The organism is Streptomyces sp. S3(2020), from assembly GCF_013044505.1.
In the GTDB taxonomy this organism is placed as follows: Bacteria; Actinomycetota; Actinomycetes; order Streptomycetales; family Streptomycetaceae; genus Streptomyces.
Window position 1 is genome coordinate 1 of sequence record NZ_JABERD010000063.1, and the last position, 47,610, is coordinate 47,610.

Below are 47,610 nucleotides of genomic sequence, written 5' to 3' on the forward strand. Positions count from 1 at the left end.
CGGTTTTTTGTTTGCAGGCAGAGTACGGAATACGGGCTGCTCAGGGGTGTCGTGGGCGAGGAGATGGGGATAAGAGCCAGCCCGTCGGCCGGCGACCACGGTCAGGGCCTGGTCCAGTTCGTCCTGGCCGCGCACGAGGGACAGCGCAACACCCGCCTGTTCTGGGCGGCCTGCCGCGCCTACGAGAACGGCATCGGCCCCGCCCTCGTCGACCCGTTGGTCGACGCGGCCCTCAACACCGGCCTGACCGAACGCGAGGCCCGCGCGACGATCGCGTCGGCGGCACGCATGACGGGGCACCGGCCGTAGGAACGGACGTCGGCCATGAAATTCACGGGAGCTCGATGCACCACCGCCCTAGAGTGCCGACCATGTCACTGGCCCGCCTCGTCCTGACCTCCGGCCGCAGCATCGAACTCTCCGAGCTGCGGCTCTCCTCGACGTACGGCGGACTGCTGGAGGGCTATCCCTGCAAGCCGGTCAACGAGATGAAGATCAGGGGCCTGTTGCGATCGGCCGAGCGGGAGTTCCCGGGGTCGCCGGTCCACCTGGTCACGCCCGCGCGGGAGTACCCGGACCAGTACTCGGGCGCGTTCGGCCCGGTGGAGGTACTCCCGACGGTGGCGTGCGTGGGCCGCTTCCGCTCCAACGCCATGAACCCGGCCCACGATCCGGTCCTGTATCGGTCAGGCCTCACGGTCATCTGGTTCCAGCCCACCACCCAGGTGCCGTCGGGGTGCGACGCGGAGGACGGGCTGCGGGACGTGGCGTGGGACGAACTGGCGGAGGACTACGAGCTGTAGGGAACGACCCGGAAACGCTCGGCGACGACCAGGGTGTCGTTCCCGACGACGAACTCGGGGTCCTTCAGGAACTCCCGCAGCTGGTCGCTGTTCCAGAACCGCTCATGCGCAGCCCGCCATTGATCGACGGACTCATACCCCTCACCCTCGTCCACCGCGTGCCTCAGATCGACCTCGCCGAGCGGCAGCACCCGTACGTCCGTGACCTCCAGGACAGCGATCCGCCGCTCCTCGGAATCGAGCAGCGCAAACCGCTGCCCGGCCTGCGGCAACGCCTCACCCCCGACCTCGTACTCCCTGAACAACCCCGTCGTCGAGGTCTTCGCACCGGACAGGACAGCGGCTACGAGCTTGTCGCGGAGGGAGCCCGGGAAGGCGAGCTCATACGGGGGCAGGTCGTCCATGGAGTGCGCCATGAGGGCGAGCGTACGGGGCCAACCGAAGCGCGCAGCACGGCGGCCCCTGACCGATTCACCTGGTCAGGGGCCGCCGATCCGCGCGGTGGGTGTGGGATTTGAACCCACGGTGACATCGCTGCCACGACGGTTTTCAAGACCGTTCCCTTAGGCCGCTCGGGCAACCCACCCCGCACCACCGGTCACCGGCGGCGCGGGGACAAGAGTAACCGGTGCCCACGCGCGCGTGGGGTCAGCTGTCGCCCTCCCTGGAGCCCAGGGTGAGTTCGACGGTGTTGGTCTTGCCGTCGCGCTCGTAGGTGATCTTGACCTTGTCGCCGGGCTGGTGGGTCCAGATCTCGCCGATGAGGGTGGGGCCGGAGTCGATGACGCTGTCGTCGAGCTTGGTGATGACGTCGCCGGGCTTGAGGCCCGCCTTGGCCGCCGGGCCGCCCGCCTCGACCGCGTCGGAGCCGCTGGCGCCCTGCTCGGTGATCTTCGCGCCGCCCGTGGAGTCCTCCAGGGAGACCGAGGCGCCGATCTTGGCGTACACCGGCTTGCCGGTCTTGATCAGCTGCTGGGCCACGTACTTGGCCTGGTTGATCGGGATGGCGAAGCCGAGGCCGATCGAGCCGGACTGGCTGGTGCCGCCCAGGCCGCCGCTGCTGGTGGACTGGATCGCGGAGTTGATGCCGATCACATTGCCCTGGGCGTCCAGGAGGGGGCCGCCGGAGTTGCCCGGGTTGATCGACGCGTCGGTCTGCAGGGCGCTCATGTAGGACGCGTTCGAACCACTGCCGTCGCTCGACGCCACCGGGCGGTTCTTCGCGCTGATGATGCCCGTCGTGACCGTGTTCGAGAGGCCGAAGGGGGCGCCGATGGCGATCGTGGAGTCGCCCACCGCGACCTTGTCCGAGTCGCCCAGCGTCAACGGCTTCAGGTCGCTCGGCGCGTTCTTGAGCTTGATCACCGCCACGTCGTAGCCCTGCGCGTGGCCCACGACCTCGGCGTCGTACTTCTTGCCGCTCGGGAAGGTCGCGGTCAGCTTGCCGCCGTCCACCGCGTCGGCCACCACGTGGTTGTTGGTGACGATGTGGCCCTCGGTGTCGAAGACGAAGCCGGTGCCGGTGCCGCCCTCGCCGCTGCTGGACTCGGCCTGGATGGTGACCGTGCTCGGCAGCGCCGTGGCGGCCACGCCCGCGACCGTGCCGGCTTCGCGCTTGACGGAGCCGCCGCTGTCGGAGGCGGAGACGGTGGTCGACGAGGTGTCGTCGTCGTTCTTGGCCAGGGTGTAGCCGAGGCCGCCACCCAGGCCGCCCGCGACCAGCGCGGCGATCAGGACCGCCGCCATGAGGCCGCCACGGCCGCGGCCGGACTTCGGTGCGGGCTGCTGGTAGGAGGCGCCCCAGCCATCGGCACCCGCGCCGCCCGAGCCGCTGTCGGCGTACGCCGGGGTGGCGGGGGGCGGAGGCGGCCAGGAGGCGTCCGGTGTCTGGCCCGGGGCGGCGCCGCCCTGCGGACCGCCCATGCCCGCCGAGGCGTACGCCGGTGCCTGGCCCGCGTGGACCAGCTCCTGCTCCGGTGCGCCGGGGGCGTGCGGAGGCGTCGTGGGGAGCGGGGTCGTCGGGGCGCCACTGTCGGGCGCGGTCGCCTGCGGGGAGGCTGCGGGGGAATCCACCGGCACAGGAGGTGCGGACGGGGCCGGGGGTACCGCAGTGCCCTCGTTCTCGGTGCTCACAGCTTTTCTCCTCGATCCACGGCTGTTGTCCTAAGGTCGCACTCGGCCACGCTCGTTCACGCTGTGCCGACGGTCCGGCGCGATGCAGCTGTGCATGTGCTTTTGTATGCCCTCAGCTTTTCCCACGGGACGTCAGGGCACCATAAGCGGTGGCTGTGGGTCCACGACTTTCCTTTATATCGGACCTGTCCGGCGAACCGGACGCATCTCGGCGGCCTCCTCGTGCGACGGGTGCCCCGGTGCGGTGGCACCATGACGCGGTGACCCACGCACGACAGCAAAGCATTCAGGTCGTCGCCCACCGTGGAGCCTCCGAAGAGGCCCCGGAGCACACTCTGGCCGCGTACAAGAAGGCGATCGAGGACGGCGCAGACGCGCTCGAGTGCGATGTGCGCCTGACCGCCGACGGCCATCTCGTCTGCGTCCACGACCGACGCGTCAACCGTACGTCCAACGGGCGCGGGGCGGTCTCCGCCCTGGAACTGGCGGACCTGGCCGCCCTGGACTTCGGCTCCTGGCGGAACCGGGACGAGGAGCCCGACTGGGAGCACCGCCCGGAGGACCGCGAGGACACCTCCGTACTGACGCTGGAGCGGCTCCTGGAGCTGGTCGCGGACGCGGGACGGCGGGTGGAGCTGGCCATCGAGACCAAGCACCCCACCCGCTGGGCCGGACAGGTGGAGGAGCGGCTGCTCGTCCTGCTGAAACGGTTCGGGCTGGACGCGCCCGCCTCGGCGGCCGACTCCCCGGTACGGATCATGAGCTTCTCGGCCCGCTCGCTGCATCGCGTGCGTGCCGCCTCGCCGGCGCTGCCCACGGTCTATCTGATGCAGTTCGTCTCGCCCCGGCTGAGGGACGGTCGGCTTCCGGCGGGAGTCCGTATCGCGGGGCCCTCGATCCGGATCGTGCGCAATCACCCGGCGTATATCGAGCGGCTGAAACGAGCCGGTCACCAGGTGCACGTATGGACGGTGAACGAGCCCGAGGACGTGGATCTCTGCGTCGAGCTCGGCATCGACGCGATCATCACCAACCGACCGCGCGCGGTCCTGCGCCAGCTGGGCAGATAACCAAAGCGCCGACAATTGGTAAAGACCTCTGACGGCATCTTGACCCGGCACCCCGAACACCCCCATTCTCCCAACCCGGCCATAACGTCGAAATCCAGCCAGGCGATTACAGGGAGTGCTCCGGCGCGTTCGGACCGTATTCGATCGTTACGAATGCGTCAGCAGTCCTTGATTGGCCGGTTTCCGGTACAGGCCAATGGGGCATCCACACCGTGGCGTGGGGCAAAGGAGGTCTCGGGGGTGGCGTTGGTGGTGGCACAGGAGGTGCCCACGTCGTCGAGCATGGCCGTACCCCATGGCCCTGCGGGCGTGGGGGAAGCAAGACACCGGATGCGTTCTCAGCTACGCACGGGTGGCGTGTCGGAAGCGGTCATCGACGACGCCGTACTCATTCTTTCCGAACTGTTGAGCAATGCGTGCAAGCACGGCCGGCCCCTGGGCGAAGCCCTGGCCGGGGACGGCGATGTCCGTGCCGCCTGGCGGGTGGACACCGGTGGGAGACTCACGGTCGAGGTGACGGACGGCGGCGGGCCCACCCGCCCTGCTCCGGCCACGCCCTCGGTCACCGCACACGGCGGCCGCGGGCTGAACATCATCACCGCACTGTCCGACGACTGGGGTGTCAGGGACGACGCCCGCGGCGAGGTCACGGTGTGGGTCGTCGTCCACGACGACGTGCACGATCCGGACGCCGGTCACCGTCGCGACGACTTCGCCACGCGCATCACGGCTCCCTCGGTGTCGACGCTCGCCGTGGACTTCGCGGAGGCGTTCACCGACCGGGACTGAGACAGCACGGCCAGGATGAACCGGCACGTTGTCCACAGGCTCCCGTCGGTCATCCCGTGAACGGCTAGGCTCCCGCCGTACGAGACCAGCCGTAACCGGGAGACCTCACGATGGCCAAGAAGCGACCCCAGACGAAGGCCAAGCGCCCGCAGATCACCGACGGGGAGGTCCCGGTCGTCGGTGCCCGAGAGCCCTGCCCCTGCGGCAGCGGCCGCCGCTACAAGGCCTGTCACGGCCGGGCCGCCGCGCACGCGGTGACCGAGCTGGTGCAGCGCCCGTTCGAGGGGCTGTCGGGCGAGGGCGACTGGGTGGCCCTGCGCGAGCTCGTGCCCGCCGCCACCGTCGAGCTGACCCTGAAGGGCGGCCTCCCCGAGGGCGTCCCGTCGGTCTCGCTGGCCACGGTGCTGCCGATGGCCTGGCCGGCGCTGCGCCGCGACGACGGCTCGGTGCTGCTGGGTCTGCAGAACGACACGGCGTCGGGCGACATCAGCCGCGACCTCGCCGACACCCTCCAGCGCGCCCTCACCGCCGAGCCGGGCACCCCGATCCAGGGCCGCCGCGCCCCCGCCGACGGTCCGCGGCTCCAGGACCTGCTCGACCCCGAAGGCACGTTCGAGCCAGTCGTGCACGCGGGCTTCGAGTTCTGGGTGCCGGACGCGGAGAACTCCACCCCGGAGGTGACCGCCTCCCTGGAGCGCGCCAACGCCGCGGCCATCCCGACCGCGAAGTTGCACGGCGTGGATGCCGCCTACTGGTGCGAGACGCCGGACAAGAACCACCTGCGCTGGGTCATGCCGTATCCCGAGGAGCAGCTTCTGGACGCGCTCGCGCGGCTGCACGCGGCGGGCCGGGCCGGTCTCGGCGAGGGCACCCGGCTCGTGGGCTCCTTCCGTGCTCACGGGCTCACCGTGCCGGTCTGGGACCTGCCGAGCGGGGTCACCGCGGAGGACGTGGAGAAGCCGGCGGCCGAGTTCGCCGAGCGGCTCAGCGGCGCGCTGGCCTCGGACGCTCCGCTCACCGCGGACGAGCGCCGCGCGCGTGGCGGGCTGACCAACCGACAGGTAACGCTCAGCTGACACACAGCCTCGAAGTCCGGGAGCTGCTGACCGGTCGGTCAGCGCCTCCCGGGCTCGCGGGCCGACTGGATCCGCTCACAACTCCCGTCGGGAGCAAGTGAGTCGGTGTCCGGAAAGCCGATGAAAAACCGAGATCGAATTTGCGAACAGCCGATCTCTTGTTACCGTTCCAGTAGCCCGGTTGCTGGTGCATCCCCCGTCGCCAGCAACCGGGTCTTTCTGTGCGCCGTTCCGTTTACGGAATGCTGCCGGTCGTCAACTGCCCGTGTGTGCACCGGAGTTGCTTCCGGAACGCAGCAGCAGCGGCCCCTGACCGCCCCTTCCCGCGAACTCCGCGACCGCCGTGTAGGCGGCCGGTTCGCCCTGGGTGCGCTCCCTGGGCGTCTCGCAGGTGCCCGGCTCGTCGTCCGCGCCCACGGCGCAGTGCATCTGCACGGTGCGGCCGCCGGGGCCCATGAGGCTGAGGACGGACTCCAGCCCGTCGCCGGTGACGTTGCGGTAGTAGGTGCGCGCCCAGGTCTCCTCGCCCTGCGTCAGGACACAGGTCTGCGCCTCGATGCCCTCGGGGGAGGTGAGTTCGGGGCCGCAGCGGGCGGCGGTGGCCAGGCCCAGGCCGAGCAGCCACGGCGAGCTGGTGGGGTCGGCGACCTTGTCGTCCTCGTGCGCCCCATCAGGTGCGGCGCCTGCCTCACGTGCGGCGGACTCATCACGTACGGCCGCCTCATCACGTACGGCGGCCTCGTCGCGTACAGCCGCCTGATCGCGTACGGCGGAGCGAGGCTCCTCGCCCACCTGTCCCGCGGACGCCACGGCCAGCGGCAGCGCGACCGCGCACACGACGACGCCCGTCAGGGCGAGCAGACGAAGGTTCATGAAAGGGACGATAACGAGCGCGCGTGGGCGGCTGGTTCCGCGCGCGCCCGACACCCTTACAACTCGGGCGCGCTCACACCCGTACGAGTGAGGGCGTCCACCACCGCGTCCACCACGGCCTCGACATCGGGTACCCACGGGGAGGCCGAGCCGGGCAGCGGAGCGCGCTCCCAGCGGATGGCGCCCCGGCCCGTCTCGGACGGGGGCAGCGCGACATAGCCGCCCTCGCCGTGGAAGCGCAGGGAGCCGGGGACGAAGTCCTTGGCGTACAGCAGTTCGCCCAACTGCTCCATGGAGTACGGCTTGACGAGGATCGCCCAGCGGGTGGGCGAGGCGATCACCGGGCCGAGGCGCATGCCCTGGCGGTCGAGGGCGGTCAGCGCCCGGGAGCCCGCGAGGGCCGGCAGGGACACCGCGCAGGGTGCCGTGCCGCCGGTGGCGAGGACGATCGGCGCGGCGGGCCGGTTGGCCCACCACCAGCGCACCATGCGCTCGTCGGTGGTGGCCGCGAGGAGCCCGGGGTCGAAGGGATGCGCGCCGGGGACCGTGCACTCGGGGTCCGGACAACTGCAGCGGGCCCGACCCTGCGGGTCCGGTGCCGCGCCCGGGAGTACGGGCCACTGCCATTCCGTCGCGAAGGTCAGGGCCGCGCTGATCAACTCAGGCCCCCCGTCGTTCCGCTTGGACAGGAGCCTGCGTGCCTTTCCGAGGATCTCGCGCATGAGCGCTCGTTCCTTTCCGTTGCACCGCTGGCAACACCGTGGGCCACATCACACCATGTGTCGATCACTGCACTGTGCGTACCTGTTGGCGCATCACACCCCTGTCCGAGACAAGGGGAACCCCTATGGGTCGAGCGTTGGCTGCGTCCGCGGCAGCCTGACCCACACTGCGTCTATCAAAAGCATGGGCGTGGCGTGGGGGTGGCGAAGTCTGGCGTTTTGCCGTCCCGCGTGTTTCTCCTCGCCTCCGCCACGGAGGATGGGGCACGGTCGTCGGTGGCTAAGACGCCCGGGTCCGTCACCAGGTTCCGGGTGGATGTCAACCACCCCTGGCCTTCTCCGAGTACGTACCCATCACGACCGCTGTGACGCTCAGTGGAGCAAGGCCAGTCGACCGCAATAGGGCGTTACCCGAGTCAGTTTTAGGCCAACTTTGCTTTTCGGCAAGAGGGACCGCGGTGACCCATGGACACCAGGAATCCCGGCAGGACAATGCTGGACATCCCCTCACGAGTGCGTGTACATGTGGAGACACCGCTAGCGGCGCAGAATGACATGGGGGTTTGCGATGCTTTTGAGCAATACGCACCGGTCGGAAAGCCGGACGCCATGAACGCCCCTCACCCTCCGAAAGTGGCCGGAATCGATTCAACGGTTCCCTCGCCCGCACACACTGTCGCGCCCGCGCCCGCCGTCCCGGGCACCTCTCCGGTCCCTTCACCGCCCGCGCCGAACGCCCCGGGCGCCCTGCTCCAGGACCGTCTCGCAGGCTGGGTCTCCGACCTCACGACCCTGCACGAACTCACGGAACGTCTGGCCCGCACGGACGTGTTGCAGGAAGCCCTGACGGAACTCCTGCGCGCCGGAGCCGCCCTCGTGGGCGCCCGGCGCGGCCTCGTCGTCCTGGAACCGGGCGACGGACTCGGCCCCGACACCACGATCGGCCTGGGCCTGGCCCGGGCCGATCTCGGTCACATCGAGACCGTGCCGCGCAGTGCGATGTCGTACGGCAGGCTCCTCGACACCGCGGCAGGACTGCCGGGCGCCCCCTGCGAGATCGCCGAGCCGGACCTCTTCGCCGAGGACGGCCTCGACCCCCGGCACCGCGAGGTGGCCGCCCGCCTCGGCTACGGCGCGTGCTACGCGCTGCCGCTCGCCTCCGACACCGCGGGCCGCCTCGGCGCCGCCGTGTGGCTGTACGACGAGCCCGCCGAACCGACCGAGCGCCAGCGCCATCTCGTCGGCCTGTACGCGCGCTACGCGACCGAGCACCTGGCGCGCGTGCTCGAAGTCGAGCGCACGCGCGCGTGCATGGCGACGATGGCGGAGGAGCTGCTGCCGTCCCGGCTCCCCCGCGTCGCCGGTGTGCGGCTCGCCGCCCGGCACCGCACCGGCCCGCGCGGCGGCGGCGACTGGTACGACGCGCTGCCGCTGCCCGACGCCGCGCTCGGTCTCGCGGTGGGCTCGGTCACCGGATCCGGTCCGAGCGCGATCGCCGCGATGGGCCGGCTGAGAGCCAGCCTGAGGGCGTACGCCGTGATGGAGGGCGAGGACCCCGTCGCCGTCCTGTCCGACCTGGAGCTGCTGCTGCGGCTGACCGAACCGGCCCGCTCCGCGACCGCCCTGTTCGCCTACTGCGAGCCCGCACTGCGCAAGATCACGCTGGCCGGTGCCGGGCACTGCCCGCCGCTGCTGGTCGGGGAGCGGCGCACGGAGTTCGTGGAGACGTCCGTGTCGGCGCCGCTCGGGATGCTCTCCTGCTGGGAGGCGCCCAGCGTGGAGTTGCAGGCCGAGCCGGGAGAGACGGTTCTGCTGTACACCGACGGGCTGCTGCACCGTACCGGCGACCCCACCGACCGTGCCTTCGCGCGGCTGCACTCGGCGGCGGCCGGGGTGCCGAAGGCGTTGCGGCACGACCCGGACGCGATCGCCGACCACGTCCTGCGGACCGTGCTGCCGGACGGGCTCGACGCGGCGGACTCCGAGGAGGACGTCGTGCTGCTCGCCGCGCACTTCGAGTAGTGCCTCGGGTAGCTCTCGGTAACAGGTCCAACGGCCCTGGGCCCCCTTCCGTACGACCGTACGATGGACGGGGTCCAGTGCCGTATCTAGGAGGATGACCGTGGCCGACGAGCTCAACCCGGGGACCCCGGAGAACGAGTCCGAAGAGCCGATCAAGCAGCGCAAGAACGGGCTGTACCCGGGCGTGTCCGACGAGCTGGCCGACAGCATGAAGTCCGGCTGGGCCGACACCGAGCTGCACGACCTGCGGCCGATCCCGCAGGCCGCCGAGACCTCGGCCCGCCGTGCCGCGCTGTCGGCGCGTTTCCCGGGCGAGCGGCTGGTGATCCCCGCCGGCAACCTGAAGACCCGCTCGAACGACACGGAGTACCCCTTCCGGGCCTCCGTCGAGTACGCGTACCTCACCGGGAACCAGAGCGAGGACGGCGTGCTCGTCCTGGAGCCGGTCGCAGAGGGTCACAAGGCGACGATCTACCTGCTGCCGCGTTCCGACCGCGAGAACGGCGAGTTCTGGCTGTCCGGACAGGGCGAGCTGTGGGTGGGCCGTCGGCACTCCCTGGCGGAGTCCGAGGCGCTGTACGGCATCGCCGCCTCCGATGTGCGCGAGCTGGCGGACGCGCTGCGCGAGGCGACCGGTCCGGTGCGGGTCGTACGCGGGTTCGACGCCGGTATCGAGGCCGCGCTGACCGACAAGGTCACCGCCGAGCGCGACGAGGAGCTGCGGGTCTTCCTCTCCGAGGCGCGGCTGGTCAAGGACGACTTCGAGATCGGCGAGCTCCAGAAGGCGGTCGATTCGACCGTGCGCGGCTTCGAGGACGTCGTCCGCGTGCTCGACAAGGCCGAGGCGACCTCCGAGCGGTACATCGAGGGCACGTTCTTCCTCCGCGCGCGGGTCGAGGGCAACGACGTCGGCTACGGCTCCATCTGCGCCGCCGGTCCGCACGCGTGCACGCTGCACTGGGTGCGCAACGACGGGCCCGTGCGCTCCGGGGACCTGCTGCTGCTGGACGCCGGTGTCGAGACGCACACGCTGTACACCGCCGACGTCACGCGCACGCTGCCGATCAGCGGCACGTACACCGAGATCCAGAAGAAGGTCTACGACGCCGTCTACGCGTCCCAGGAGGCCGGTATCGCGGCGGTGCGGCCCGGCGGCAAGTACCGCGACTTCCACGATGCCGCGCAGCACGTGCTGGCCGAGAAGCTCGTCGAGTGGGGTCTGGTCGAGGGTCCCGTCGAGCGGGTGCTGGAGCTCGGGCTCCAGCGGCGGTGGACGCTGCACGGGACCGGGCACATGCTCGGCATGGACGTCCATGACTGTGCCGCGGCGCGGACCGAGACGTACGTCGAGGGAACGCTGGAGCCGGGGATGGTGCTGACGGTCGAGCCCGGTCTGTACTTCCAGGCCGACGACCTGACGGTGCCGGAGGAGTACCGGGGCATCGGGGTGCGGATCGAGGACGACATCCTCGTGACGGACGACGGGAACCGGAATCTGTCGGCGGGGCTGCCGCGGCGCTCCGACGAGGTCGAGGCCTGGATGGCGTCGCTCAAGGGTTGATACAAGACTGATGGCCGGGTACCAAAGGGGTACCCGGCCTTTCGTTGCGGTCTGCGGGTCGTGGGGGCTGGTCGCGCAGTTCCCCGCGCCCCTTGGGGGGTTGGTGTGGACCTGCATATTGAGCTTGGGGCTGTTGACGGGCGGCGGGCCGGGCTCGAGCGGGCTCTGCGGGACGCCGTGCGTGATGGGCGGCTCGCGCCGGGGACCCGGTTGCCCGCCACTCGGCGGCTCGCTGCTGAGCTCGGGATCTCCCGGGGGACCGCCAAGGCGGCTTACGACCAGTTGGTCGCCGAGGGGTATCTGACCGCTCGGCAGGGGTCCGGGACGCAGGTCGCTTCCCTTCCCTCCGGCGACGCCGAGACACCCGACGCCGCCTCACTCACGCGTGCGCCCCGGTTCGATCTGCGGCCCGGCAGTCCGGACGTCGGGGCGTTCCCGGCGGCGGCCTGGCTGCGGGCGCTGCGGCGGGCGATCGCGACGGCGCCCTCACTGGCGTACGACTATGGCGATCCGCGCGGGCGCATCGAGCTGCGGACCGCGCTGTCCGGGTATCTGGGGCGTGCCCGAGGGGTCATCGCGCCCCCCGAGCGGATCGTGATCACGTCCGGGTATGTACAGGGGCTCGCGCTCCTCACGCGCGTGCTCGACGGCGGCGAGATCGCCATGGAGGATCCGGGGCTGCCCTTCCACCGGGAGGTCGTACGACGAGGCGGCGGGAGCGTGGTGCCCGTGCCCGTCGACGAAAGGGGAGCCCGTGCCGACGGGTTGGGGGACTCCAGAGCCGTCGTGCTCACTCCCGCCCATCAGTACCCGACCGGGGTGACGCTGCATCCCGAGCGGCGGCGGGCGCTCACCGACTGGGCACGCGCGCGTGGCGGGCTGATCGTCGAGGACGACTACGACGGTGAGTTCCGCTACGACCGGCAGCCCGTCGGCGCGCTCCAGGGGATGGCGCCGGGGCATGTGGTGTACCTCGGCACCGCCTCCAAGACGCTGGGGCCCGCGCTGCGGCTCGGGTGGATGGTGCTGCCGCCGCACCTGGTCGACGCGATCGCCGACGCCAAGCTGCACAGCGATCACCACACCGAGTCCATCGGGCAGCTGGCGCTCGCCGAGCTCATCGGGAGTCATGCGTACGACCGTCATGTGCGCGCCTGCCGGCTGCGGTACCGGCGGCGCCGGGACCAGTTGCTGCACCGGCTGGGGGAGCGGCGGCCGGTGCGGGGGATCGCGGCTGGGCTGCACGCGCTGGTGGAGGTCGCGGACGAGAAGGAGGCCCTGGCGCGGGCGGAGGCGGCGGGTCTCGCCGTCGGGCACCTGGGGGACCACTGGCACGCGCCGGACGCCGAGGGGCGGCCTCAGGGGCTCGTGGTGGGGTACGGGACGCCGAGGGAGCGGGTGTACCCCGAGGCGTTGGAGGTGCTGGGGAAGGTTCTGGACGGATCGGGACTATAGAATTGGGCCAATGAAATGGCCTGCTATTGGGTCTGTGGTGGGGTCCATTTCTCTTCTACCGTCGTAGCCATGACGAACTCCCTCGTCCCGCCCACGGGGCCGCAACGCGTCCTGGCTCTGGCCCAGTTGACCAATGCCGTCGGTGACGGCGCCTATCTCGTGACCTCCGCGTTCTACTTCACCCACGTCGTCGGGCTCTCCCCCGCGCGCGTGGGGCTCGGGCTGACCGTCGGATGGGCGGTCGGGTCGATGGCGGGGGTGCCGCTGGGGCGCCTCGCGGACCGGCGCGGGGCACGCGGTACGGCTGTGCTGCTGGCGCTGGCGGCGGGGCTCGCGGTGGCGTCGTTCCTGTTCGTGCGCGGGTTCGTGCCGTTCGTCGCGATCGCGTGCGCCTACGCCGCCGCGCAGTCGGGGCTGGCCGCGGCCCGGCAGACGCTGCTGGCGGGGCTGGTGCCCGCCGGGGAGCGGACCGGGGCGCTGGCGTATCTCCAGTCGGCGTTCAACGCCGGGCTCGCGGTGGGTGCCGGGCTGGGCGGGCTGGCGATCCAGGCCGGGACGCGGGAGGCGTATCTCGCGGTGTTCGCGCTGGACGCGGTGACGTTCGCGGCGTGTGCGGGGGTGCTGCTGCGGCTGCCGTCGGTGGCGCCGACGCTTTCGCAAAAACGTCACGGCCTCGGTGTCGTACGGGATCGCCGCTATGTCGCCGTCACGGCCCTCAACACCGTCCTGCTGCTGCGGATGCCGCTGCTGAGTCTCGGGCTTCCGCTGTGGATCGCCGAGCGGACGCAGGCGCCGACGTGGCTGGTGTCCGCGCTGTTCGTGCTCAACACCGGGGCCGTGATGGTCTTCCAGGTGCGGATGGCGCGCGGTGTCACGGGGATCGGGTCGGCCACGCGCGCGGTGCGGCGGTCGGGGTGGGTCATGCTCGCGGCGTGCGCGGTGTTCGCGCTGTCGGCCGGCGCGTCACCGTGGGTCGCCGCCGGGGTGCTGGTGGCCGGAGGGGTCCTCCAGGTCGTCGCGGAGATGGAGCAGTCGGCCGGATCGTGGCAGCTGTCCTTCGATCTGGCCCCGGCCGACCGGGTGGGTGAGTACCAGGGATTCTTCGGAACGGGCGTGACCGTGGCGCGGACGCTGGGTCCGCTCGTGGTGACCACGCTGCTGATCGGCTGGGGGACGGCGGGCTGGCTGCTGCTGGGAGGGGTGACGCTGCTGGCGTCGTACGCCATGGGACCGGCGGCGCGCCGGGTCACCGCCTCCCAGCCGGACGTCAGGCAGCGGCCCGTGCTCGTGAACTGACCGTCACCGGGAGCGAGTCCAGGAACAGGGCCCCCGCGAGCAGCCCCGCGCTGCCACGGGGGCTCCACGCGCGCGCGTGCAGGTCCTCGTCGAACGCGACCAGAGCCGCGGCACCCGCCTCGGTGGAGGTGCCGCCGGCCTCCAGGATCCCGCGGGCGCCCGCCTGGACGTGGCGCAGGCCGAGCGGGCCCGCGGCGTACAGGAGTTCGGTGTCCTGGAGGGTGGACATCACGGTGAGCAGGGCGTCGAGCCGGGCCTCGCCCTCGGTGGCGCCGGCCGCGCGTGCGGCGGCGAGGGCGTCCAACGCCCGCCGTACGTGCGGGAATCCGGCCCGGGCCTCGCCCCGCGCCCCGGCGGCGCCGTACTTCGCCGACACCGAGGAGCCGTGCGAGGGCTTTCGCGGGGCGCGCTTGTCGGTGTGCCGGGCGATGCCCTTGGCGGTCGCGGCGATGTCCGTCGCCACGGCCCGGGGGTTCAGGGCGGCCGCGGCGACCAGCAGGCCGAGTGTCCAGGTGGCGCCGCGGTGACCGCCACCCGCGAGGCCCACCGAGTGCTCGGTGCAGCGGCCGATCGCGCCGAGTTCCGTACGGAGTCCGGGCGTGGGTTCGCCGGTGCGGCGGGCGGCGGCGGCCATCGCCGCGAGGCCGGGCACGAGTGCCTTGGCCGACCAACGCAGGGCGCAGTGGTCCCGGCGGGTGACGCGGGCGTCGAGGTCACGCGGATCGGGCAGGCCCGGCTTGGGAGCCAGGGCCAGCTGCCCGGTCAGCGCGGTCACGGCGGCCTGCGCCAGAGCTTCGTCCTCGCGGCTGCTCATGGCCGTACCTTACGAGGACTCGGAGGCCGACGGGGAGGCACTGTCGGTCGGGGCGTCGCTCGGCGGGGTGCCCGTCGGCGCGTCGCTCGGCGGGGTGCCGCCACCGCCGCTGCCCGCGCCGGTGCTCTCGGCGTCGGGGTCGATGCCGAGGGTCAGGAAGCCCTTGTAGCCCTTGGAGGGGTCCTTCTTGTGGACGGCCTTGAGGGTGAGCAGGCCGCTGGAGGCGCCGCCGCCGTCGTAGACCATGTCGTTGTCGAGGGTGGTGTAGCTGCCGGAGTGCTGGGAGTAGGGCTCCAGCGTGAAGATCTCCTGGGCGATGGTGTCGTCGAAGAAGAACTGGCCGGTGTAGTTGACCTTGCCGCCCTCGTAGGTGCCGTCCTCCTTCTCGCCGCCGGTGTGGACCTTGACGTGGATGTGGCAGGTGCGCGGGGTGTACCAACCGGGGAAGATCGTCTCGAACTTGACGACGCCGTTGCCGTTGGCGATCTGATAACCGCGCAGGTAGGTGGCGTCGTTGGCGGTCGAGCCGTCCTCGCTCTCGGCGGGGGCCGAGCCGCCGGGGTTGGCGGTGGTGTAGCCGGAGTAGTAGCCCCAGGCGTCGCAGTGCCAGATCTCCACGGCCGCGCCGGGGACCGGGGTGCAGCCGTCGGTCGCGTCGACGACGGTGAGGCGCAGCGTCAGCGGGACACCGCTCTTGCCCTCGGTGATGTCTTTTCTGACCAGGGCGCCGTCGAGGTAGTACGGACCCTCGGTGACGCTCGTCATGAGTGTCATGCACTCGCTGCTGGTGCTCGTGGCCGACGCCGAGGCCGTCGCGTCGGCGGTGGTGGCGTCGTCGGCGAAGGCCGACTGGTAACCGGCGATCGCGAGGCCGCCCGCGGCGACCGTGCCGCCCGTCACGGCGATGGCGCGGCGCCTGGTGATCGTCTTGTCCTTGTGGTTTCCCGTCATGATCAGGAAGTTATGGACGGTGTCCGTCAGGGAGATGGGGGGACGCTGAGAGCCGCCTGTGAATGCTGAGGAAGCTGAAATCCCGCGCCCTCGCGCGCACTTACGCGGCTTTTGTCACGGCTGGGCCGCACGGCCTCGCTGTCACGGCTGCGGGTCGTCGTCGTGCAGCACCTTCTGGAACATGCGGTGGTCCCGCCACTCCCCGTCGATGTGCAGATAGCGGGGCGCCAGTCCGATCGGCTCGAAGCCGCACTTCTCCAGCACACGCTGCGATCCCCCGTTGTCCACGACGGTGGTCGCCTCGATCCGGTGCAGCCCGACACGCTCCCGAGCCATCCGGCACACCCGCTCCACGGCGGCCGTCGCCAGACCGCGGCCCTGCCGGTCGGCGGCGATCCAGTACCCGAGGTAGGCGCTGCGGAAGGACCCCAGGATGACGCCGGACAGCGTGATCGCCCCCACGATCCGCCCGTCGGACTCGAAGTGCCACGGCACGAGCCGGCCCTCGGCGAACTGCCGCAGCTTCTCCTCCAGACGTATCCGCTGGCCCTCGACCGTGAAGAAGTCCTCGGGGCGGCGCGGCTCCCACGGCTCCAGGTGCTCGCGGTTGTCGACGTAGGCAGCGCACAGCGCGTCGGCATCGCCCTGAGCGGCGGGCCGCAGGATCACCCCACCGGGCAGCTCTTCGGATCCGATCTCCATGCCGCGACCCTAATCGGCCGCACTGACAACGGCGGTTGGACAGGTAAGGAAGGCGCTACACCGCCATGAGCGGAGCGTCCTTCTTCCACTTGAGGATCTTGTCGAAGCTGACCACCGCACCGCCCCGGCCCGGCTTGTTGCCGATGTGGACGTGGTCGGCGAGCTCCTGGATCAGACACAGCCCACGGCCGTGCTCGGCCTCGCTGGGGGCACGCCGGACCGCCGGAGTGGGGCGGAGGAAGCCCGGGCCCGAGTCGGCGACCTCGATACGGCACTTCTCGCCGTCCAGATAGGCGGTGACCCGGTACGCCTCCGAGGTGCCGCCCTGCCCGGTGTCCCCACCGTGCTCGACGGCGTTCGCGCAGGCCTCACTGAGGGCCACGGAGAGGTCGTAGGAGACATCGGGGTCGACGCCCGCGGTCTCCATCGTGCCGAGCAGCAGGCGTCGCGCGAGCGGAACGCTCGCGGCTTCGCGGCGCAGATGGAGTGACCACCAGATGCTCATGCTCCAGCCTCCCGGCCGCGGCTCGACATACCGTTACCTATTGCCGCCAGTGGCCGGGTGTAAGCACACAGTTGACGTGACGCCGCCCATATGGGGGATGCGTACCGGGCGGTGCGTGGGGTATGTGGGGTATGCGGGGACGCTTCGTATCAGAGAGTGATCTTACGGTCGTACCACCCGTACGTCATCTTGTGGACCTGCCGTATGGCCGTCGTAAGGCCAGTGCGATGATGAGCCCGCCATGTCTGCCCCCCACCAGCGCACCGGAGCCGTTCTCCGGCTCCTGCGGGCCGCGGTGTTCGCCGCGGTCTGTGTCGTGCTGGCCGCGGCCGGGCACACCATGGCCGCCTGCGCGACCGTTCCGCTGTGGACGCTGGGCGCGGGATTCCTCGGGGTCCTCGCGGTCGCGGCACCGCTCGCCGGGCGGGTGCGTTCGCTGGCCGGGATCGCGGCGCTGCTGGCGGTCGGACAGACCGTGCTGCACACGCTGTTCGGGCTGGGACAGCACGGCACCGCGGCCCAGTCGACGTCCTCGATGCCATCGATGTCCTCGATGTCCTCGGACGCCTCTCTGGTGGAGCAGGCCGCGCGACTGGTCTGCGGGACCACCGCGGCGGCGATCAGCCCCACCCAGGCGGTCCGGATCCTCACCGAGGCCCGCCTCTACCAGGACACGCACGCGCACGGCTCGATGGACACCATGTCCACCGCCGGCACCGCCACCTCGCTGACGCCCTCCGTGCCGATGCTGCTCGGCCACGTCCTCGCGGCCCTCGCCGCCGGCTGGCTGCTGCGCCACGGCGACCTGGCCCTGCTGCGGCTGACCGAACTCTCGGCGCACGGCGTCGCCGAGGGGGCGCTCGTACGGTCCCTGCGCGGGGCGCTCGCTCTGGTGCGCGCCCTGCGAGCCGGGCTGCCGGGTGCGCCGGAGGCCGGTCCGCGGCTGCCGCGCACCGATCTGCTCGCACCCCCCGAGCCTCGTACGACCGCACTCCGGCACGCGGTGATCAGGCGCGGTCCGCCCGCCGCCGGTGGTCTCGTCCTCGCCGCCTGACACGACGCGAGCACCCCTTCCCGGGTTGGGGGCCGCCGTCGTGCGGCCACACACGCGTGCCCCTGTTTCCGAGTGATCGGGCACCTTCGCGCGCGCGTGTCCCTCTTCAACTCCGGAATCACACGCGAAGTGGAGTGCTCTCTTTCATGAAGGTTTCTCGTCTGGCCGCAGTCGGCGCCATCGCCGCCTCCGCCGTCGTCGTCCTGTCCTCCCCCGCGTTCGCGCATGTCAGCGTGCAGCCCGAGGGCACCGCCGCCAAGGGCGGTTACGCGGTCGTCGACTTCAGGGTCCCCAACGAGCGCGACAAGGCCTCGACCACCAAGCTCGAGGTCAGCTTCCCGACCGACCACCCGCTCGCCTCGGCGATGCCGGAGCCGATCGCCGGCTGGACCTCCAAGGTCACCAAGACCAAGCTGGACAAGCCGCTCGAACTGCACGGCCAGAAGATCTCCGAGGCCGTCTCCAAGGTCACCTGGACCGCCACCGGCAAGGGTGTCGAGGCCGGCTACTTCCAGAAGTTCCCGATCGCCATCGGCGCCCTGCCCGAGGACGCCGACGAACTGGTCTTCAAGGCGGTCCAGACGTACTCCAACGACGAGGTCGTCCGCTGGATCGAGATCCAGGAGGACGGCAAGGAGGAGCCCGAGAACCCGGCTCCCGTACTGACGCTGTCCGAGGCCTCCGAGGACGGCCACCACGGCGCCTCGGCGGCCGAGGAGGCATCCGACGAGACCGAGAACGCCGCCGCCGCGACCGTGGCCCCCGCCGACAGCAGTGACACCACCGCGCGCGTGCTCGGCGTGGTCGGCATCGCCGTCGGCGTGGTCGGGGTCGGCTACGGCGTGCTCGCCGGCCGTCGGCGCACCACCGACGCCTGAGGTCCACCCTTCCGCAGGGTGCGCCGGGGTCGTACGTGCACGACCCCGGTGCACCCCGGGCCCTTCACATCTGGGACATTTTGATATGCGCAAGAAGACGTTCGCCGCGGCCGCCCTGCTCGCCGCCGCATCCCTGACGCTGACCGCCTGCGGCAGCGGCGACGACAGCGGCTCGCCCGTCTCGGTGGTCTCCGAGGAGGCGGGCTCCGACAAGGCCGCCACCGTCCTCGACAAGCCGTTCGAGAAGCCGGACCTCGTCCTCACCGACACCAGCGGCAAGAAGTACGACCTCCGTGAGCAGACCAAGGGCCGGCCGACGCTGATCTACTTCGGCTACACCCACTGCCCCGACGTCTGCCCGCTGACGATGAACAACATCGCCGTCGCCAAGAAGCAGCTGACCAAGGCGCAGCAGGACGAGCTGCGGATCGTGTTCGTCACCACCGACCCCGACCGGGACACCCCCAAGGCGCTCGGCAAGTGGCTCAAGGGCATCGACTCCCAGGTCGTGGGCCTGACCGGCGACTTCGCCACCATCCAGGCCGGCGCCCGCACCCTCGGCATCTCCATCGAGGCGCCGCACAAGGACAAGAACGGCAAGATCGTCTCGACGCACGGCACGCAGGTCGTCGCGTTCTCGCCGAAGACCGACGGCGGATACGTCCTCTACGGCGAGGACGCCACCGTCGACGACTACACCAAGGACCTCCCCAAGCTCATCACGGGAGCGAACCCGTGAGCCGGTTCCCGCTCCTCGCGGCCACGGCGGCCACCGCGGTCGGCACCCTGGTGCTGACCGGCTGCTCGGACTCCGGCTCCGGCTCCGACGACGGACAGGCCGAACTGTCCGTCAGCGCCGCCTACATGCCCCAGCCGGTCTCCGACTCCATGGCGGCGGGCTTCCTCACGGTCACCAACCAGGGCGGCGCGAAGGACGACCTGACCTCGGTCACCAGCGATGTCGGCCAGGTCACCGTGCACGAGACCGTCGACTCCGCCATGGCGGAGGTCAAGAGCCTCGACGTGCCCGCACACGGTCAACTCGTGTTCAAAAGCGGCGGAAACCATCTGATGTTCGAGAACCTGAAGCGCAAGCCGAAGCAGGGCGAGACGGTCTCCGTGGAACTGCACTTCGCGAAGTCCGACCCGGTCACCGTCGAGATGCCGGTGAAGTCCGCGACGTACAGCCCCAAGACCGGGCACTGAGGGAGGGACCACCTTGACGCAGACCATCGCCCCCCGCGTCCGGATCCTGGTACTGCTGCTTCTCGCGGCCACCGGACTGCTTCTCGCCGGTGCCGGACCGGCCTCCGCGCACGCCGCGCTGACCGGCAGCGACCCCCAGCAGGGGGTGGTGGTCGACAAGGCCCCGACCCAGGTCTCGCTCACCTTCTCCGAGAAGGTCGCGATGTCCGACGACTCCCTGCGGGTCCTCGACCCCAAGGGCAAGCGCGTCGACACCGGCAAACCGTCCGAGGTCAGCGGCACGACGTACGCCGTCCCCCTGCACAGCGGACTGCCCGACGGCACCTACACCGTCACCTACCAGGTCGTCTCCGAGGACAGCCATCCCGTCGCCGGGGCCTACACCTTCTCCGTCGGCGCCCCCTCGAAGACCACCGTCTCGGCCTCCGGCCCGACCGCCGGCGGCGGAGTCGTCGGCTGGCTCTACGGCTTCGGTCGCTACGTCTCCTACGCCGGGTTCATCGTCATGGTCGGCGGCGCCGCCTTCGTCCTGGCCTGCTGGCAGCGCGGCTCCGGCGTACGGGCCCTGCAACGGCTCGTCGTCTCCGGGTGGCTCGCGCTCACCTCGGCCACGCTCCTGCTGCTGCTCCTGCGCGGCTCGTACACCAGCTCCGGCAAGCTCGGCGACATCTTCGACCTGAACCTGCTCGGACAGGTCCTGCAGACCAAGACCGGCGCCTCGATGGTCTCCCGGCTGCTGCTGCTCGCCGCGGCGGCACTGTTCATCGCCGTGCTCTTCGGGGCATACGACAAACGCGAGGACCAGGAGAAGCGGGACCTCACCTTCGGGCTCTCCATCGGCGGCACGGTCGTCGCCGCCGGGCTCGCGGCGAGCTGGGCGATGGCCGAGCACGCCTCGACCGGGCTCCAGACCGGTATCGCGATGCCCGTCGACGTGGTGCACCTGCTGGCGGTCGCGGCCTGGCTGGGCGGGCTGACCGCGCTCCTGGTGACGCTGTACCGGGCGGACACCCCGATCGAGCGCTCCGCCGTACGCCGCTTCTCCCGCCTCGCCTTCGGCAGCGTCCTCACCCTCGTCGCCACCGGCACCTACCAGTCGTGGCGTCAGCTCGGTTCCTGGTCGGCCTTCACCGACACGACGTACGGCCGGCTGCTGCTCGTCAAGATCGGGCTCGTGACGCTGCTGGTGGGCATCGCGTGGATCTCCCGACGGTGGACCGCGCGGCTGGGCGAGGGAGTCGCGGCGGAGGTCCACCCGACGGAGGCCGACACCACGGAGGCCGACGCGGCAGAGCTGGAGAAGGAGCCCGTCCGTGCCAGTGCCGCGGCCTCCGGCGGCGAGGGCGACTCCAAGCGGGCCGCCCAGCTCGCCCGGCAGCAGGCCGCCGTCGACACGGCGCGGCAGCGGCGGCAGCGGGACGCCGACCCGGACCGGTTCGGGCTGCGCCGCTCGGTGCTCGCCGAGGCGGGCGTCGCCGTCGTCCTCCTCGCCGTCACCACCGTGCTGACCCAGACCGAGCCCGGCCGCACCGAGGAGGAGGCCAAGGCGGCCACATCGTCGTCCTCTTCCTCCGCCACCTCGTCCTCGGGCGCGCTGACGCTCGACATGGCCTTCGACACGGGCGGCGAGGACGGCAAGGGCCTTGTGCGGATCGACCTCGACCCCGCGCGCGTGGGCGCCAACGAAATGCACGTCTATGTGGAGCGACCCAATGGGCGCGGCTTCGACGTACCCGAGGTGAAGGTCTCCTTCACCCTGGAGTCCCAGGACATCGGGCCGCTGCCCGTCGTCCCCGACCACATCACCACCGGCCACTGGTCGGCGAACGGCATCCAGCTCCCCGTGGCGGGCGACTGGAAGATCGCGGTGACCGTGCGGACCTCCGACATCGACCAGACCACCGTCTCGAAGAACGCGCAGATCGGCTGAACCACCCATGGCTGACCAGTCCATTCCGGAGGCCCGTACTCCCGAGAAGGCACTTAATGACGGCGTTTCGGAGAACGCCGTCATCAAAGAGGGCGTTTCGCGGCGCCGACTGCTCGGGACCGCCGGTGCCACCGGGCTCGTCCTCGGCGCGGCCGGCGGGGCCGTCGGATATGCCGCCCGGCCTTCCGAGGTCACGCCGCTCACCTCGGTCGGCGCCGGCGAGGCGATGTTTCACGGGAAACATCAGCCCGGCATCCTCCAGGGCCTCCAGGCCCGCGGCCACCTCGTCGCCTTCGACCTGACGGCGGGGGCAGGCCGCAAGGGCGCGGCCGCGTTGCTGCGCCGCTGGTCGGAGACGGCCCGGCGACTGATGGCGGGCGAGGCGACGGCCTCGGACGACACGGATGTCGCCCGGGACGCCGGTCCGTCGGCGCTCACCATCACCTTCGGGTTCGGGCACGGCTTCTTCGCCAGGACCGGCCTGGAGAAGCAGCGCCCGGTCGCCCTGGACCCGCTGCCCGACTTCTCCTCCGACCAGCTCGACAAGACCCGCAGCAACGGCGACCTGTGGGTGCAGATCGGCGCCGACGACGCGCTGGTCGCCTTCCACGCCCTGCGCGCGATCCAGAAGGACGCGGGGAGCGCGGCCCGCGTCCGGTGGCAGATGAACGGGTTCAACCGGTCGCCGGGCGCCACCGCCCACCCCATGACGGCCCGCAACCTCATGGGCCAGATGGACGGCACGCGCAATCCGAAGCCGAGCGAGTCCGACTTCGACCAGCGGATCTTCGTGCCGGCGTCCGGTTCGAAGGACCCGTCGTGGATGGCGAACGGCTCCTACGCCGTCGTACGCCGTATCCGGATGCTCCTCGACGACTGGGAGAACCTCTCGATCGCCGAGCAGGAGAACGTCGTCGGGCGCCGCAAGGCGAACGGGGCGGCGCTGTCCGGGGGCTCCGAGACGACCGAGATGGACCTGGAGAAGACGGACGCCAACGGCGACCTGGTCGTCCCGATCAACGCCCACGCGCGCATCACCCGGCCCGACCAGAACGGCGGGGCGGCGATGCTGCGGCGCCCGTTCTCGTACCACGACGGCATCGACACGGACGGGGTACCGGACGCGGGGCTGCTCTTCGTGTGCTGGCAGGCCGACCCGCTGCGCGGCTTCGTCACCGTGCAGCGCAAGCTCGACCGCGGTGACGCCCTGTCGAAGTACATCCGGCACGAGTCAAGCGGGCTGTTCGCGGTGCCGGGCGGGGCGGCGGAGGGCGAGTACGTGGGGCAGCGGCTGCTGGAGGGGTGAGGCGGGTGGGGCTCAGCTCAGCTCAGCTCAGCTCAGCTCAGCTCAGCTCACGCGAACGCCGGCGGCGGCCCGCGGTCACGCCGGTTCACTCAGCGGAGGGGCTGTCGTGAGACGAGTGCACCGGGTTCCGCAAGGCCCATTAGGGTGAGCTCATGCCAGCGAGCTATGCGTATCTCGGTCCCGAAGGCACCTTCACCGAAGTCGCCCTGCGCACGCTTCCGGAGACGGCCACACGGGAGCTAGTCCCGTACGTGTCCGTGCAGTCCGCGCTGGACGCGGTGCGCGCGGGCGAGGCCGAGGCCGCGTTCGTGCCGATCGAGAACTCTGTCGAGGGCGGCATCACCACCACCCTCGACGAGCTGGTCGCGGGCGCCCCGCTGATGATCTACCGCGAGGTGCTGCTGTCGATCACCTTCGCACTGCTGGTCAGGCCCGGCACCACACTGTCGGAGATCAAGACGGTCTCCGCACACCCGGCCGCCCAGCCGCAGGTCCGCAACTGGCTGAAGAAGAACCTCCCGGACGCCCACTGGGAGTCCGCCGCCTCCAACGCGGACGCCGCGCGCCTGGTCCAGGAGGGCCAGTACGACGCCGCCTTCGCGGGCGAGTTCGCGGCCGCCCGGTACGGCCTGGAGGCGCTGGAGACCGGCATCCACGACGCCGAGAACGCCCAGACCCGGTTCGTGCTGGTCGGCCGACCCGCCCGGCCCGCCGCGCCGACCGGTGCCGACAAGACGTCCGTGGTGCTGTGGCAGCGCGACGACCACCCCGGCGGTCTGCGCGACCTGCTGGGCGAGTTCGCCACCCGTGGCATCAACCTGACGGTGCTCCAGTCCCGGCCCACCGGCGCCGGCATCGGCAACTACTGCTTCTGCATCGACGCCGAGGGACACATCTCCGACCGCCGGGTCTCCGAGGCACTGATGGGGCTCAAGCGGATCTGCCTCGATGTGCGCTACCTCGGCTCGTACCCGCGTGCGGACGTGACCACCGCCGACCTACAGGCACCGCTGCGCGGGACGTCGGACGAGGAGTTCGTCGCGGCGGCGGACTGGGTGGCGCGCTGCCAGGACGGGCGTTTCTAGCAAGCGTCCAGCAGGAGTACGCAGGGTTTCCGGCCGTTCCTACCTGCATATTTTCGTTATCCACAGATGTTATCCACAGGGCACCGTCTCGACCTGGGGACAAGTCGACACGGAAGCACTACCCAGTCGACAAATCGCCCTACAGCTCTCAACTTCGTCCACAGCTCCACAGGTCACCCTTCGTCCACCCGTTTCCATCGATCAATCCTTTGGAGCGACCCATTTCCACCCGAAAGTGGGCGTGAACAGGGTTTGGATCAGGAATTCTCGGCCCGCCCGACCTGATTCGGAATGATCACTTCCGTAGTCCACAGATCTTTCGCACACCCTGTGGATAACTTTCCGGGGGTGTGGATTCCTGTGGACAGAGCGGCCTTCAAGTCCCGTTCCCCACAAGGGAATCGAGTCAACCGACTGCCTCCCGCTTGCCCCGTTCCAGGGAGTGAGACGCCTTTTATTGACACGGTACGCAATTCCCCCATAACGGTACGTAAGGCGTAGTTCGGAATAGCGAGTCGTGGGCTCTCACCAGGCACCGGTAGCCTTGGCCGCGTGATTGACCTTCGCCTGCTCCGTGAGGACCCCGACCGAGTGCGCGCGTCCCAGCGCGCCCGTGGAGAGGACGTCGCGCTCGTCGACGCCCTCCTGTCTGCCGACGAGCGGCGCAGGTCGTCCGGCGTCCGCTTCGACGAGCTGCGTTCCGAGCAGAAGAACCTCGGCAAGCTCATCCCCAAGGCCTCCGGCGACGAGAAGGCCGAGCTCCTGAAGAAGGCGGGCCAGCTGGCCGCCGACGTCAAGGCGGCCGACGCCGAGCAGCACGAGGCCGACGAGGAGACCAAGCGCCTCGCCCTCCAGCTCGGCAATCTCGTCCACCCCGACGTCCCCGTGGGCGGCGAGGAGGACTTCGTCGTCCTGGAGACGCACGGCACCATCCGCGACTTCGGCGCCGAGGGCTTCGAGCCCAAGGACCACCTGGAGCTCGGCGAGTCGCTGGGCGCCATCGACGTCGAGCGCGGCGCCAAGGTGTCCGGCTCGCGCTTCTACTACCTCACCGGCGTCGGCGCGCTCCTGGAGCTCGCCCTCGTCAACGCGGCGATCGCCCAGGCCACCGAGGCCGGCTTCATCCCGATGCTCACCCCCGCGCTGGTCCGCCCGCGCGCCATGGAGGGCACCGGCTTCCTCGGCCAGGCCGCGGAGAACGTGTACCACCTGGAGAAGGACGACTACTACCTGGTCGGCACCTCCGAGGTGCCGCTCGCCGCGTACCACATGGACGAGATCCTCGACGCCGACAAGCTGCCGCTGCGCTACGCCGGCTTCTCGCCGTGCTTCCGCCGCGAGGCCGGCACCTACGGCAAGGACACCCGCGGCATCTTCCGCGTGCACCAGTTCGACAAGGTCGAGATGTTCTCGTACGTCGCCCCCGAGGACGCCGAGAACGAGCACCAGCGGCTCCTGGACTGGGAGAAGCAGTGGCTGACCGGCCTCGAACTGCCCTTCCAGGTCATCGACGTGGCCTCGGGCGACCTCGGCGCGTCGGCGTCCCGCAAGTTCGACTGCGAGGCGTGGATCCCGACCCAAGGCAAGTACCGCGAGCTGACCTCGGCCTCCAACTGCGACAGCTTCCAGGCCCGTCGCCTGTCGGTGCGCCAGCGCGACGGCAAGAAGGTGCAGCCGCTCGCGACGCTCAACGGCACGTTGTGCGCCGTACCGCGCACGATCGTGGCGCTCCTGGAGAACCACCAGCAGGCCGACGGCTCCGTGTACGTGCCGCCGGTGCTGCGTCCGTACCTGGGCGGGCGCGAGGTGCTGGAGCCCGTTGCCAAGTGAGTACGACCGCTGAGTTTCCCTTCAAGCTGATCGCGACCGACCTCGACGGAACGCTTCTGCGCTCCGACGAGTCGGTCTCGCAGCGCACGCGTGCCGCTCTCGCGACGGCGACCGAGGCCGGTGCGGCGCACATCGTCGTCACCGGCCGCGCGGTGCCGTGGACGCGGCACATCCTCGACGACCTCGGCTACGAGGGGCTCGCGGTCTGCGGGCAGGGTGCGCAGGTGTACCACGCCGGGGAGCACCGGCTGCTGACGGCCGTGACCCTGGACCGGCAGCTCGCCGCGGTCGCCCTCGCGAAGATCGAGGCGGAGGTCGGACCGCTGCACCTCGCGGCGAGTCGGGCCGGTCTCGACGGCGAGGTGCTGGTCGGGCAGGGGTACGCGCTCACCGGGGACCTGCCCGCGACACCCTTCACGGACGCGGCCGATCTGTGGGCCGCGCCGCTGAACAAGATCTACATACAGCATCCGGAACTGTCCGACGACGAGCTGGCGGAGGCGGCCCGGCGGGTGGCGGGCGGGTTCGTGAGCGTCGCGATGGCCGGTGCGGGGATTGTCGAGCTGCTGCCGCTGGGACTGTCGAAGGCGACGGGGTTGTCTTTGGCCGCGCGACGGCTGGGGCTGAAGGCCGCGGACACGATCGCCTTCGGCGACATGCCGAACGACGTGCCGATGTTCGGATGGGCTGCGCGCGGTGTGGCGATGGCCAATGCACATGAGGAGCTCAAGGCGGTGGCCGACGAGGTGACGGCCTCCAACGAGGAGGACGGGATCGCTGTGGTTCTGGAGCGTCTGCTGGGTTGAGGTCGTGGGGTGCTGCGGGCCGGTTGTGGCTGGTCACGCAGTTCCCGCGCCCCTGGGTGGGTCCAGTGTCGTGTGCTTCATCGTGTTGCGGAGGATGCACGGATCGAACGTGCGCGGGGTTTCCCCCGACCGCGACTTGCTTCTAATTGAGCACAGCGCAAGCCGGTGCCTTGCCACTCGGCCAATCCTCCGGGTGGGCGGCCCACGCGAGAGCGACATCGCGTGCTCGAAGCGGCCGCCCCGGGCAGCTCCCGTGCGAGCGGGTCGACGGTGGCGTAACTACACCGGAACCCGCCGCGGACTGCCCTGAAGGGAGCTGGACGTACTGTCGTGCATGGACATCGCCCGGCTCCTCTCCCAGAACGTGGCGCCGGAGTCACTGTCCGGCGTGGACACAACCATCGTGCCTGTACGCCGAATTGGGCGCCACTGATTAAAAGCGGCCCGGTGTTCGCCTACCGCCGCCACCACTTGCGGCGCGCCTTGCTGAAGAACCAGCCCGCGGGCGGTTCGTCGGAACGCCATGGCTGCGGCTCGGGCTTCTCGCTGCGCCAGCGGGCGGCGAGCATACGGGCCCGGGCGGACGGCTCGGAGGTCTCCGCGGAGCGTATGAAGTCCTGGTCCAGGACGAGGTCGTCCCAGGTGTCGTCCCCGGACCGTGCCCGCCCGTCGTAGTGCGCGTCCGCCATCCCCGTTCCTCCTCGCAGTGCATCCCCTACTGCCCAGTCTGCCTGGACAGGGGTGAAGTCCCCGTCAATAAGCCTGGCGTCTACTCCTCGCCCGCCAGCGTCAGCGTCCGCAGCTTCTGTCCCGCGTACCAGGTGGCGAGGACGGTCACCGCGACCAGCAGCACCGTGGCCGTCGTCAGCCCGACGTCCGAGGTGACCAGGTCCCCGCCGGCGACCTTGTGGGCCACCGCCAGCGACCACTGCTGGACGCTGAGCGTCCGCGCCCCGGCGACCAGGGAACCGAACAGGGCCTCCCAGACCAGGGCGTAGACGAGGCCGAAAACCACCGCGTGCCGGGACACCGTGCCAAGCAGCAGGAACAGCGCGGCGTAGGCGATGGAGGAGACCAGCGCGGCCACCGTGTAGGCGACGGCGATCTGCTGGCCGTTGCCGTTGAGGATGAGGCCCGCGATCAGGGTCGGCAGCGCCGAGAACACCATCGTCACGGCGATGGCGACGATCAGCTTGGTGAAGATGATCGTGGGCCGCTTGATCGGCTTGGACAGCAGGTACACCACCGAGCCGTCGTCGATCTCCGGGCCGATCGCGCCCGTGCCGGCGATGACACCGATGATCGGCACCATCGTGGCCAGCGCGAGGCCGCCCAGGAGGTCGGCCGTGGTCTGGTCGTCGGCGCCGACCAGAGCGCGCACGATCACGGCGATCAGGATGAGCAGGGCGGGCAGGGCTCCCAGGATGAGGGCCCTGCGGCGGCCGAGCAGGGCCCGGTAGGTGAGTCGGGCGACTGTGGGGTCGTACATCTTCGGCCTCCTACGCCGCGACCAGATACGAGAACACGGACTCGAGGGACTCGTCGGACGGCGAGACCGTGAGCAGCCGGATGCCGTGGTCGCGGGCGACCTTGGGCAACAGGGTCGTGAAGCGGCCGAAGTCGACGGCCTGGATGCGCAACGCGCCCTCCGCCAGGTCGACTTCGATGCCGGATGTCGACGGATCGGCGATCAGCGCCGCCGCGAGGGCGCGGTCGTCGCTGGAACGCACCAGATAGCGGTGCGGTCGGTCGGTCATCAGGCGGCGGATCTTGCGGAAGTCGCCGCTGGCCGCGTGGCGTCCGGCCACCACGACCTCGATGTGCCAGGCGAGTTGCTCGACCTCTTCGAGGATGTGGGACGAGAACAGCACCGTGCGGCCCTCGTCGCCCATGCGTCGCAGCAGGTCCATGAGCTGCATGCGCTGGCGCGGGTCCATGCCGTTGAACGGCTCGTCCAGCAGGAGCAGCGAGGGCTCGTGGACCAGCGCCGAAGCCATCTTCACGCGCTGGCGCATGCCCTTGGAGTACGTCTGGATCTTGCGGTCCTGCGCGTACTCCATCTCGACCGTGGCCAGCGCCTTCTGGGCGGCCTTGGCTCCCAGACCGTGCAACTCGGCGTTGGCGACGACGAATTCGCGGCCGGTGAGGAAGTCGTACATCGCCTCGCGCTCGGGGACGATGCCGATGTGCTTGTAGATGTTCTCGTTGCGCCACACCTGCTGGCCGTCGAGGGTGACGGTGCCGGTGGAGGGGGCGAGGAAGCCGCCCATCATGTTGATGAGGGTGGACTTCCCGGCGCCGTTGGGGCCGAGGAGGCCGGTGACGCCGGGGCCGATCGTCATGGTGATGTCGTTGACGGCGACCACATTGCCGAACCAGCGGGAGACGTGGTCGATGCTGAGCGTGGTCACAGTCCGACCTTTCGGTAGCGGCGCAGCAGAAGGCCGTAGCAGGCGGCGATGAGGCCGAGGACGGCCAGGACATAGACCACGCCCTCACCGTTGGATGGGCCCACCGCTCCGGGGAACGCGGAGCTGGCGCCGAGGAAGGCGCTCTGGAGTCCGTCGATGAGGGTGACCGGGGAGAACAGCCCGATCCACGGGACGGCGTCCGTGCTGCCCTGGGCGTCGGCGATGGCCTGGAGTGTGGAGACGGCGCCGTAGGAGATGGTCATGACGGCGATCACGGCCGCGATGCCGAAGCCGCGGCGCGGGGTGACCGAGGCGATGACCAGGCCGATGCCGGCGAACAGCAGCGAGAGCAGTGCCACCGAGACGAGTCCCTGCGCGAATCCCTTGGTCTGGTCGCCGAAGTCCAGCTTGGCCAGCAGCGCGCCCACATAGAGCACCAGCAGCGGGGCCGCGGTGAGGATGAACATCGCCGAGGCCAGCGCCGCGTACTTCGCGCGGACGTAGTCGGCGGTCTCGATCGGCCGCGAGAAGTACAGCGGGACGGTCTTGAAGCGCAGGTCGCGCGAGACGGACTGCGGTGCCTGGGAGGCGATGTAGAGGCTGATGACGGCCTGCATGACGATCGCGTAGCGCGTGTAGTCGACGGGCAGGTCGTTGGCCTTGGTGGCGACCGCGACGGCGACCATGATGGCCGCGGGCACGCACATCACCACGAACAGCAGCATCGGCAGCACCTTGGACTTGACCGAACGGCCCAGGCCGTAGGAGCCGCGCAGGGACTGCGAGTAGAGGGAGCGGGTGGCGTAGGAGCGGCCGAGGCGGGGGCCGTCGTAGGTGCGGTAGCCGATGTTGTGGATGCGGGTCTGATCGCCCGCGGGGGCGGTGACCGGGTGCTCAACTGCCATGGCCGACGGCCTCCTTCCGCTGCTCGCCGGTGTCCTGGTCGTTGCCGGTGTCCTGGTCGTTGTGGTCGTCCTTGAAGACCTCGGCGATGTGGTGCCGGCGCTGCTCCATGCGCACCAGGCCGAGGCCGAGGTCGGCGACCGCGTCCCGGACGACGTCGTACGTCTCCTCACCCTGCGCGGTCAGCAGCAGGATGTGGCCGGCGCCCGGCAGCGCGCTGTTCGCGTCGAGGACCTCCACCCCGCGCGCGTGGAGCGCTTCTCGCACCGCGCGGGTGCCGTCGGGGTGCGCGTCGGTGTCGGTGACCTCGATCGCGAGGGTGGTCGTGGTCTGGGTGAAGTCGGTGGTGGAGCTGGAGCGCAGCAGCTTGCCGCCGTCCACGACGACGACGTGGTCGCAGGTGCGTTCCAGTTCGCCCAGGAGGTGCGAGGTCACCAGGACCGAGATGCCGAAGTCGGTGTAGATGCGCCGGATCAGGCCCAGCATGTCGTCGCGGCCGACCGGGTCGAGGCCGTTGGTCGGCTCGTCCAGGAAGACCAGCTGCGGGTCGTGGACCAGGGCCTGGGCCAGTTTCACGCGCTGCTTCATACCGGTCGAGTAGCCGCCGATGGGGCGGTACCGCTCCTCGTACAGCCCGACATGGCGCAGCGTGTCCGCGGTGCGTTCGCGCGCGGCGGCAGGCGGCAGGCCGGACATGCGGGCCATGTGGACGACGAACTCGGTCGCCGAGACGTCGGGCGGCAGACAGTCGTGCTCCGGCATGTACCCCACGCGCTCACGGATGGCGCCGCCCTTGGTGGCGACGTCGAGGCCGAGCACTTCGGCGCGGCCCTCCGTGGCGGGGGACAGACCCAGCAGGATCTTGATCAAGGTGGACTTGCCGGCTCCGTTGGCTCCGACGAGTCCGGTCACACCGGGCCCGACGTCGACGGAGAGCCGGTCAAGAGCGGTCACCCGGGGGAACCGCTTGCTCAGGCTTTCGGTCGCGATCACAGTCACGTCTTCGAAGGTAGTGACCCGTGCCACGCCGGTCGTCACACCGCAGAGCTGTCTTCGGGTCAGACTCCAGACGTACGGATCCCTAGGGGATGCCATGCCTGAGAGCTACGCGAGGGCCCGGCCGGGACCCGACGGGGCGGTTTTCCACAGGCCACGACCCCGCTATTGACGCTGCCTCTAACAACTGTCACATTCGACGATGTCAAGTTACGGACACGTAGCGCAGTCGACGTGGACTGGGTGGGGCGGAGTGGCATGACGACGGCAGTGACAGACGAACGGGCCACTGAACTGCGGGGGTTCAGAAAGGTCCAGCGGCTGGCGTACGAATGCGCCGAGGCCGTCGCGGCCCGCCTGGAGCCCGGGGTGACCGAGCGTGAGGCGGCGCGGATGCAGCGCGAGTGGCTGAGCGAGCGCGGGGTTCGGGACTGGTTCCATCTCCCCTTCGCCTGGTTCGGGGACCGCACGGCGTTCGTGAACTTCCGGATCCCGCTCCAGTTCTTCCCCACCAACCGCCGGCTGGAGCCGGGGATGCCGTTCATCCTCGACATGGCCCCGGTGTTCGAGGGGTTCACGGCGGACATCGGGTACTCCGGCTCGCTGGGCGCCAACCCGGTGCAGGACAAACTGATGGACGACCTCCGGGCGCACCGCGAACTGATTCTTCGTGAAGTACGTGAGCGGCGGTCGCTGCGCGAGATCTACCAGGACGTGGACCGCCTCATGGTCCGCCAGGGCTACGCCAACCGGCACCGCGCGTATCCCTTCGGGGTGATCGCGCACAAGGTGGACCGGGTGCGGGAGCGCCGGTGGTCGCCGAAGGTCTTCGGCTTCGGCACCCAGTCCCTCAAGGGCCTGGCGGCCGACGCGCTGCACGGCCACCGCGAGGGCTGGTCGCCGCTGTGGTCGCCGTACCGCTTCTCCGACCATCCGCCGCAGCCGGGCCTGTGGGCGGTCGAACCCCACCTCGGTTTCCGGGGCACGGGCGCGAAGTTCGAGGAGATCCTCGTCGTCACCGACTCCGAGGACCCCGAGCAGAGCGCGTTCTGGCTGGACGACGATCTGCCGCACGTGCGGCGCTGGGCGGAGGGGGAGTGAGCGGCGTGACTCTTGAGGGTGCGCGCGAGCGCCGGGTACGGACCGGCGGCATCGAGCTGTGTGTCGCGGAACTGGGAGACCCGTCGTGGCCGACGGTCGTCCTGGTGCACGGCTATCCGGACAGCAAGGAGGTGTGGTCGCGGGTCGCGTCACGGCTGTCGGACCGCTTCCATGTCGTGCTCTACGACGTCCGGGGCCACGGCCGCTCGACGGCACCGCAGCCGCTGCGCGGCGGGTTCACCCTGGAGAAGCTGACGGACGACTTCCTGGCCGTCGCGGACGCGGTCAGCCCGGACCGGCCGGTGCACCTGGTGGGACACGACTGGGGCTCGGTACAGGGCTGGGAGTTCACCACGGTCCGGCGCACCAAGGGCCGGATCGCCTCCTTCACCTCGATGTCCGGGCCGTCCCTGGACCACTTCGGGCACTGGATCGACAGCCGGATCAAGCGCCCGACCCCGCGCCGCGTCGGCCAGCTTCTCGGCCAGGGCGCCAAGTCCTGGTACGTGTACGCGCTGCACACGCCCGTGCTGCCCGAACTGGCCTGGCGCGGCCCGCTCGGCAAGACCTGGCCGCGCCTCCTGGAGCGCGCCGAACGGGTCCCCGGCGACGGCTACCCCACCTCGTCGCTGCCCACGGACGCGGCACACGGGGCGTGGCTGTACCGGGACAACATCCGCCCCCGCCTGCGCAGGCCACGCAAGGACGCGTACGCCCACGCGCCCGTGCAGCTCATCACGCCGCTCGGGGACGCGTTCCTGTCGGAGCGGCTCTACGACGAACTGGAGCAGTGGGTCCCGCAGTTGACCCGCCGCACCCTCCAGGCACGGCACTGGATACCGCGCTCCCGGCCCGACCAACTGGCCTCCTGGATCTCCGATTTCGTGACCTCCGTGGAAGGCGGGCGACCTCAGGCGGTGACACTCGGCGGCAAGTACGCCGACCGCTTCGGCGGGCAGCTCGTGCTGGTCACGGGTGCGGGCAGCGGCATCGGGCGGGCGACCGCCTACGCGTTCGCGGAATCCGGCGCACGCGTGATCGCCGTCGACCGGGACACGGAGAGCGCGGCCCGTACCGCCGAGATGTCCCGGCTGCTCGGTTCCCCCGCGGCCTGGGCGGAGACCGTCGACGTCTCCGACGAGCAGGCCATGGAGAAGCTCGCCGCGAAGGTCGCCGCCGAGTACGGCGTGGTGGACGTCCTGGTGAACAACGCCGGGATCGGTCTGGGCGGCTCCTTCTTCGACACCAGCCCCGAGGACTGGAAGAAGGTCCTCGACGTCAACCTGTGGGGGGTCATCCACGGTTGCCGGCTGTTCGGCAGGCAGATGGCCGAGCGCGGACAGGGCGGCCACATCGTCAACACCGCGTCGGCGGCGGCGTACCAGCCCTCCAAGGCGCTGCCCGCCTACAGCACCTCCAAGGCGGCAGTGCTGATGCTCAGCGAGTGCCTGCGCGCGGAGCTGGCCGGGCAGGGGATCGGGGTGAGCGCGATCTGCCCCGGCCTCGTCAACACCAACATCACCTCCACCGCGCGCTTCGCCGGGGTGGACGCCGACGAGGAGAAGCGGCGCCAGAAACGGTCCGCGCGGCTGTACGGACTGCGGAACTACCCGCCGGAGAAGGTCGCCGACGCGATCCTGCGGGCGGTCGTGCGCAACGAGGCGGTGGTACCGGTGACACCCGAGGCCCACGGCGCGCGTCTGCTGTCCCGGGTCGCGCCGCGCGCACTGCGGGCGATCGCCCGACTGGAGCCGCCCCTGTGAGCCGCGCAGCCACCGCGCGGTGCGTCTGCGGTACGGCACGGGCCCGTGGACACCGACTCCTCCATCGGTCGTACAGGCCTTCGCGGGACGGGTCGTAGAGCGGCGCTGTGGGGTATCCGCAGGGGGCGGCGGGGGCGAGGGTTGTCGCATGAGCGGCATACGGAAGGCGGTCGGCGGAGGCGCGGGGTGGCTCATCAACGGCACACGGACGGCCCTCGCCGGGGGCGAGGGTGATCGCATGGACAGCACGCGGAAGGCGGTCGCATGAGCGCCATACGGAGGACGGTCGCATGAGCCGCGTCCAGGACCACCCGGCGCTCCGGATCGAGGATCTCGCCCACCTCAGCGGCGCCACCGTCCGCACCATCCGTGCCTACCAGGACCGCGGTCTGCTCCCCCGCCCCGAGCGCCGCGGCCGCGCCAACCTCTACTCCGACGCCCACCTCGTCCGCCTGCGCCAGATCGCCGACCTCCTCGACCGCGGCTACACCCTGGCCTCCATCAAGGAGCTCCTGGAGGCCTGGGACGCCGGTCGCGGACTCGGCGGGGTGCTCGGGCTGGTCGCCGAGGTCGACGGGCCGTGGAGCGACGAGGAGGCGGTACGGATCTCGCGCGCCGAGCTGGAGGAGCGGTTCGGCGGCACTCCTGACGACGCGGCCGTCGCCGACGCCGTGGAGCTCGGTGTGCTGGAGCCGGTGCCCGGCGACGGGGACTGCTTCCTCGTGCCGAGCCCCCAAGAGCTGGCCGTGGCCGTCGAGTTGCACGCGGCAGGGGTGCCGCTGTCGGCGATCTCCGGCCATCTGCGGGAGTTGAGGGGGCAGGTCGAGCACATCGCCGCCCGTTTCCTGGAGTTCACCACCGAGCACGTCTTCGCCCGCTACCTCGACGGACCTCATCGCCCGACCGACGCGGACGCGGCCGAGGCGGCCTCTCTCGTGCGCCGGCTGCGGCCGCTGGCCCAGCAGACGGTGAACGCGGAACTCGCCCGTGCGATGCGGCTGTTGGCCGTGCGGCAGCTTCGGCAGCACCTGGGTTCGGGTGAGGGCCCGCCTGAGCCGCTTTCGTCACGCTCCGTGTCTCTGCCCGAGGAGACAATGCGGGCGGTGGAGGGGCTGGTTGGCGCGGAGGATGTGGCGGAGTTCATCGCGCTGGCGGCTGAACGGGAGGTGCGGGCAAGGGGGTTGGATGCGCTCACGTCAAAGCGACTGCCCCCAGTCGATCTTGACGAACAGGCCTGACACGACGGTGAGTTATCCACAGAAACGCCAAGTAACCTGTGGATAACTACACTTGGTTGTGGATCAAACCTCAGCGTCAAAACAAAATGCGTGATGCGTGTCTCTCCCGTCATGCTGAGCGGATGGACGAAAGACGCACCGTGAAGGTGTCGAAGTACCTCTCGAAACACCTGCGCCATCAACCCGAGCGGATCGGCCTCGTCCTCGACGAGGCCGGCTGGGTCGAGATCGACGTACTGATCGCCGCGGCCGCCGCGCACGGCTTCCGGTTCACCCGCGAGGAACTGGACCATGTGGTCGCCGCCAACGACAAGAAGCGCTTCGCGGTCGAGGGCGCCCGGATCCGTGCCAGCCAGGGTCACAGCATCGAGGTGGACCTCGGACTGCCCCCGGCGACCCCACCGCCGTACCTCTACCACGGCACCGTGGACCGCTACCTGGACGCGATCCGCACCGAGGGCCTCACGCCCATGAACCGGCACGACGTGCACCTCTCGGCCGACCGCGAGACGGCGACCCGGGTCGGGGCCCGCCGCGGCCGCCCCGTCGTGCTCTCCGTGGACACCGGCGCCATGGACCGCGACGGCCACGTCTTCCACGTCAGCGCGAACGGGGTGTGGCTGACGAAGGCGGTGCCGCCGGAGTACCTGAGGTTTCCCGCGTCCCACTGACCCGGCCTCCGGCATGATCAGTGGTATGGACCACCGCGCAATCCACCTCCCCACCACCGAGGCCGCCGTCACCGCCCTGCGCGCCCTCGCCACCGAGTACGCACTCGAGATCGAGGTGACCCACGACATCGGCGCCGACCAGACCTCGCGCCGCAGCGCCGCGGGCATCGGTGTCACCACCGACCCGGACGGCTCCCTGCCCCACGAGGCGTACGTCGAGCTCGGTGGCCGGCCACGGGTGGACGTACGGCTGTTTCCGGACGACGATGCGCTGATCACCGTCGACGGCGTGGAATGCCCCGACATCGCCCGTGACGACGTGCCCGCCTTCCTCCGCGCCCTCTACGACGGCCACGCCTGGGTGAAGGTGCGCCGCTTCCCGCCGGGCAACTATCTGATGGTCCCGCTGCCGGGCGACCGCGTACACAAGGAGTTCATCCTGGTCGGGCTCAGCCCGTGGCTCAGCGGCCGAGGGCGATGACCGTCGGTCACTGTTTCACGTGAAACAGGTTTGTCCGCATACGCTCGAACCATGAGTCTGCGTCTGAGCACCGTGATCCTCCCGTACCGCCGCTGGCACGAGGGGAGCCGTGAGGCATGGCAGCGCGCGGAGCAGCTGGGCTTCCACACCGCGTACACCTACGACCACCTGTCCTGGCGCAGCTTCCGGGACGGCCCGTGGTTCGGTGCCGTGCCGACGCTGACCGCTGCCGCGGCCGTCACCGACCATCTGCGGCTGGGCACGCTGGTGACCTCAGTCAAGGCTTTTTCGCCTATCGCAGTGTGACCAGGCGAAATAGATCCCCTCGCAGTCTCCGCCGCTTGTCGGCGGACAACGCCGACCACCCAGCCCGTCGCCCAGTGCCTCGGCAAGAGTGTTGGTCGGACACGAAGCGTCAGCCCAATTGCGCGAGGGCCTCGGTGGCAATGCGCTCGAAGGTGTCCGTGTCGGCGGCGAAGTCCGTATCCGGGATCGGCCAGTGGATGACGATCTCGGTGAAGCCGAGCTCCTTGTGCCTGCCCGCGAATTCGACGAAGGCGTCGAGGGACTCCAGGGGACCGCTGCGGTCCGGCGTGAAACCGGTCAGCAGGACCTTGTCCATGGCTTCGGCGTCGCGGCCGATGTCCGCGCATGCCTTTCCCAGCTTGTCCACCTGGTCACGCAGAGCCTGGCGGGACTGCTCGGGGGTGCCCGCCTCGTACAGCTTGGGGTCGCCCGTGGTCACCCACGCCTGGCCGTGGCGCGCGGCGAGCCGCAGTCCACGCGGGCCGGTGGCAGCCACAGCGAACGGCAGCCGGGGGCGCTGCACGCAGCCAGGGATGTTGCGCGCCTCATGTGCCGCGTAGAAGTCGCCGGCGTAGGAGACACTGTTCGTCCCGTCCTCTGTCAGCAGCCGGTCGAGCAGCGGCACGAACTCCGCGAACCGGTCGGCACGCTCGCGTGGGGTCCAGGGCTCCTGACCGAGCACGGTGGCGTCGAAGCCATTGCCACCCGCGCCGATACCCAGCGTGATTCGACCGCCGGAAATGTCGTCCAGCGAGATCAGTTCCTTGGCCAGGGTCACCGGATGCCTGAAATTGGGCGACGTGACGAGGGTTCCCAAGCGTATCTGCTCGGTGAAGCCCGCGGCGGCGGTGAGTGTCGGTATCGCCCCGAACCAGGGACCATCACGGAAAGGGACGCGCCAGGACAGATGGTCGTAGGTGTACGCGGTGTGGAAGCCGAGCTGCTCCGTGCGCTGCCATGCCTCACGGCCTCCTTCGTGCCAGCGGCGGTACGGGAGGATCACGGTGCTCAGACGCAGACTCATGTCCCCGAGCCTACGGTGCCGCTCGGCGCGTCCGCGAAGGTCATACTCACGGTCGGCCACGGTTCGTACCGAACCGCCGAGGACTCGGGGCCCCGGGACAGGCCGGGAAACGCAGATCGGGGCAGCCTGAATCTTCAGCGGATTGGTTTGCCTCCCAGCGCGAGTAGGGCTGCTACGGCAGAGACGAGCGAGCGCGAGTGCGATGAGCAGGCACGCGCCCCTGGGAATGTGACACAGGGGCGCCCCGTGGAGAGTGGTTCGGTCAGTGGCTGGCTGTCAGTTCGCCGCTGAGCCGGCCGTGGAGGTGGGCGCTGGGTGCGTTCAGGCCGGTGATCTCCACCGTCTTGCCGCGCTGGGCGTACTTGGTCTCGATCGCGTCCAGGGCGGCGACGGAGGAGGCGTCCCAGATGTGGGCGGTCGACAGGTCGATGACGACCTTGTCCGGGTCGGTGGCGTAGTTGAACTGGCCGACGAGGTCGTTGGAGGAGGCGAAGAACAGCTCGCCGGTGACCCGGTAGACGACGGTGGCGTGGTCGGGGTCGGTGACGGCGGTGACCTCGGCGAGGTGGGCGACGCGCTTGGCGAAGACGACCATCGCGGTGATGGAGCCGACGACGACGCCGATGGCGAGGTTGTGGGTGGCGACCACGCACGCGACGGTGACCGCCATGACGGTGATCTCCCCGGTCGGCATCCGCTTCAGGGTCTTCGGCGCGATGGAGTGCCAGTCGAAGGTCGCAAACGACACCATGACCATCACCGCGACCAGGGCGGCCATGGGGATGTCGGAGACGACCGGCCCGAAGACGATGCACAGCACCATCAGGAACGCACCCGCCAGGAACGTCGACAGACGAGTGCGGGCGCCGGACACCTTCACGTTGATCATCGTCTGGCCGATCATGGGCTGGAGGCGTTGTCGCTGGTACGGCGCCTGTCGCCCGAGGTTCTGATCACCGATTTCCGGCTGGCGGGGATGTCGGGCCTGGAACTCGCCACGCAGGTGACCGGTGATTCCTTCGGCGGGCCTGCGCCGGAGGTTCTCATGTTCAGCACGCGCACCGACGACGTGTCGGTCATGCAGGCCCTGGGGGCGGGTGCGTACGGGTATCTGGTGAAGGAGACGCCACCGGCCGAGGTGATCCGTGCGGTGCGCGCACTGGCCGTGGGCGAGGCCGCCGCCACCGGCATGGTGACGCGGCGGTTGATCGACTGGCTGTTCTGGCGGCATGCCAAACCCGTGGCCGCTTCCCAGGACAAGCTTGGCACGCTGACCCCGCGGGAGCGTGAGGCGCTGTTGCTGGTGGCGGCGGGTCTGTCGGACGAGGAGATCTCCCGGAAGCTGACGCTGCAGGTGACCACGGTCCGCTCGCATCTGTATCACCTGCGGCAGAAGCTCGGTGTGCGGGACCGTGCGCAGCTGATCGTCTTCGCCTACCAGTCCGGCTTCAGCGTGCCCACGGCTCCCTTGCAGCCGCAGTGACGGGCGCTCATCCCGGTGCGGCTGCGGTGCGGGCGGCGGTCCAGAACAGGGCCAGCCCGGCCAGGCTGACCAGCGCCACCAGGACGGTCGCGGCCGTCCAGCCGGTGTGGGTGATGGCGAAGCCGAAGACGGGCGGGCCGAAGAGGCTGCCCAGACAACCCGCCTGGTTGAGCAGGCCGTAGCCGCGGCGCAGCGCGTGCGGGGAATGCGCGAGGGTGGGCATGCTGGCGTAGAGCGCGGCGAGGACGAGCCCGTTGGCTGCCATCAGCACGGCGGCCCCCGCGGTGATCGCCGCCCAGGGGGCTGTCTGGTAGATAACGACGGCGGCCAATGGCATGGCGAGCGTGCCCAGGGCGAGTTGGCGAGGGGCGAGTCCCCGGTGCATGAGCAGGCCGGCCGTCAGCCCGCCGGGAACGCTGGCCAGGGACACGGCGGCTGTGGTGGCGCTGCCCAGGGTGGCGGAGATGTCGCGGTGGTCGGCGAGGTCGGGCAGGAGGGCGATCGCGGTGACCCCGAGCAGGGCGATGAGGCTGAAGGACACCGACAGCCACAGCACCGGCCCGAGCCCTCCGGAGGGCTCGGCCTGCCGGCGGGCACCCCCGCTGGTGGTGCCGGTCAGCCAGGCGAGGGCGCCGACGAGCGGTAGCACGGCCGGGATCACGGTCAGTGCGGCGGTCAGCCGCCATCCCAGGACGCCGGTGAAGGTGCCGGCGGCGGAGGCGAGCGCCATGCCGACCGGGATGAACGTGCTCCACAGGGCGAGCGCCCCGCGTTCCGTGCCGGGCCCGCACCGGGCGGACAGCACCAGCGGCCCGGTGATCACGACGAGCAGGTAGCCGCAGCCCTCCAGCGCGCGTGCGGCGTAGAGCAGCGGCGCCGAGGGGGAGACGACCTCCAGGACCCCGCCCGCCAGCATGACGGCGAGTCCCGCGCTGAGCACCCGGCCGAGGTCACCGCGGGCGATCCACAGCCCGGCGGGCAGGGCGGCGACCGCTCCCACCACCGTGATGCCGGATACCAGCCACCCGAACGCCGCCAGCGAGAGCCCGAAGTGGTCCCGGATGTCGGAGCTGAGGGGGATGAAGCGTCCCAGCGCCATGCCGGCCGTCACGCCGGCCGCGTAGACGAGGGCGACGGTGCCGCGTTCGGGGAGGAGGCGCCGTTCGACGCGTAGTGCCTGGGTGCTCATGCAGAGGCATTCCGTAGGAAGAGGGAAACACCGCTGAACAAGTCCCCGGCGTCGAGTTCGCCGAGGTCCGGTGTCACGACATCGCCGTCCAGCGCCTCGTGCAGCCGGAAGCCCAGCACATCGATGCCCTCGCCGGTCAGCGTGCGTGTGGCCCGCTCGGACGAACACAGGACGGCGGCCGTATGCCGGGAGATGTCGCACGAGTCCGCCAGCACCTGCCGGGCGGCGAGCACGGTTCCGCCCGTCGCGGCCACGCAGTCGATGAGTACGGCGACGTCGTACACAGGCCGGCCCGGCGGGGTGAGGTAGCGACACTGCGCCTGGCCCCAGGTGTCGCGTTCCATGCCGAGCAGGCAGAAGTCCGTGTGCGCGAAGGGTGCGGCGAAGCCGGGGTAGAGCAGCATGCCGCCGCGCAGCACGATCACGCAGAGCACCGTCGCGTCGTCGGGCAGGCTGGCCCGTGTGGCGTCGGCCAGCACCCGGCTCAGCTCGAAGATGCCCTGCCTGACCTGCTCCGGCTCGGTGCCGGGGGCCACCAGCGTGCGGTAGATGCCGGCCGGGGCGACCGCCCTCGCGCGGGCGCTCACAGCCGCACTCCGCGGACCGTGTCGGTGCACCAGGCCCTTAAGTCGGTCTCCGAGGCAAGCAATTCCGCCATCTGCGGATCCCCCTCCACCGTGGCGCGGCCACCGTGGACCGTGCGCTGGGCGGCTATCAGCGTCATCGCCAGGCGGACACCGTCCGGGGCCAGCAGGTCCTCCACCAGCGAGGCAACGTCGTTCTTGGCCACCGCCGCCGCATGCGTGGCCGGGTCGAGGGCGGCGATGATGTCGGCGAGCGCCCACATGCCCTCGTCGACGAGGAAGCGTGTGATCGGGTCCTGGAAGAAGTGCCCCATCGCCTCGCCGAAGTCCTGGCCGGTGAACATCAGCCGCCGGTCCGGCGCCGTACCCGCGAAGATCCAGAAGGTACCGTCCGAGTTCAGTGTCACTGCGGCTCCGGCACTGGCCGCATAGGCCCCACGGATCGCGTCGTTGACCGCGGTGGCCAACGACAGCCGGTTCGACCCCGACTCGAACGGCGCGTAGTACTCCTTGATGGTCTGCGAACCTTCCAAAAGGTCGTCGCGCAGTTCGGCGGCCTTGCCGCTGAGCCGGAACACGTTGAAGGTGATCGGTAACCCGGTTCCGTCGGGCAGCACGATGCGCCGGTTCCAGTCGTTGACCGTCTCGACCGTGGCGGCCAACTCCCGTGCCAGGGCGGTGTCCACGATATCCATGTCCGGCTGGATGCTGCGAAAGCCCAGCGCGAAGGCGGGCCGCACCGTCTGCCAGGCACGGGCGACGTTGCCGTAGTGCGGGATCTCCACCGGACGCGGTGCCTCGATGTGGTAGCGGTCGATACTCAGCCGGAGCAGCGTCTCGGGCGGATTCGGATTGCGGCTCAGGGCCTCGTCCATGCGCCGCAGCAGACGCTCCGCTCGGCTCTCCTGCTTGCCCCAGTAGCCGGCCGTCACGATCTCCACGCGCGGCACGCTGACCCGCTCCAGCAGTCGCAGGATGCTCTGGAACTTCAGGAACGGCTCGCCGCCCCCGGTGATGTTGAGCTTCTCCGAACGGGAAGCGTTGATGAAGTCGATGGCCGCATCCAGCTCCGGCCGCGACAGCGAGTCCTTGGCCGTCTCCTTGCGTGTCAGATCCGACGCGTACATGCAGTGCTCACACGCGACCGGGCACAGCTCGCTGAGATGGATGAAGAAGCTCGATCCCCGATCCGGAACAGTCACACCGTGGTGGCACACCGCTCTGATGACCCGTTCGCGTGACTCCTTCGGATTGTCGAACAGCGTGCCATGACCCGCATCGATGCTCACGCGCTCTCCTCGCCTCGACCGTCCGCGACCACCCGACAGCCTCCGGCGCCGTGCCCGAATGCCCCGCCGGGGCCGCGTCGAGCCGTGACTCTATCCGCGAAGATCCCGACGAACATGAGCCTGATCAAGCGATTTGCTCTCCTGCCGACATGGAGCCAGGAACGAGCCGCCTCCTCAAAACGTGGAGGCTCCCGGCTGGAGACGGGCAGCTCTCCTAGCCCCACTGCCACGAGAACCACCGCTTCCTGTGCACTCCCCTACTCGCCGCCGACCGTGCCGTCCTGCGCGACCGCAGCGGCCTCGAGCGCTGCGTCCGAGGGCTTCTCGACGACCTCGGCGTCCCGGTACAGCACTGACCGCGCGCAGGGTGTGTGCCGCGCGGTCGAGCCGACCCGCCTGCTGCCTCGGCTTGACCGACGCACGCGGCACGCCCCCTGCGCGCGGGTCGTACCACCGCGCATCACCTGGCCCGTCGGATCCATCGATGGGACGTGTCCGCCGTCAGCGTGAGTTCTCATCCCCGTCGGCGCAGCGAGCGGAGGATCTTCGGCATGGCGCCTCCGATGACGAGGGCGGCGAGGGGCAGGACGATGTCGGACCACGGGTCGCGGATGGGCTTGTAGGTGGCGGTGCCGTCCCGGATCTCGATGTATCCCAGGGGCCTGGCCTCGGCCCCGCCTCCGCCGCCTCCCCCGTCGCCGCTCTTCGTGGCGCCCACTTCGCGTCCGGCTCCGCCGCCGAAGCCGAAAGCGACCTTGGCGACCGGGATGACGGTGATGCCGTCGGCCGTGATGGGTTCGCCGTAGACGGCGGTGACCGAGGCGCGGCCGCCGAGCTTGTCGGCCAGGCGTTCCAGCAAGGTGACGGAGGCGTGGGCGGCGGACACGTTCGCGTCGGGTAGCCGTACGGGTGCCGTCTCGTCCCCAGGTGCGGACACCTCCTGGCCAGACACCTCGGGGGCGGTCATGAGGTCCCGCCCGGTTGCGAGCGCTCAGCGGTGCCGAGGATGTGCGTGGCCGCCGGGGAGGGCACGCGGGTCTCGGGGAAGGCGAACTTCTCCAGCGAGGTGAGTGTGAACCCGGCGGCGATGATGGCCGCTTCGGTGTCACGGCCGGTGTGGCAGCCGCCCATCAGCAGGGGCCAGACGGTGGCGTCCACGACGCGCTGTACGCGGCGCATCGCGGGTGAGTCGGCGCGTACGTGCTCGAAGAAACGGAGCTGCCCGCCGGGCCGCAGAACACGGTGGAGTTCGGCGAGGGCGGCGTGCGGGTCGGCCACCGAGCACAGGGTGAGGCAGGCGACCGCCGCATCGAACGAGCCGTCCGGCACGGGCAGTTGCTCGGCGATCCCGTCGATCACGTCCGCCGGGACCGATGCCGTGCGGGCGCTCTGCTCGGCCAGGGCCCGCAGGCGTGGCTCGGGTTCGACGGCCAGCACCCGCTTCACCTCCGGCGGGTAGTGGGCGAAGTTCAGCCCGTTGCCCGCGCCGATCTCGACGACCTCGCCGGTCAGGCCGGAGAGCAGGCGGGTGCGGTGTTCCGTGATGCCGGCCTTGCCCAGGGCGGGTCCGGCGACCTTCGCGTAGAACCGGGCGAAGACCGGATGGCTCTTGGTCGGCACAGAGATCTGTTGGGTCATGGCTTGTCACCGTCCTCCTCGACAGCAGTGCCTCGGCGCTACGATGTTTTGCGGAGGTACTACATAGTGAAGTCACTTCACGATATGCCCGAGGGGACCGCTTCAGCCAGCGTCTCGCTGGATCGGCTCTTCGAGCTCGCCGAGGTGCTCGGCGCGATGATGGCGCGCGGTGTCGCCGAGCGCGGGCTGACGATGGCCCGGGCGGGTCTGCTGTGGGCCCTGCTGCACGACGGGCCGATGACCCAGCGGGCGCTGGCCGCACGACTGGGGGTCACCCCGCGCAATGTCACCGGCCTGCTGGACGCCCTGCAGGTCGACGGGCTGGTGGCCCGCGAGGCACACCCGAGCGACCGGCGCGCGACCTTGGTGTCTCTGACGGAGAAGGGCCGCATGGTCACGGCGGCCCTGCGGGGTGGCCGTAACTCCATGGCTGCGGAGCTGTTCGGCGACATGCCCGCCACGCAACTGGAGGCGTTTCAAGGTGGGTTGGAGGTCGTGATCGAGCGGCTGCGGGCGATGGGGTGAGCGTGCCGCATGTCCTGTGCTCAGCTGCGGTCCTGCTGGCCGTCGGCGTGCCATGGCGCGTCGGACGGGGTGGGCAAGGGGGTGTCCGTCAGACGGAGTGCGTACACGTCCTGGTCGGGCTCGGGGACGGGCCCGAGGTAGGTGTGACCGGTCATCTGGCACCAGGCGGGCAGGTCGAGCGGGGCGGCCGGGTCTGTGGCGATGACGTGGACGACCGAGCCGGGCTCGGCTCCGTCGATACGGGCGCGCAGCTTCAGCAGCAGGGTGACGCAGAGTAGGCCGGTGCCGTCGACCGTGATGTCGGCGGTGGTGGTGGAGGGGTTGGTCATCGGCTGCTCGCGGTGGCGGCGAGGTCGGCAGCCGCCTTGAGCAACGCGGTCGCCGCCGTTTCGATGTCCTCGGGTGTGCTCCAGCGGCCCAGGGACAGCCGCAGGGCCCCAAGCACGCGGTCCGGGTTCAGGCCCATGGCGGTCAGGACGGGCGACGGGGTGTGGGTGCCGCCGTGGCAGGCCGATCCGGTGGAGGCTGCCAGGCTGGGTGCGGCGGCGAGGAGTTCGTGCCCGAGTATGCCGTCGATGCTGACGTTCAGTGTGTTGGGCAGGCGTCCCGTGTCGGGTCCGTTGAGGTGGACGCGGCCGGGCAGGGCATCGGTCAGGCGCCGGTGCAGGCCGTCCCGGAGTGCCGCGACACGGTTCGGTGCCCCGTCGGTGAGTTCCCCGGCGGCGAGTTCGGCGGCCTTGCCCAGTGCCACGGCGAGTGCGACGTTCTCGGTGCCGGCGCGCAGGCCCCTTTCCTGGCCTCCGCCGTAGACGAGCGGCTCGAGGGCGACGCCCCGGCGGACGTACAAGGCGGCGATGCCCTTCGGCGCGTACATCTTGTGGCCGACGACCGTCAGCAGATCGACGCCCAACTCCTTTACGTCCAAGGGGATTTTTCCGGCCGCCTGGGCGGCGTCGCAGTGGAAGAGCGCCCCGTGGGCGCGCGTGATGCGGGCCAGTTCGGCGATGGGCTGGAGAGCGCCGGTCTCGTTGTTCGCGGCCATGACCGAGATCAGGACGGTGCGGTCGGTGAGGGCGGCGGCGAGCCCGGCCGGGTAGACCAGGCCGTCGCCGTCGACCGGTAGATACGTCACCTCGGTGCCGTGGAGGCGTTCCAGGGCGCGGCAGGTCTCCAGGACGGCCGGATGCTCGGTGACCTGGGTGATCACATGCGGGCGGCTGGCCTCGGCGCTCAGCACGGCGCCACGCAGGGCGAGGTTGTCGGCCTCCGAGCCGGAGCCCGTGAAGACGATCTCGTCGTGCCGGGCCCCGATCAGGGCCGCGACCTGCTCGCGTGCGTGATGGAGCGCGTGGCGGGGCTGGTCACCGTAGGAATGGCTGCTGGAGGGGTTGCCGAAGTGATGCGCCAGGTGTGGCAGTATCGCGTCGACCACCCGGGGGTCGACGGGGGTGGTGGCGTTGTAGTCCAGGTAGACCCGCCCGCCTCGCAGCCCCGGGTGCGCGGGGATCACGCGGCTTCTCCGGTGGTCACCGGCAGGTCGGCGAGGCGCCACTCCAGCATGCCGTCGGACAGCCGTACGGCTCGCCGCCCGTGGGCGGTGAGCAGCCGTACGGCCTCGTGGGCCAGGACGCAGTACTCGCCGCGGCAGTAGGCGACGACCTCGGTGTCGGCGGGCAACTCGGCGATGCGGTCGGCGAGTTCCTCGACCGGGATGGAGAGCGCGCCGGGGATGTGCCCGGCGGCGTACTCCTCGGCCGGACGCACGTCCAGGACGACGACCTCGCCCGCCCGGGCGCGGCTCAGCAGTTCCTCTCGGCCGACCTCCTCCGGCTGGTCGTCCCCGAGGTAGGCGGTGCGGGCGGCCTCGACTCCCGCCTGGTGCGTCTGGGCGACCCGCCGCAGCAGGGCGTAGAGCACGGCGACGTCGTCTCCGGCCAGCCGGTAGTGGATACGCACGCCCTCGCGGCGGGTGGCCACGAGCCCGGCCTGCTTGAGGGTCTGCAGATGGGCCGAGGCGGTGGTCAGGTTCAGCCCGGCTGCCTTGGCGAGGGCGTCGACGGTGCGCTCGCCCTGGGCCAGCAGGTCGAGCAGTTCCAGGCGCTTTCCGCTGCTCAGCGCCTTGCCGGTGTGGGCGAAGGCGTCGTAGAGCGCCGACTTGCGCGCGGGGTCTCCCATGGCATCCTCCATAAATCCATGGAATATTGTATCCGTAGGTGGGCGCTGCGACCACTCAGCACCTACCGTGACACCAGGAGGACCTGATGGGCTTCGCCGACGATCACCTGATACCGCTGGTCGACGAGGGGCTGGGCAACAGCGCCTACCTCGTGGATCTGGGCGACGGGCGCGCCCTGGCGGTGGACGCGAGCCGGGATCTGCGTGCCCTGCGCGCCGCCGCCGAACAGCGCGGGCTGAGCGTCGCCTACGCCGCCGACACCCACCTGCACGCCGACTTCCTCACCGGCGCGCTCCAGCTCGCCGCCGACGACGGCGCGACCGTGCTGGCCTCCGCCGCCGGACACCGCGCCTTCCCGCACACCGCGCTCGCCGACGGCGACGAGACCGACTTGGGCGGACTGACCCTGCGCGCCCTGGCCACCCCCGGCCACACCGACGAGCACCTGTCCTTCCTCCTCCTGGACGGCACAAGGGAGCTGGGCGTCTTCACCGGCGGCTCCCTCATCGTCGGCTCCGCCGCCCGCACCGACCTCATGGGCGCCGACCGAGCCGAGGAACTGGCCCGCGCCCAGTACCACTCCCTACGGCACCTGGCCCAACTCCCGGACGAGACCGCCGTATGGCCCACCCACGGCGCCGGCTCCTTCTGCTCCGCCCCGCCCGGCGCCGCCCGCACCACCACCATCGGCGCCCAGAAACAGGCCAACGCCCTGCTCACCGCGCCGGACGAGGACACCTTCGTACGGCGGCTGCTGGCGAGCCTCGGCTCGTATCCCGCCTACTTCGACCGCCTGGGCGAGATCAACCGCCGGTCCCCCCCCGTGCCCCCCGCCCCCTCCCCCACCCCCCCCCCCCCCATCCCCCCCGCCCTCCCCCCGCCCCCGGCGCCCCAGACACCCCCACCCACTGCCCCGGCCCCCCACTCCCCCCACCCACCCCCCCGCCCCCCCCCCCCCCCCCCCC

General features: G+C 70.6%; 48 protein-coding genes, 2 tRNA genes and 2 pseudogenes. 27 read left to right on the plus strand and 25 right to left on the minus strand.

The window, feature by feature from the left end; translation table 11 throughout:
• Positions 1-81 precede the first annotated feature (81 nt).
• Positions 82-309 (plus strand): annotated as a pseudogene (locus HLK59_RS21125) (primase alpha helix C-terminal domain-containing protein); the annotation flags it as partial.
• A gap of 62 nt (positions 310-371) precedes the next feature.
• Positions 372-803 carry a hypothetical protein gene (locus HLK59_RS21130; protein ID WP_240982553.1) on the plus strand — a complete coding sequence of 144 codons (432 nt, stop codon included), beginning with the start codon at positions 372-374 and terminating at the stop codon, positions 801-803.
• On the opposite strand, the gene HLK59_RS21135 is transcribed toward HLK59_RS21130, so the two are convergent.
• The 3 genes from HLK59_RS21135 to HLK59_RS21145 all read right to left on the minus strand — a co-directional run bounded on the left by HLK59_RS21135 (position 791) and on the right by HLK59_RS21145 (position 2,936).
• Positions 791-1,219 carry an ASCH domain-containing protein gene (locus HLK59_RS21135; RefSeq protein WP_171143054.1) on the minus strand — a complete coding sequence of 143 codons (429 nt, stop codon included), beginning with the start codon at positions 1,217-1,219 and terminating at the stop codon, positions 791-793. The two genes, HLK59_RS21130 and HLK59_RS21135, sit on opposite strands and share 13 nt — an antisense overlap.
• Positions 1,220-1,302: 83 nt before the next feature.
• Positions 1,303-1,389: transfer RNA gene (locus HLK59_RS21140), tRNA-Ser, on the minus strand.
• 62 nt (positions 1,390-1,451) lie between these two features.
• Positions 1,452-2,936: a trypsin-like peptidase domain-containing protein gene (locus tag HLK59_RS21145; protein WP_171143055.1), complete on the minus strand. Its 1,485-nt coding sequence runs from the start codon at positions 2,934-2,936 to the stop codon at positions 1,452-1,454.
• Between the two features lie 260 nt (positions 2,937-3,196).
• Between HLK59_RS21145 and HLK59_RS21150 the strand changes: the two genes are divergently transcribed.
• The 3 genes from HLK59_RS21150 to HLK59_RS21160 all read left to right on the plus strand — a co-directional run bounded on the left by HLK59_RS21150 (position 3,197) and on the right by HLK59_RS21160 (position 5,871).
• Positions 3,197-4,006, plus strand: coding sequence for a glycerophosphodiester phosphodiesterase (locus HLK59_RS21150; protein WP_171143056.1), 810 nt, complete (start codon positions 3,197-3,199; stop codon positions 4,004-4,006).
• Between the two features lie 153 nt (positions 4,007-4,159).
• A complete protein-coding gene (locus tag HLK59_RS21155; protein ID WP_171143095.1) occupies positions 4,160-4,795 on the plus strand; it encodes an ATP-binding protein in 636 nt (211 codons plus the stop codon).
• Positions 4,796-4,905: 110 nt separating this feature from the next.
• Positions 4,906-5,871 (plus strand): DUF5926 family protein, encoded by a 966-nt coding sequence (locus HLK59_RS21160; protein ID WP_171143057.1) that lies wholly within the window; start codon positions 4,906-4,908, stop codon positions 5,869-5,871.
• A 255-nt stretch (positions 5,872-6,126) separates the two neighbouring features.
• Here the strand turns inward: HLK59_RS21160 and HLK59_RS21165 are convergent, their stop codons facing one another.
• Both HLK59_RS21165 and HLK59_RS21170 read right to left on the minus strand, forming a co-directional pair.
• Positions 6,127-6,744 (minus strand): hypothetical protein, encoded by a 618-nt coding sequence (locus HLK59_RS21165; protein WP_171143058.1) that lies wholly within the window; start codon positions 6,742-6,744, stop codon positions 6,127-6,129.
• 56 nt (positions 6,745-6,800) lie between these two features.
• Complete coding sequence (locus tag HLK59_RS21170; RefSeq protein ID WP_171143059.1) at positions 6,801-7,466, minus strand: bifunctional DNA primase/polymerase; 666 nt, start codon at positions 7,464-7,466, stop codon at positions 6,801-6,803.
• A 492-nt stretch (positions 7,467-7,958) separates the two neighbouring features.
• On the opposite strand from HLK59_RS21170, the gene HLK59_RS21175 reads away from it, so the two are divergent.
• The 4 genes from HLK59_RS21175 (at position 7,959) to HLK59_RS21190 (ending at position 13,800) form a co-directional block, all read left to right on the plus strand.
• Entirely contained in the window at positions 7,959-9,488 is a 1,530-nt protein-coding gene (locus tag HLK59_RS21175; RefSeq protein ID WP_171143096.1) for a PP2C family protein-serine/threonine phosphatase, read from the plus strand.
• 94 nt (positions 9,489-9,582) lie between these two features.
• On the plus strand, positions 9,583-11,049 hold the full coding sequence (locus HLK59_RS21180; RefSeq protein ID WP_171143060.1) for an aminopeptidase P family protein: 1,467 nt from the start codon (positions 9,583-9,585) through the stop codon (positions 11,047-11,049).
• A gap of 105 nt (positions 11,050-11,154) precedes the next feature.
• On the plus strand, positions 11,155-12,504 hold the full coding sequence (locus HLK59_RS21185) for a PLP-dependent aminotransferase family protein (RefSeq protein ID WP_171143061.1): 1,350 nt from the start codon (positions 11,155-11,157) through the stop codon (positions 12,502-12,504).
• 69 nt (positions 12,505-12,573) lie between these two features.
• Positions 12,574-13,800 carry an MFS transporter gene (locus tag HLK59_RS21190; RefSeq protein WP_171143062.1) on the plus strand — a complete coding sequence of 409 codons (1,227 nt, stop codon included), beginning with the start codon at positions 12,574-12,576 and terminating at the stop codon, positions 13,798-13,800.
• Here HLK59_RS21190 and HLK59_RS21195 read toward each other — a convergent pair.
• The 4 genes from HLK59_RS21195 to HLK59_RS21210 form a co-directional block, all read right to left on the minus strand.
• Complete coding sequence (locus HLK59_RS21195) at positions 13,772-14,614, minus strand: triphosphoribosyl-dephospho-CoA synthase (protein ID WP_171143063.1); 843 nt, start codon at positions 14,612-14,614, stop codon at positions 13,772-13,774. The genes HLK59_RS21190 and HLK59_RS21195 overlap by 29 nt on opposite strands.
• A gap of 9 nt (positions 14,615-14,623) precedes the next feature.
• Positions 14,624-15,565 (minus strand): intradiol ring-cleavage dioxygenase, encoded by a 942-nt coding sequence (locus HLK59_RS21200; RefSeq protein WP_171143064.1) that lies wholly within the window; start codon positions 15,563-15,565, stop codon positions 14,624-14,626.
• Between the two features lie 141 nt (positions 15,566-15,706).
• On the minus strand, positions 15,707-16,267 hold the full coding sequence (locus HLK59_RS21205; protein WP_171143065.1) for a GNAT family protein: 561 nt from the start codon (positions 16,265-16,267) through the stop codon (positions 15,707-15,709).
• A gap of 55 nt (positions 16,268-16,322) precedes the next feature.
• Positions 16,323-16,772 (minus strand): ATP-binding protein, encoded by a 450-nt coding sequence (locus tag HLK59_RS21210; protein WP_171143066.1) that lies wholly within the window; start codon positions 16,770-16,772, stop codon positions 16,323-16,325.
• A gap of 241 nt (positions 16,773-17,013) precedes the next feature.
• Between HLK59_RS21210 and HLK59_RS21215 the strand changes: the two genes are divergently transcribed.
• The 9 genes from HLK59_RS21215 to HLK59_RS21255 all read left to right on the plus strand — a co-directional run bounded on the left by HLK59_RS21215 (position 17,014) and on the right by HLK59_RS21255 (position 26,867).
• Positions 17,014-17,826, plus strand: coding sequence for a hypothetical protein (locus HLK59_RS21215; RefSeq protein ID WP_171143067.1), 813 nt, complete (start codon positions 17,014-17,016; stop codon positions 17,824-17,826).
• A gap of 146 nt (positions 17,827-17,972) precedes the next feature.
• Positions 17,973-18,704 (plus strand): YcnI family protein, encoded by a 732-nt coding sequence (locus HLK59_RS21220; protein ID WP_171143068.1) that lies wholly within the window; start codon positions 17,973-17,975, stop codon positions 18,702-18,704.
• Between the two features lie 85 nt (positions 18,705-18,789).
• On the plus strand, positions 18,790-19,443 hold the full coding sequence (locus HLK59_RS21225) for an SCO family protein (protein ID WP_171143069.1): 654 nt from the start codon (positions 18,790-18,792) through the stop codon (positions 19,441-19,443).
• Complete coding sequence (locus tag HLK59_RS21230; protein WP_171143070.1) at positions 19,440-19,910, plus strand: copper chaperone PCu(A)C; 471 nt, start codon at positions 19,440-19,442, stop codon at positions 19,908-19,910. Before HLK59_RS21225 ends, HLK59_RS21230 begins: the two co-directional genes overlap by 4 nt.
• Positions 19,911-19,923: 13 nt before the next feature.
• Positions 19,924-21,840, plus strand: coding sequence for a copper resistance protein CopC (locus HLK59_RS21235; RefSeq protein ID WP_171143071.1), 1,917 nt, complete (start codon positions 19,924-19,926; stop codon positions 21,838-21,840).
• Between the two features lie 7 nt (positions 21,841-21,847).
• Positions 21,848-23,146 (plus strand): iron uptake transporter deferrochelatase/peroxidase subunit, encoded by a 1,299-nt coding sequence (efeB, locus tag HLK59_RS21240; protein WP_171143072.1) that lies wholly within the window; start codon positions 21,848-21,850, stop codon positions 23,144-23,146.
• Between the two features lie 152 nt (positions 23,147-23,298).
• A complete protein-coding gene (pheA, locus tag HLK59_RS21245) occupies positions 23,299-24,231 on the plus strand; it encodes a prephenate dehydratase (protein ID WP_171143073.1) in 933 nt (310 codons plus the stop codon).
• Between the two features lie 552 nt (positions 24,232-24,783).
• Positions 24,784-26,061: a serine--tRNA ligase gene (gene serS / locus HLK59_RS21250; RefSeq protein ID WP_046256448.1), complete on the plus strand. Its 1,278-nt coding sequence runs from the start codon at positions 24,784-24,786 to the stop codon at positions 26,059-26,061.
• Positions 26,058-26,867: a Cof-type HAD-IIB family hydrolase gene (locus tag HLK59_RS21255; RefSeq protein ID WP_171143074.1), complete on the plus strand. Its 810-nt coding sequence runs from the start codon at positions 26,058-26,060 to the stop codon at positions 26,865-26,867. Before serS ends, HLK59_RS21255 begins: the two co-directional genes overlap by 4 nt.
• Before the next feature lie 88 nt (positions 26,868-26,955).
• Here HLK59_RS21255 and HLK59_RS21260 read toward each other — a convergent pair.
• The 6 genes from HLK59_RS21260 to HLK59_RS21285 all read right to left on the minus strand — a co-directional run bounded on the left by HLK59_RS21260 (position 26,956) and on the right by HLK59_RS21285 (position 31,174).
• Positions 26,956-27,058, minus strand: a tRNA-OTHER gene (locus HLK59_RS21260).
• Positions 27,059-27,322: 264 nt separating this feature from the next.
• Positions 27,323-27,556, minus strand: a complete 234-nt coding sequence (locus tag HLK59_RS21265; RefSeq protein WP_171143075.1) for a hypothetical protein — start codon at positions 27,554-27,556, stop codon at positions 27,323-27,325.
• 80 nt (positions 27,557-27,636) lie between these two features.
• Positions 27,637-28,356 (minus strand): ABC transporter permease, encoded by a 720-nt coding sequence (locus HLK59_RS21270; RefSeq protein WP_171143076.1) that lies wholly within the window; start codon positions 28,354-28,356, stop codon positions 27,637-27,639.
• Positions 28,357-28,366: 10 nt separating this feature from the next.
• Positions 28,367-29,278, minus strand: a complete 912-nt coding sequence (locus HLK59_RS21275; protein ID WP_171143077.1) for an ABC transporter ATP-binding protein — start codon at positions 29,276-29,278, stop codon at positions 28,367-28,369.
• Positions 29,275-30,183 (minus strand): ABC transporter permease subunit, encoded by a 909-nt coding sequence (locus tag HLK59_RS21280; protein WP_171143078.1) that lies wholly within the window; start codon positions 30,181-30,183, stop codon positions 29,275-29,277. Before HLK59_RS21280 ends, HLK59_RS21275 begins: the two co-directional genes overlap by 4 nt.
• Positions 30,173-31,174, minus strand: coding sequence for an ABC transporter ATP-binding protein (locus HLK59_RS21285; RefSeq protein ID WP_171143097.1), 1,002 nt, complete (start codon positions 31,172-31,174; stop codon positions 30,173-30,175). The genes HLK59_RS21280 and HLK59_RS21285 overlap by 11 nt, the downstream gene beginning before the upstream one ends.
• A 261-nt stretch (positions 31,175-31,435) precedes the next feature.
• Between HLK59_RS21285 and HLK59_RS21290 the strand changes: the two genes are divergently transcribed.
• From HLK59_RS21290 to HLK59_RS21315, 6 genes are all read left to right on the plus strand, one after another.
• Positions 31,436-32,278, plus strand: coding sequence for a M24 family metallopeptidase (locus tag HLK59_RS21290; protein WP_171143079.1), 843 nt, complete (start codon positions 31,436-31,438; stop codon positions 32,276-32,278).
• Between the two features lie 5 nt (positions 32,279-32,283).
• Complete coding sequence (locus tag HLK59_RS21295) at positions 32,284-34,041, plus strand: SDR family oxidoreductase (RefSeq protein WP_171143080.1); 1,758 nt, start codon at positions 32,284-32,286, stop codon at positions 34,039-34,041.
• A gap of 290 nt (positions 34,042-34,331) precedes the next feature.
• Complete coding sequence (locus tag HLK59_RS21300) at positions 34,332-35,279, plus strand: MerR family transcriptional regulator (RefSeq protein WP_171143081.1); 948 nt, start codon at positions 34,332-34,334, stop codon at positions 35,277-35,279.
• A gap of 122 nt (positions 35,280-35,401) precedes the next feature.
• Positions 35,402-35,950, plus strand: a complete 549-nt coding sequence (locus tag HLK59_RS21305) for an RNA 2'-phosphotransferase (RefSeq protein WP_171143082.1) — start codon at positions 35,402-35,404, stop codon at positions 35,948-35,950.
• 25 nt (positions 35,951-35,975) lie between these two features.
• The gene (locus tag HLK59_RS21310) at positions 35,976-36,431 is read left to right on the plus strand and encodes a hypothetical protein (RefSeq protein WP_240982555.1); all 456 of its coding nucleotides are present in this window, start codon (positions 35,976-35,978) and stop codon (positions 36,429-36,431) included.
• Positions 36,432-36,482: 51 nt separating this feature from the next.
• Positions 36,483-36,737, plus strand: a complete 255-nt coding sequence (locus HLK59_RS21315) for an LLM class flavin-dependent oxidoreductase (protein ID WP_277349510.1) — start codon at positions 36,483-36,485, stop codon at positions 36,735-36,737.
• Positions 36,738-36,846: 109 nt separating this feature from the next.
• Here the strand turns inward: HLK59_RS21315 and HLK59_RS21320 are convergent, their stop codons facing one another.
• A complete protein-coding gene (locus tag HLK59_RS21320; RefSeq protein ID WP_171143084.1) occupies positions 36,847-37,761 on the minus strand; it encodes an LLM class flavin-dependent oxidoreductase in 915 nt (304 codons plus the stop codon).
• A 262-nt stretch (positions 37,762-38,023) separates the two neighbouring features.
• Positions 38,024-38,665: pseudogene (locus HLK59_RS21325) on the minus strand (STAS domain-containing protein); the annotation flags it as partial.
• A gap of 12 nt (positions 38,666-38,677) precedes the next feature.
• On the opposite strand from HLK59_RS21325, the gene HLK59_RS21330 reads away from it, so the two are divergent.
• On the plus strand, positions 38,678-39,244 hold the full coding sequence (locus HLK59_RS21330; protein WP_171143085.1) for a response regulator transcription factor: 567 nt from the start codon (positions 38,678-38,680) through the stop codon (positions 39,242-39,244).
• Positions 39,245-39,251: 7 nt separating this feature from the next.
• Here HLK59_RS21330 and HLK59_RS21335 read toward each other — a convergent pair whose 3' ends face one another.
• The 5 genes from HLK59_RS21335 to HLK59_RS21360 form a co-directional block, all read right to left on the minus strand.
• Positions 39,252-40,433 (minus strand): MFS transporter, encoded by a 1,182-nt coding sequence (locus HLK59_RS21335; protein ID WP_171143086.1) that lies wholly within the window; start codon positions 40,431-40,433, stop codon positions 39,252-39,254.
• Positions 40,430-41,020, minus strand: coding sequence for a phosphoribosyltransferase (locus HLK59_RS21340; RefSeq protein WP_171143087.1), 591 nt, complete (start codon positions 41,018-41,020; stop codon positions 40,430-40,432). Before HLK59_RS21340 ends, HLK59_RS21335 begins: the two co-directional genes overlap by 4 nt.
• Entirely contained in the window at positions 41,017-42,306 is a 1,290-nt protein-coding gene (locus tag HLK59_RS21345; protein WP_171143088.1) for a 4Fe-4S cluster-binding domain-containing protein, read from the minus strand. Before HLK59_RS21345 ends, HLK59_RS21340 begins: the two co-directional genes overlap by 4 nt.
• 514 nt (positions 42,307-42,820) lie before the next feature.
• Positions 42,821-43,243 carry a spore germination protein GerW family protein gene (locus HLK59_RS21355; RefSeq protein ID WP_346779786.1) on the minus strand — a complete coding sequence of 141 codons (423 nt, stop codon included), beginning with the start codon at positions 43,241-43,243 and terminating at the stop codon, positions 42,821-42,823.
• Between the two features lie 26 nt (positions 43,244-43,269).
• Positions 43,270-43,944: a class I SAM-dependent methyltransferase gene (locus tag HLK59_RS21360; protein ID WP_171143091.1), complete on the minus strand. Its 675-nt coding sequence runs from the start codon at positions 43,942-43,944 to the stop codon at positions 43,270-43,272.
• Between the two features lie 84 nt (positions 43,945-44,028).
• On the opposite strand from HLK59_RS21360, the gene HLK59_RS21365 reads away from it, so the two are divergent.
• Positions 44,029-44,469: a MarR family transcriptional regulator gene (locus HLK59_RS21365; protein ID WP_171143092.1), complete on the plus strand. Its 441-nt coding sequence runs from the start codon at positions 44,029-44,031 to the stop codon at positions 44,467-44,469.
• Positions 44,470-44,489: 20 nt separating this feature from the next.
• Here the strand turns inward: HLK59_RS21365 and HLK59_RS21370 are convergent, their stop codons facing one another.
• From HLK59_RS21370 to HLK59_RS21380, 3 genes are read right to left on the minus strand one after another with little or no spacing between them, the layout of a single operon-like run.
• Positions 44,490-44,798 (minus strand): sulfurtransferase TusA family protein, encoded by a 309-nt coding sequence (locus tag HLK59_RS21370; protein ID WP_171143093.1) that lies wholly within the window; start codon positions 44,796-44,798, stop codon positions 44,490-44,492.
• The gene (locus HLK59_RS21375; protein WP_346779787.1) at positions 44,795-45,979 is read right to left on the minus strand and encodes a cysteine desulfurase family protein; all 1,185 of its coding nucleotides are present in this window, start codon (positions 45,977-45,979) and stop codon (positions 44,795-44,797) included. Before HLK59_RS21375 ends, HLK59_RS21370 begins: the two co-directional genes overlap by 4 nt.
• Positions 45,976-46,644 (minus strand): metalloregulator ArsR/SmtB family transcription factor, encoded by a 669-nt coding sequence (locus HLK59_RS21380; RefSeq protein ID WP_171143094.1) that lies wholly within the window; start codon positions 46,642-46,644, stop codon positions 45,976-45,978. The genes HLK59_RS21375 and HLK59_RS21380 overlap by 4 nt, the downstream gene beginning before the upstream one ends.
• Positions 46,645-46,730: 86 nt before the next feature.
• Between HLK59_RS21380 and HLK59_RS21385 the strand changes: the two genes are divergently transcribed.
• Positions 46,731-47,610, plus strand: an 880-nt coding sequence (locus HLK59_RS21385; RefSeq protein WP_240982556.1) for an MBL fold metallo-hydrolase, incomplete at its 3' end; no start/stop codon positions are given.

Bases quoted from the DNA above. Each gene is read 5' to 3' on its own strand.
- HLK59_RS21130 (WP_240982553.1), top strand. From the start codon at position 372: ATGTCACTGGCCCGCCTCGTCCTGACCTCCGGCCGCAGCATCGAACTC.
- HLK59_RS21135 (WP_171143054.1), bottom strand. From the start codon at position 1,219: ATGGCGCACTCCATGGACGACCTGCCCCCGTATGAGCTCGCCTTCCCG.
- HLK59_RS21155 (WP_171143095.1), top strand. From the start codon at position 4,160: ATGCGTCAGCAGTCCTTGATTGGCCGGTTTCCGGTACAGGCCAATGGG.
- HLK59_RS21160 (WP_171143057.1), top strand. From the start codon at position 4,906: ATGGCCAAGAAGCGACCCCAGACGAAGGCCAAGCGCCCGCAGATCACC.
- HLK59_RS21165 (WP_171143058.1), bottom strand. From the start codon at position 6,744: ATGAACCTTCGTCTGCTCGCCCTGACGGGCGTCGTCGTGTGCGCGGTC.
- HLK59_RS21170 (WP_171143059.1), bottom strand. From the start codon at position 7,466: ATGCGCGAGATCCTCGGAAAGGCACGCAGGCTCCTGTCCAAGCGGAAC.
- HLK59_RS21175 (WP_171143096.1), top strand. From the start codon at position 7,959: ATGCTGGACATCCCCTCACGAGTGCGTGTACATGTGGAGACACCGCTA.
- HLK59_RS21180 (WP_171143060.1), top strand. From the start codon at position 9,583: ATGACCGTGGCCGACGAGCTCAACCCGGGGACCCCGGAGAACGAGTCC.
- HLK59_RS21190 (WP_171143062.1), top strand. From the start codon at position 12,574: ATGACGAACTCCCTCGTCCCGCCCACGGGGCCGCAACGCGTCCTGGCT.
- HLK59_RS21195 (WP_171143063.1), bottom strand. From the start codon at position 14,614: ATGAGCAGCCGCGAGGACGAAGCTCTGGCGCAGGCCGCCGTGACCGCG.
- HLK59_RS21200 (WP_171143064.1), bottom strand. From the start codon at position 15,565: ATGACGGGAAACCACAAGGACAAGACGATCACCAGGCGCCGCGCCATC.
- HLK59_RS21205 (WP_171143065.1), bottom strand. From the start codon at position 16,267: ATGGAGATCGGATCCGAAGAGCTGCCCGGTGGGGTGATCCTGCGGCCC.
- HLK59_RS21210 (WP_171143066.1), bottom strand. From the start codon at position 16,772: ATGAGCATCTGGTGGTCACTCCATCTGCGCCGCGAAGCCGCGAGCGTT.
- HLK59_RS21215 (WP_171143067.1), top strand. From the start codon at position 17,014: ATGTCTGCCCCCCACCAGCGCACCGGAGCCGTTCTCCGGCTCCTGCGG.
- HLK59_RS21220 (WP_171143068.1), top strand. From the start codon at position 17,973: ATGAAGGTTTCTCGTCTGGCCGCAGTCGGCGCCATCGCCGCCTCCGCC.
- HLK59_RS21225 (WP_171143069.1), top strand. From the start codon at position 18,790: ATGCGCAAGAAGACGTTCGCCGCGGCCGCCCTGCTCGCCGCCGCATCC.
- efeB (WP_171143072.1), top strand. From the start codon at position 21,848: ATGGCTGACCAGTCCATTCCGGAGGCCCGTACTCCCGAGAAGGCACTT.
- pheA (WP_171143073.1), top strand. From the start codon at position 23,299: ATGCCAGCGAGCTATGCGTATCTCGGTCCCGAAGGCACCTTCACCGAA.
- HLK59_RS21265 (WP_171143075.1), bottom strand. From the start codon at position 27,556: ATGGCGGACGCGCACTACGACGGGCGGGCACGGTCCGGGGACGACACC.
- HLK59_RS21270 (WP_171143076.1), bottom strand. From the start codon at position 28,356: ATGTACGACCCCACAGTCGCCCGACTCACCTACCGGGCCCTGCTCGGC.
- HLK59_RS21280 (WP_171143078.1), bottom strand. From the start codon at position 30,183: ATGGCAGTTGAGCACCCGGTCACCGCCCCCGCGGGCGATCAGACCCGC.
- HLK59_RS21290 (WP_171143079.1), top strand. From the start codon at position 31,436: ATGACGACGGCAGTGACAGACGAACGGGCCACTGAACTGCGGGGGTTC.
- HLK59_RS21300 (WP_171143081.1), top strand. From the start codon at position 34,332: ATGAGCCGCGTCCAGGACCACCCGGCGCTCCGGATCGAGGATCTCGCC.
- HLK59_RS21305 (WP_171143082.1), top strand. From the start codon at position 35,402: ATGGACGAAAGACGCACCGTGAAGGTGTCGAAGTACCTCTCGAAACAC.
- HLK59_RS21310 (WP_240982555.1), top strand. From the start codon at position 35,976: ATGGACCACCGCGCAATCCACCTCCCCACCACCGAGGCCGCCGTCACC.
- HLK59_RS21315 (WP_277349510.1), top strand. From the start codon at position 36,483: ATGAGTCTGCGTCTGAGCACCGTGATCCTCCCGTACCGCCGCTGGCAC.
- HLK59_RS21320 (WP_171143084.1), bottom strand. From the start codon at position 37,761: ATGAGTCTGCGTCTGAGCACCGTGATCCTCCCGTACCGCCGCTGGCAC.
- HLK59_RS21335 (WP_171143086.1), bottom strand. From the start codon at position 40,433: ATGAGCACCCAGGCACTACGCGTCGAACGGCGCCTCCTCCCCGAACGC.
- HLK59_RS21360 (WP_171143091.1), bottom strand. From the start codon at position 43,944: ATGACCCAACAGATCTCTGTGCCGACCAAGAGCCATCCGGTCTTCGCC.
- HLK59_RS21365 (WP_171143092.1), top strand. From the start codon at position 44,029: ATGCCCGAGGGGACCGCTTCAGCCAGCGTCTCGCTGGATCGGCTCTTC.
- HLK59_RS21370 (WP_171143093.1), bottom strand. From the start codon at position 44,798: ATGACCAACCCCTCCACCACCACCGCCGACATCACGGTCGACGGCACC.
- HLK59_RS21380 (WP_171143094.1), bottom strand. From the start codon at position 46,644: ATGGGAGACCCCGCGCGCAAGTCGGCGCTCTACGACGCCTTCGCCCAC.